This is a genomic window from Ruegeria sp. AD2(2025), assembly GCF_056542385.1.
This window is the reverse complement of the sequence record NZ_JBQFZS010000007.1, coordinates 1-56,456: the sequence shown is the minus strand read 5'-3', so window position 1 is coordinate 56,456 and position 56,456 is coordinate 1. Positions and strand designations below refer to the sequence as shown.

The window sequence follows — 56,456 nt, the reverse complement described above, 5'->3', positions numbered from 1 at the left end:
AGCGCCCGACCCAACCCGCGACGGCGGGCGTCGGGATGGACCAGCAACTTGGCCACATCCGCGCGATGCGGCTGGTTCGGCATGGCGGCGGGGATCAGTTGCACGGTGCCCTGAATGCGACCTTCGCCATAAGCTACGAACATATCCAGCGCCCCGGCCTGCAGATCGGGACCCACGCGATCCTGCCAATAGGCGCGGGCATCGCTTTGCGGAAATGGCAGGATGAACCCGACGCTGGCCCCGGTGTGGACGCAGGCATGCAGGATCTCGGTCAGATCATCCAGCGCGCCCTCGAAAAAGGCCGGGCTCAGGCGCGTGATCATATCAGCACCAGCAAATACCGCGCCCCGCGCGCGGGCCCGGTCTCGAACCGCGTCGGACCAGACAGGTGATAGCGCAGGCAATCGCCGCCGCTTAGCACGTGTTCGGTGCCGTCCACGGTCAGCGTCAGCCCCCCATCCAGCAGGATCAGATGATGCTCCTGCCCCGGCTTGGGCGGCGTGTCATAGCTGATCACGGTGCCCGGGGGCAGGTGGCCTTCCATGACTTCACCGCTCAGCCCGGCCGCAGGGGGCGAGACCGACCGGCGGGTAAAGCCCGTCTCGGGGTCGCGCCATTCGGGTTGGCGTTCGAAGGGCACGCGCGGATCGAAACTGTCCTCGACCATCATCAGCAGGCGTGACATGGGCAGGCCGTAGACGGCACATAACCGGCCCAGCGTTTCTGCCGTCGGGCTGACCTCGCCCTTCTCCATCCGCGACAGGGTCGCCCGGCTGATGCCGCTGTGCTCGGCCAGCTGTTCCAACGACCAGCCGCGGCCCTGCCGCAGCTCATTCAGCCGCGCCGCAAGGCGGTGTGACAGATCATCTAACATGGATCATATATGGGAATCATGCTCATATATGGGATTATGGCGCGCGAAAAAGATATCTGCAAATGAAAAAAGAGCGCAGCCTGCGCCGCGCTCTTTCGACTACCCGAAAGGGGGTGGAGCTTACTTCCAGCCCACCTCGTTAAAGATTTTCTGCGCCTCGGGGATGTTCTTTGCGACCTCGGACAGGTTCACCTCATCGGCTTTGAAGGCCCCCAGCGAGGCGACATTTTCCGCCAGCGCCACCCCCTCGACGGCGGGGAATTCGTCATTGCCGTTCGAGAAATAGACCTGCGCCTGATCGCTGGCCAGATACTCCAGGAACTTGACCGCGTTGTCCTTGTTCGGCGCATTGGCTGCAACGCCGGCCCCCGACAGGTTCATATGCGCGCCCTCGGCATCCTGCGCCGGGAACTGCACACCGATCATGTCGATCTCAGCGCTCAGGCCTTTGACGTCTTTGCGCAGCGCGCGGGCGAAGTAGTACGAGTTCGAGACGGCGATCTCACATTCCCCCGACACGATGCCGCGCAACTGATCGGTGTCACCGCCCTGCGGATCACGTGCCATGTTTGCGACCACGCCCTCGGCCCAGGTCTTGGCGGCTTCGGCGCCGTGATTGGTGATGATCGAGGCCAGCAGCGTCTGGTTATAGGTGTTGCTGGACGAACGGATGCAGACCAGATCTTTGTATTCGGGCTTGGCCAGATCCAGATAGGTCGCGGGCGGGTTCGCCACGTCGGCCTTGTCAAAGAAGATGATCCGCGCGCGCTGCGAGAATCCGTACCATTGGTTGTCTTCGTCCTGCAGGTTGGCGGGGATACGTTCTTCCAGAAGCGCGCTGTCGATCGGCTGCAGGATGCCCGCGTTCTTGGCCCGCGCCAGACGCGAGGTATCGACGGTCAGCAGGATGTCGGCGGGCGAGTTCGCACCCTCGGCTTCCATCCGCGCGATCAGCTCGTCGGCCTTGCCTTCGATGCGGTTGATGGTGATGCCGGTGGCCTCTTCGAAATCTGAATACAGCCGCTCGTCGGTGTCGTAGTGGCGCGAGGAATAGAGGTTCAGCTCACCCTCGGCAGCGGCCGAGGTGGCGATCAGGGCCGTCAGGGCGGCGGCGATGCAGGTAGAGGATTTCAGCATGATGTGTCCCAACATTAGAATACGCTGCGGGTTGTAACCCGACTGATTTGGTCAATTAAACGATTCTCCACGGGATGCAAGCAATTCCGACAAATTTAGTTGGTCAAAACGTCGCTGCCGCAGCCCAGACCGGTTTCTTGAAAAGAAACCGCCCCTGAAACTTTCAAAGTTTCAGGTCCCCGGCGGCCCCGTCGCGCTGATTTTGACGTATCGCAATGACCCTGTGTGCTGGTGCGGATTAAGATTGGGCCCGGGAAAGGGAGGCACGGATATGCCAGCGCAGACGAAATCGGACCTGATCGCCATCACCCGCAAGGAATACGACAAGCTGGCGGATCTCATCGAAAGTCTGGATCAGGCCACCGCCCTGAAAAAGCGCGACGAGGACACCTCGATCAAGGATGTCATCGCGCACCGGGCTCATTGGATCGACCTGTTTCTGGGTTGGTACCACGACGGGCAGCAGGGCAAGACGGTGCATTTCCCTGCCCAAGGCTACAAATGGAATGACCTTAAACGCTATAACGCCGATCTGCGGCAGCGACAGTCCGACATGGGCTGGCCCGAGGCGGTGGGGTTTCTGGACCAGACCTACCGCAAGCTGATGGATTTCATGGAAACCCGGTCCGAGCATGACCTTTACGGCGGCCCCATGAAAGGGGCCAATAACGCCTGGACCCCGGGACGCTGGGCCGAAGCGGCGGGGCCCAGCCATTTCCGCTCTGCCTCGAAATACCTGCGGTCGGCCATTCGCAGCGAAACCGGATAGGGCGGCCTGCCACGCACAAAAAAACCGCACCCGAAGGCGCGGTTTTCTAATCGGTATGGGCTGATCTCAGCCCTGGCGCGCTTTGAACTTGCGCTGCGTCTTGTTGATCACGTAGACGCGGCCTTTGCGACGCACAACCCGGCAATCACGGTGCCGGTTCTTGAGCGAGCGGAGCGAGTTCCTGACCTTCATGGGTCTGTCTCCAATCTGCGGCGCCTTCATCAAAGACGTGGCCAGCGCCTGGGTTTCTCGGGTGTCCCGGAGAACCGGAACAGTGAATTCATGGTGGGCGGTACAAGGATCGAACTTGTGACCCCTTCGATGTCAACGAAGTGCTCTACCGCTGAGCTAACCGCCCATGAAACCGACGCAAGACGAACCCCACAACGAAATGGGGCGCGGAACCCCGCGCCGGTAGCGGGGTCTATAAAAGGAGTCGTTGGGGGGATCAAGGGGTTTGGAAGAACTATTTTCCGGTCTATGTTCAATACCAACGAACGGAGAGCCCATGCCCAAGCCCGCGTCCAACACCGCCTATATACTGGACATGCCCGCAAGGCGCACGTCCTGCGTGGTGTTTGCCTCGCCCCATAGCGGCCGGACCTATCCCGCGTCGCTGCTTCAGCGGTCGGTTCTCAGCCGCAGCGCGATTCGGTCCTCCGAGGATGCCTATGTCGATCAGCTGTTTGATTCTGTGTCGACCTTCGGCGCACCGCTGCTGGCGGCCGCCATGCCACGCGCCTATCTGGACCTCAACCGCAGCGCAGACGAGCTGGACCCGGCGCTGATCGCCGGGGCGCGCCGCTATGGGCACAACCCGCGCGTTGCCTCGGGTCTGGGTGTCATTCCCCGCGTCGTGGCCAACGGGCGCGCGATCTATAACGGCAAGCTGACCATGGACGAGGCGCGGCTGCGCATCGACACCTATTGGCGGCCCTATCATCAGCGGCTCAAATCCCTGCTCGCCGAATCGCATGAGGCGTTCGGGCAGGCGATCCTGATCGATTGCCACTCGATGCCGCACGAGGCGGTCTCGATGGCCCGCAGCGCGCGGCCCGAGATCGTGCTGGGTGACCGGTTCGGGGCCTCAGCCTCGGGGGTGATCGTGGATCAGGTCGAAGCGGCCTTTGCCGCCGCAGGCCTGAACGTGGTGCGCAACACGCCTTTTGCCGGGGCTTATGTGACCCAGACCTATGGCCGCCCCGCCCGCCATCAGCACGCCATCCAGATCGAGATCGACCGTTCGCTTTACATGGACGAGGACACAATCCAGCCCAATGGCAACTTTCAGGCCTTCCGCGATCTGCTGGCGCAGGTGACGGCGGATATCGCCGCCATCGGGTCCGAGCCGCAGCAGTTGGCCGCCGAATAGATCAGAATAGATCAGCGCAGCGCGCGCCCCTTCACGATCGCATCCGTCCCGAACCGCCGCCGGATTTCATCGGTAGCGCGTTCCGCCTGCGACCGCTGCGACGCGCCGGGGTCCAGCAGATCACCCGAGATATCGGCCTGATCCTCGGGGCACAGATCGGACAAGCCACAGCCCAGCAGGCGATAGGGCCCCTGATCCCCCACCTGATCGAACAGGTTGCGCGCGGTGCGGTAAATCCGGTCGGCAATCTGCGTCGCATCGCGCAACGACACCCGTCGCGTGATGATCTTGTGATTGGCTCGCTTCAGTTTCAGCGTCACCACCCGCCCGGCCAGCCCGCGGGCCTTGGCCCGGTCGGCCACCTTCTCGGCCAGGCGCCAGATATGCCCGTCCAGTACATCGGTGCTGGCGGTATCCTCGAAAAACGTGGTCTCGTTGCTGATCGATTTCATCGGCGTATGGGCCGAGACACGCCGTTTGTCCTGCCCCCGCGCCAGATGCCACAGCCGGTAGCCCATCGAGCCGAACCGCGCCGTCAGCGCCTCCTGATCCCAGCGCAGCAGGTCGCTGAAGGTGCGAATCCCCGCCCGCTCCAGCGTTTCCTGCGCCGCGGGGCCGATCCCCCAGATCAGGCGTACCGGCTTGCCCCGCAGAAACTCTGCCGTCTCGGCCTGACCGATCACCGAAAACCCGCGCGGCTTATCCAGATCCGAGGCCACTTTGGCCAGAAACTTGTTATGACTCAGCCCGATCGAGCCGGTCAGCCCCAGCTCATCCTTCATCCGTTTCACCAGCCGCGCCAGCATCACCGCAGGCGGCGCGCCGTGCAGGCGCTGGGTGCCCGACAGGTCCATGAACGCCTCGTCCAGCGACAGCGGCTCCACATCCGGTGTCAGCTCATCCATCATCGCCCGGATCTCGCGTGAGACGCTGGCATAAACCGACATGCGCGGTCGGATCACCACCGCGTCGGGACACAAGGCCAGCGCCTTGAACATCGGCATGGCCGAGCGCACGCCCCGGATGCGCGCCACATAACAAGCCGTCGACACCACGCCGCGCTTGCCGCCGCCGATGATCACCGGCTTGTCCGCCAGATCGGGATTGTCACGCTTTTCGACCGAAGCATAGAACGCATCGCAATCCATATGCGCGATGGTCAGATCAAACAGTTCGGGATGCGATTTCACCCGCGGGCTGCCGCAGGACGGGCAGCGCCGTTCATCATTCAGGATGGTCAGGCAGTCCCGGCAAAGACCCGGCATTCCGTTTCCCGCTTTCGGTTCGGTTCAATGCTCGTCTTATATCAACCTCAGGGCCTGCGCCACAAACGGGGCAGGGCAGGGCGCGGTTTTTTGACAAGAAAACCCCCCGCATCGGCGGGGGGGAAGGTAACGGACCTCAGGAAGAGACGGCCCGTTGGGGAGTGTCTTGCCCCAAGACTCGCGCAAAATCATCGCTCTGGATAGGCGCAAGCGCGGTGCCGCGGAACTCGCATATTTCATGTGTATTTTCGGGCACAGGGGCAATTTGGCGCGGAAATCGTGAAAATTGACCCAAGGTCAACTGCTTGCAACCCACTTCTGCTGTGAAATTGGCCGATTCCCGGTGGCCGATCAGGCCCGTGTCAAAGAATTTAACTCGTTCAGAACTGCCTCGGCGGCGGCCTTCGGGTCGGTGGCCTGATAGATCGGGCGGCCCACGACGATATGGTCCGCGCCGTCGCCGATGGCGCTGGCCGGGGTTGCCACGCGTTTCTGATCGCCCAGGGCCGCGCCCGCCGGGCGCACGCCGGGGGTGACGATCAGACGGCCCTCGGCCTGAGGCAGGGCGCGGATCAGTGCGGCCTCTTGCGGGCTGGCAATGACGCCATCGGCCCCGGCCTCGAACGCCTTTGCCGCGCGTTCGACCACCAGCTCCTGTACGTCGCCCGCTTTCAGCAGGCTGGCATCCAGATCGTCGCGGTTCAGCGAGGTCAGGATGGTCACCGCCAGAATCTTCAGGTCCTTGCCCGCAGCCCCTTCCTTGGCCGCGCGCACCACATGCGGGTCGCCATGCACGGTCAGGAAATCCAGATCGAACTGCGCCAACCCGCGCACGGCGTTTTCCACCGTGTTGCCGATATCGAACAGCTTCATGTCCAGAAAGATGCGCTTGCCGTGATCCTGTTTCAGCTCGTTGGCCAAAGCCAGCCCGCCGCCCGTCAGCATCCCCAGCCCGATCTTGTAGAAGGATACGGCATCCCCCAGCCGCTCGGCCATGGCTAGCCCCTGCAGGGCGTTGGGAACATCAAGGGCTACGATCAGGCGATCATCGGACATGGGGAAAGCTCCTGTTTTTTGGCAAACGTCTGCGTCCTAACGGGTTCCGCGTGCTCTGTCCATCTGGGTGACGCAGGTCACGCATAATTTCCGCCGCTATGTTATGTTGGCGGCATTCAAAACAAGGGACACAGTGATGAAGAAGATATTTGTGATCGGCGCTGCCCTGATGCTGGCCGCCTGCGAGGACGCCCCCCAAAGCGATCCGCCGGAAACAGGCGCCGCCCCGGCCCCGACCAACGACAACCTGCCGCTGTCGGGCGGTTACCGGTCCGAGGACGACTGGTGCCAGCTGACCGGCGAAAGCGCCTTTACCATCGATTTCCTGGATCACACCGCCGATCTGGTTTCGTGCCCCACCGGCAGCAGCGCCGAGCAATCGCTGGTCGAGATGTATAACGCTCGAAAGATGGCCGAGACCGGAGGCTATTCCGTCTATTCCATCCCACGCGGCTAAACTCGCCGGGCAACCCACGCGGCATTCAGCGCAATCAGGGCGATGCCCGACAGCTCCAACAACCAGTTGATGCGAACCGACAGGATTTCGGCCCGCAGCAGCGCGTCGAACTGGTGGAACCCGGCTGCGCGGATGAGCACAAAGCAGATCAGCAGGATGAACCCGATCAGCGCCACGCCGACCTGACCCAGATGGTGGCGCAACGCCCACAGGCTCATCACCGCGACCAGCAGCCCCGAGGCCATCACCGCCAGAATAAAGCCCAACTGCACCACCCGCCGATCCTCGTACCAGCCCTGCATCCGCGACAGGCAGCGCCCTGCGGTGGTCAGCGCCGATTGCAGATCAAGCTGCTTGTTGACCATCAGCGCCACCAGCAACAGCGACAGCAGCAACCAGAACCAGCGCACCGTGCGGCCCCAGGGCGCGCGCGCCGCCCGGAAACACAAAACCGCCGCGACCCCATAGGCCACTACCGTCAACCACCCCATCACGCTGGGGTCGCCAATGACGGGCGACCACTGGTCCGCCACGCAGCGGCGCAGGTCGTCAACTGAGATCATCGCAAAACAGCCTTAGAAAACCGGTTCGATCTCATCGGTTTGTGGCAAATCGCGGCGATATTGCAAGGGCGGAATGGCGGTTGTGCTATTGTGACCGCACAGTCTTGAATACACGCCGATATTACCCAAATTGAATGTGAGGCCCAGACCGACGCGCGCCGCCAAGCGGGCGCATCACAACAGGGCGCTTATAGAAGGAGAACACTATGGACTTGAACAAGTTCACTGAGCGGGCACGGGGTTTCGTGCAGGCGGCGCAGACCATTGCGCTGCGCGAAGGGCACCAGCGGCTGGAGCCCACACATATACTCAAGGCATTGATGGATGACGATCAGGGGCTGGCTAGCAACCTGATCACCCGCGCGGGCGGCGCGCCCAACCGCGTGGTCGAGGCGCTGGATGCCGCCATGGGCAAGATCCCGAAAGTCAGCGGCGATGCCAGCCAGATCTACATGGACGGCCAGACCGCCAAGGTTCTGGACGAGGCCACCAAGATTGCCACCAAGGCGGGCGACAGCTTTGTGCCGGTCGAACGGGTGCTGATGGCGCTGTGCATGGTGAAATCCAAAGCCAAGGACGCTCTGGAGGCCGGGGCAGTATCCGCGCAGAAACTGAACGAAGCGATCAACGATATCCGCAAGGGCCGTACCGCTGACACCGCGTCGGCGGAGGAAGGCTATGACGCGCTCAAGAAATACGCGCGGGACCTGACCGAGGCTGCGGCTGAAGGTAAGATCGACCCGATCATCGGACGGGACGAAGAAATCCGCCGCTCGATGCAGGTTCTGTCGCGTCGCACCAAGAACAACCCGGTTCTGATCGGGGAACCCGGCGTTGGTAAAACCGCGATTGCCGAGGGTATGGCCCTGCGGATCATTAACGGTGACGTGCCGGAATCGCTGAGAGACAAGAAGCTGCTCGCGCTCGACATGGGTGCGCTGATCGCTGGCGCGAAATACCGCGGTGAGTTCGAGGAACGCCTCAAGGCCGTTCTGACCGAAGTGACCGAGGCCGCCGGTGAGATCATACTTTTCATCGATGAGATGCACACGCTGGTCGGTGCCGGTAAATCCGACGGCGCGATGGATGCCGCCAACCTGATCAAACCCGCGCTTGCCCGGGGTGAGTTGCATTGTATCGGCGCGACCACGCTGGATGAGTATCGCAAATACGTGGAAAAAGACGCGGCCCTCGCGCGCCGGTTCCAGCCCGTTGTCGTGGCTGAGCCTACGGTCGAGGACACGATCAGCATCCTGCGCGGCATCAAGGAAAAATACGAGTTGCACCACGGTGTGCGCATCTCGGATTCGGCGCTGGTCTCGGCGGCGACGCTGTCGCACCGCTATATCACCGACCGCTTCCTGCCCGACAAAGCCATCGATTTGGTCGACGAAGCCGCGTCGCGTTTGCGGATGGAAGTGGACTCCAAGCCCGAGGAACTCGATCAATTGGACCGCCAGATCCTGCAGATGCAGATCGAGGAAGAAGCGCTGAAGCTGGAAGATGATGCGGCCTCGAAGGATCGTCTGGAAACCTTGCAAAAGGATCTGGCCGACCTGCAAGAGCAATCCGCCGAGATGACCGCCCAGTGGCAGGCCGAACGCGACAAGCTGGCCGGTGCGCGTGATCTGAAAGAACAGCTCGACAAGGCGCGTGCCGATCTGGAGATCGCCAAGCGTGAAGGCAACCTCGCGAAAGCAGGTGAGCTGTCTTACGGCGTCATCCCCGAGCTTGAGAAAAAGCTGACCGAAGCCGAAAACGCCGAAAGCAACGCCATGATGGCCGAGGAAACGGTGCGTCCGGAGCAGATCGCCTCCGTGGTCGAACGCTGGACCGGTATCCCGACCTCGAAAATGCTGGAAGGTGAGCGCGAGAAACTGCTGCGGATGGAAGACGATCTGCATTCCCGCGTGATCGGTCAGGATGCAGCAGTGACCGCCGTCGCCAACGCCGTGCGCCGTGCCCGCGCAGGTCTCAACGATGAGAACCGCCCGCTGGGATCGTTCCTGTTCCTCGGGCCCACCGGCGTGGGGAAAACTGAGCTGACCAAGGCCGTGGCGAACTTCCTGTTCGACGACGACAACGCTATGGTGCGCATCGATATGTCTGAGTTCATGGAGAAACACGCGGTCGCCCGCCTGATCGGGGCCCCTCCGGGCTATGTCGGCTATGACGAAGGCGGTGTGCTGACCGAAGCCGTGCGGCGCAGACCCTATCAGGTCGTGCTGTTTGACGAGGTTGAAAAGGCGCACCCGGATGTGTTCAACGTGCTGCTGCAGGTTCTCGACGATGGCGTTCTGACCGACGGTCAGGGCCGCACCGTGGACTTCAAACAGACGCTGATCATCCTGACGTCGAACCTCGGCTCTCAGGCGCTCAGCCAACTGCCCGAAGGCGCGGACAGCGCGCAGGCGCGGCGGGACGTGATGGATGCGGTCCGGGCCCATTTCCGGCCCGAATTCCTGAACCGTCTGGACGAAACCATCATCTTCGACCGGCTCAAGCGGGCCGATATGGATGGCATCGTCGATATCCAGATGGCGCGTCTGCAAAAACGTCTGGCCGCCCGCAAGATCGAACTGGCTTTGGATGATGGTGCCAAGGAGTGGCTGGCCAACGAAGGCTATGACCCGGTCTTCGGTGCCCGTCCGCTGAAACGCGTAATCCAGCGCGCGCTGCAGAACCCTCTGGCCGAGGCGCTGCTGGGGGGTGAGATCAAGGATGGCGAGACCGTTCCCGTCACCGCCGGGGCCGAAGGCCTGATCATCGGCGACCGGCTGGGCACGTCCGACCGCCCCCGCCCGGACGATGCGGTGGTGCACTAACACGCAAGCCTGAATAAGACCCGCCAACCCGGCGGGTCTTTGTTTTCCAGCAGGCGGGTCGGGCCGGGCTTCTCATAAACTCTATCTCCAATCTGCGCGAATTTGGAGCTCGGCCAACTGATGGTCAGAATATTCCCGAGAAACAGTCTCTGTAATACGTAGGCGATACCGCGTCCCCGGCGTTCAGTCGGGCGACGTGGCTACGGCCCATAGAGTAGCTACCGCCCATGGAAACGTTCCTTGGGGCAGAGAGGCGATGAACCAGCGTTAAGAGCCATTTGCCATGCCCCAAACGCATAGCGGCCAGACCGAAACCCGTATTGTTAGCGTTACCACGAAGGTCTATCTGAACCCTGTCCCAAGAAGGAACACAATGGAAATGCCGGGGAATGCGCTCTGGCACAGAAAGGATCAAAGATATGGCACATACAGCTACACTGACACATAGTGGTCTCTCTCTCGGCGAACGGTTTGCAAACCTTGTTGCGCGGATCAAAGAGGCCAACGCTCTGCGGGCGCAATACAGCCACACCTATGCCGAACTGCAGAGCCTGAACGACCGCGAACTCAACGATATCGGTGTCCGCCGCTGCGACATCGCCGACATCGCGCGCGTGCATGTCTACGGCTCGTAAGACAAACCCGTTTGACTGGTGAGAAAAGAGGCGCCCCCGGGGCGTCTCTTTTGCGTTGCAGGGCAGGGGTCGGGCGCGCTGGCCAGACAAAACTTGCAACTGCGGCCGGAACGCTGTATCGCGCTCCGGTGGCATCGCGCCACGAGAATCAAAACCAAGAAATGCCGTGTCTGACCCATCACGCTTCGGGGTCATTTCCGGCGAAGGAGAAGCGACATGAAACTGAATGAACTGCGCGACAATCCCGGCGCTGCACCGAAACGGACCCGCGTTGGCCGTGGTCCCGGCTCGGGCAAGGGTAAAATGGGTGGCCGTGGTATCAAAGGCCAGAAATCCCGTTCGGGTGTGGCCATCAACGGTTACGAAGGCGGCCAGATGCCGCTGTACCAACGTCTGCCCAAGCGTGGCTTCAACAAGCCGAACCGCAAGGCGTTTGCCGTTATCAACCTGGGCCTGATCCAGAAATTCGTCGACGCCGGCAAGCTGGACGCCAAAGCTGCGATCACCGAGGATGCACTGGTTGCCTCCGGTCTGGTGCGTCGCAAGCTGGACGGTGTCCGCGTGCTGGCCAAGGGCGAAATCAGCGCCAAAGTGAACCTGGAAGTGACCGGTGCTTCGAAAGCTGCTGTTGAGGCAGTCGAAAAAGCGGGCGGTTCGCTGACGGTCACAAAAGCTGCTGCGGCAGAGTAAGCGCTTGTGAGCGGGCTCCGACCCGCTTACATAGACCTCAGAGTTTTCCAAGACGCCGCCCGAGCCGGAAAACGGTTCCGGGCGGTGTTTGCATAAGAGAGACCGATTTATGGTATCAGCAGCAGAACAAATGGCAGCCAACACAAGCTGGGCTGCCCTTGGTAAAGCCACCGATCTGCGCAACCGCATCCTGTTCACGCTGGCCTTGCTGATCGTCTATCGTCTGGGCACCTTCATTCCGGTGCCGGGCATTGACGGGCAGGCCCTGCGTGAGTTCATGGAACAAGCGGGGCAGGGCATCGGCGGCATGGTGTCGATGTTCACCGGCGGGGCGCTGGGGCGGATGGGTATCTTTGCCCTTGGTATCATGCCCTACATCTCGGCCTCGATCATCGTGCAGCTGCTGACCTCGATGGTTCCCGCGCTCGAACAGCTCAAGAAAGAGGGTGAGCAGGGGCGCAAGAAGATCAACCAATACACCCGTTTCGGCACCGTGGCCTTGGCCACCGTACAGGCCTATGGTCTGGCCGTTTCGCTGGAATCGGGCGATCTGGCCACCGATCCGGGCCTGTTCTTCCGTATGTCGACCATGATCACGTTGGTCGGCGGCACCATGTTCCTGATGTGGCTGGGTGAACAGATCACCGCGCGCGGCATCGGCAACGGTATCTCTCTGATCATCTTCGTAGGCATCATCGCCGAGGTTCCGGCCGCGCTGGCGCAGTTCTTCGCAAGCGGCCGCAGCGGTGCGATCAGCCCCGCCGTGATCGTAGGTGTGATCATCATGGTCATCGCCGTGATCACCTTCGTGGTGTTCATGGAACGGGCCTTGCGCAAGATCCATATCCAGTACCCGCGCCGTCAGGCCGGGATGAAAGTCTACGAAGGCGGCTCCAGCCACCTGCCGGTCAAGGTCAACCCCGCGGGCGTTATCCCGGCGATCTTTGCCAGCTCGCTACTGCTGCTGCCGGTGACGATCTCGACCTTTTCGTCGGGGGCGACCAACGGCCCGATCATGTCGTGGCTGCTGGCCAATTTTGGCCCCGGACAGCCGCTGTACCTGCTGTTCTTCGCCTCGATGATCGTGTTCTTCGCCTATTTCTACACGTTCAACGTGTCGTTCAAACCGGACGATGTGGCGGACAACCTGAAAAAGCAGAACGGTTTTGTACCGGGCATCCGCCCCGGCAAGAAAACCGCCGAGTATCTGGAATACGTGGTCAACCGCGTGCTGGTTCTGGGCTCGGCCTATCTGGCCGCCGTCTGCCTGCTGCCGGAAATTCTGCGGGGCCAGTTTGCCATCCCGTTCTATTTCGGCGGCACGTCGGTGCTGATTATCGTCTCGGTGACCATGGACACGATCCAACAGGTCCAGAGCCATCTGCTGGCGCATCAATATGAGGGGCTGATCGAAAAGTCCCAGCTGCGCGGCAAAAGCAAGAAACGCGGCAGAAAGGCACCGACCCGTCGATGAACATCATTCTTCTCGGCCCCCCGGGGGCAGGCAAAGGTACGCAGGCGCGGCATCTGGTTGACACCCGCGGTATGGTGCAGCTCAGCACCGGAGACATGCTGCGCGCCGCCAAGACCAGCGGCACCGAGATGGGCAACCGCGTGGCCGAGGTGATGGCAAAGGGTCAACTGGTCACGGATGAAATCGTGATCGGCCTGATCGAAGAGAAGCTGACCTCGGAAACCGGCGCGGGCTTCATCTTTGACGGTTTCCCCCGCACGCTGGCACAGGCCGATGCGCTGGCCGCCCTGCTGACCAAGCTGGGCCAGTCCCTGCATACGGTGATCGAGATGCGGGTGGATGACGACGCACTGGTCGACCGGATCACCGCGCGGTCGACCTGCGGCGGCTGTGGTGAGGTCTATAACGACAACACCAAGCCGATCCCGGCCGACGGCAAATGCACCAATTGCGGCAAGGAAAACGACTTCACCCGTCGCGCCGATGACAACGAAGACAGCCTGCGCACGCGGCTGATGGAATACTACAAGAAGACCTCTCCGCTGATTGGCTATTACTACGCCAAAGGTGATCTGCGCCCCGTCAACGGGCTGGCGGATATCAAAGAGGTCACGGCGTCGATTGAGGCTGTGCTGGGTTGAACGAAAGCGCTAAAGTTGCCGTGCCGGAGCGACTTTCTGAATCATGCAAACGGTACGGCGATCTCCTACGGTCCGAGCGGCGAACTTGCATAACTGTTCTGGTGGTGGGCTTTCTTGTGTGCTTCCCAACAGCAGCACTCTTATTTGAGTGGTTTGCAGCTCCGCATTCTTTTAGCGATTTTTCGTTTGCGTCATTGAGCTATTGGGGAGCATACCTCGTTATCTTCTTGTTACTTGTCCGAGTTATCTGGAAACCCATCGAAGAAAAGAAGCGGGAAATCGAAGCCGAGTTTTCACAATATGGGCTACGGATTTTTCAGGTCAAAGGCACCAAGTTCGACATTGCAGAACTCGAAGACGAGTGAAGCGATCAATTGTCCTTGACGCCAGCGCCAAAAGCCCATATCGACCCCCATCCCTAAAGGGAATCAAGACCGCGTGCGGGATTCGTCCCAACCGCCCCGACCACCTCGAATAATGCTGGACCCTCTGGCCACACTGCCACGGTCAAGCGTTGTGAAAAAAGGTTCTGGAGTTACGGAACCGCAACGAAAAGGAAAGTGACACGTGGCACGTATTGCCGGCGTAAACATCCCGACTGCAAAGCGGGTACCAATCGCCCTCACATATATCACCGGTATCGGCAACACCTCGGCCAAAGCGATCTGCGAAGCCGTGGGCATTGAAGCGACCCGTCGCGTCAACGAACTGTCCGACGCCGAAGTTCTGAAGATCCGGGAATTCATCGACGAAAACTTCACCGTCGAAGGTGATCTGCGTCGTGAAGTTCAGATGAACGTCAAGCGCCTGATGGACCTGGGCTGCTATCGCGGTCTGCGCCACCGCCGCAACCTGCCGGTTCGCGGTCAGCGTACCCACACCAATGCTCGTACCCGCAAAGGCCCCGCAAAGGCCATTGCCGGTAAGAAGAAATAAGAGGGGGTCTGACCGATGGCACGCGACAAGACTCGCATCAAGCGCAAAGAGCGTAAGAACATCGCATCGGGCGTTGCCCATGTGAACTCGACCTTCAACAACACCAAGATCCTGATCTCGGACGTACAGGGCAACGCCATCTCGTGGTCGTCTGCCGGTACCATGGGCTTCAAAGGGTCGCGGAAATCGACGCCTTATGCGGCTCAGATGGCTGCAGAAGACGCAGGCAAGAAGGCGCAGGAACATGGCGTCAAGACGCTGGAAGTCGAAGTTCAGGGCCCCGGTTCGGGCCGTGAATCGGCTCTGCGTGCGCTGGCTGCCGTGGGCTTCAACATCACGTCGATCCGCGACGTGACACCGATCGCTCACAACGGCTGCCGCCCGCCGAAGCGCCGCCGCGTCTAAGCGATTTCGAATTTGGCTGGGGCTGTGTTTTTGCACGGCCCCAGCACGTCATTTTGAACCTCGGGCGTCTGCACCTTGTTGGTCATGGGGCGCGGACAGGAATGGAGGGATTACATGATCCACAAGAATTGGGCAGAATTGATCAAGCCGACCCAACTGGACGGCAAGCCGGGCAACGACCCTGCGCGTCAGGCAACTCTGGTCGCTGAACCGCTGGAGCGTGGCTTTGGTCTGACCCTGGGCAACGCGCTGCGCCGTGTGCTGATGAGCTCGCTGCAAGGCGCGGCCATCACCAGCGTTCAAATCGACAACGTCCTGCACGAGTTCTCCTCGGTCGCTGGCGTGCGTGAAGACGTCACCGACATCATCCTGAACCTCAAAGGCGTGTCCCTGCGCATGGAAGTCGAGGGCCCCAAGCGCCTGTCGATCAATGCCAAGGGTCCGGCGGTTGTCACCGCTGGCGACATCAGCGAAAGCGCCGGTATCGAGGTTCTGAACCGCGATCACGTCATCTGCCACCTGGACGATGGCGCCGACCTGTTCATGGAACTGACCGTCAACACCGGCAAGGGTTACGTCTCGGCTGAGAAGAACAAGCCCGAGGATGCGCCCATCGGCCTGATCCCGATCGACGCGATCTATTCGCCGGTCAAAAAGGTTGCCTATGACGTTCAGCCGACCCGTGAAGGTCAGGTTCTGGACTATGACAAGCTGACCCTGAAAATCGACACCGACGGTTCGATCACTCCGGAAGACGCGTTGGCTTTTGCCGCGCGTATCCTGCAGGATCAGCTGTCGATCTTCGTCAACTTCGACGAACCGGAATCGGCTGGCCGCCAGGACGAAGACGATGGTCTGGAGTTCAACCCGCTGCTGCTCAAGAAAGTCGACGAGCTGGAGTTGTCGGTCCGTTCGGCAAACTGCCTGAAGAACGACAACATCGTTTACATCGGCGATCTGATCCAGAAGACCGAAGCCGAGATGCTGCGCACCCCGAACTTCGGCCGCAAGTCGCTGAACGAGATCAAGGAAGTGCTGTCCGGTATGGGTCTGCACCTCGGCATGGATGTCGAGGACTGGCCGCCCGACAACATCGAAGATCTGGCGAAGAAATTCGAAGACGCCTTTTAAGCCGATGCCGGGCTGAAGCCCGGCCTACGGTTTGTACAAAACGAACGCTCCGCCCTGTGCGGGGCGTACAAAACGAAAGATCCGGGCAATCCCGCCCCAAGGAGAGCCGGTGACACGCATCGCTGGCCAGACAAAGCAAAACGCTAAAGAAGGATTAAGAAAATGCGTCACGCACGTGGTTACCGCCGCCTGAACCGTACTCATGAGCACCGCAAGGCGCTCTTTGCGAACATGGCTGGCTCGCTCATCGAACATGAGCAGATCAAGACAACTCTGCCCAAGGCAAAAGAACTGCGCCCGATCATCGAAAAGCTGGTCACTCTGGGCAAGCGCGGCGACCTGCACGCCCGCCGTCAGGCCGCAGCACAGCTGAAAGAAGACAAAGACGTCGCCAAGCTGTTCGAAGTTCTGGGCCCCCGCTACGCCGAGCGTCAGGGCGGCTATGTCCGCATCCTGAAAGCTGGCTTCCGCTATGGCGACATGGCCCCGATGGCGATCATCGAATTCGTTGATCGTGACGTCGACGCCAAAGGCGCAGCCGACAAGGCGCGCGTTGCTGCCGAAGAGGCCGCAGAAGAATAAGATCAGGGACTGTGCTGATCAGGAACCTCCGTTCGGGCAACCGGGCGGAGGTTTTTCTTTTGGTGCATCGCTTGCTTGCAATCATGGCCCGTGGTCAGCATATCTTGGCTGACCCAAAAACCGGAGCTTCCATGATCCGTACCCTAATACCATTGGCGCTTTTGACGCTTGCCACCACCGGTCACGCCGAAACTAAGGTGCCGCAATCTCAGGCCGAAATCAGCCTCGGCTTTGCGCCAGTGGTCAAACAGGCCGCGCCTGCTGTGGTCAATATCTACGCCAAGATTGTGCGCGAGGGGCGGGTCAATCCGCTGTTCTCGGACCCGTTTTTTCAGGACTTCTTTGGCCGCGGGTTCAACGAGCCGCGACAGCGGGTGCAGAACTCGCTGGGATCTGGTGTGATCCTGTCGCGAGATGGCTATGTAGTGTCCAACTACCACGTCGTCGGCACCGCGACCGAGATCCGCGTCGTCACAACAGATCGCCGCGAATATTCGGCGCAGGTGGTGCTGGGGGACAAGGAAAGCGACATTGCGATCCTGCGGCTGGACGATGCCGAGGGCCTGCCCCACCTCACTTTACGCGATTCAGACCATGTTGAAGTAGGCGAACTGGCGCTGGCGATCGGCAACCCGTTCGGCGTAGGCCAGACTGTATCGTCGGGCATCATCTCGGGGCTGGCGCGTACCGGCACAGCGACCGGCAACGCGCGCGGCTATTTCATTCAGACTGACGCGGCGATCAATCCGGGCAACTCGGGCGGGGCGTTGATCGACGTGAATGGTGATCTGATCGGCATCAATACCTCGATCCTGACGCGTTCCGGCGGCTCGAATGGTATCGGTTTTGCCATCCCGGCCAATCTGGTGGCTGAATTCCTGCGGCAGGCGCAGGCGGGCAATGACAGTTTCGTAAGCCCTTGGGCAGGTATCGCGGGTCAGCATATGAGCGCGGATATCGCCGAGTCTCTGGGTCTGACTTTTCCCATGGGCGTCGTGATCTCGGACATCCATCCGCTCAGCCCTTTGGGCGAGGCCGGGTTGCGGGTTGGGGATGTTGTGACCCATGTGGATGGGGATGAGGTGAACTCACCCGCCGAGATGAAATTCCGCATGTCCGTGGCGGGTGTGGGCGGCACCTCGGTCCTCACGCTCCTGCGTGGGGATCAGAGCGATGATATTAGCGTTGCGCTGGTCAGGGCTCCGGAAACACCTGCAGCGGACGAGACCACTCTGGACGACAACACGGTGATGCCCGGCCTGACCGTCTCGCGCATCAACCCGGCGGTGATCACACGGCTGCGGCTGCCCCTGTCGGTGACCGGTGTCGTGGTTGTCGATGCAGCCCGGTATGGCGGGCGTTCGGGCCTGCGGGCGGGCGACGTGATCACCACCATCAACGGGGCCGAGATCGTCGAGCCCTCCGACGTGACCAAGGCGCTGACCGACCCCGGCCGCCGTCTGCAGTTTGAGATTCAGCGCGGCGGGCGGTCTGTGTCGCTGCGGTTCCGGTTGTGATCTGTGTCTGATCTGTTTGATACCGGCGGGGCCGAGCCTGCCGCCGCGCCCCACCGCCCGCTGGCGGACCGGCTGCGCCCGCAATCGCTGGCCGAGGTGATCGGGCAGGAACAGGTTCTGGGCCCGGACGCACCGTTGGGCGTCATGCTGGCCTCGGGCAGCCTGTCCAGCCTGATTTTCTGGGGCCCGCCGGGGGTTGGCAAGACGACGATCGCGCGCCTGCTGGCACAGGAAACGGACCTGCATTTCGTGCAGATCAGCGCTATTTTCACTGGTGTGCCCGATCTGAAGAAAGTGTTCGAGGCGGCGAAGATCCGGCGCCAGAACGGGCAGGGAACGTTGCTGTTCGTCGACGAAATCCACCGGTTCAACAAAGCGCAGCAGGACGGGTTCCTGCCGCATATGGAGGATGGCACGATCCTTCTGGTCGGGGCCACGACCGAGAATCCTTCGTTCGAATTGAATGCCGCTGTGCTCAGCCGGGCGCAGGTGCTGGTGCTGGAGCGGCTCAGCCTTGCTGATCTGGAACGGCTGACCCAACGCGCCGAGAAAGAGCTGGGTCGTGCCCTGCCGCTGACCCCGGCGGCGCGGGATGCGCTGCATGAGATGGCGGATGGCGATGGGCGGGCGCTGCTGAACCTGATCGAACAGGCGGCGGCGTGGAAGACCGAAAAGGCGCTGACGCCCGAGGCGCTGTCGACCCGCCTGATGCGCCGGGCCTCGAAATACGACAAGTCGGGTGACGAGCACTACAACCTGATCTCGGCCCTGCACAAATCGGTGCGTGGCTCGGACCCGGACGCGGCGCTGTATTGGTTCGCGCGCATGTTGACCGGCGGGGAAGACCCGCGCTTTCTGGCCCGCCGCCTGACCCGCATGGCGGTCGAGGATGTGGGGCTGGCTGATCCGCAGGCACAGGCAATCTGCTTGCAGGGGTGGGAAACCTATGAACGGCTGGGCTCACCCGAGGGTGAGTTGGCGCTGGCGCAGGCGGTGGTGTATCTGGCGCTGGCTCCGAAGTCCAACGGAGCCTATGTGGGCTATAAGGCTGCGATGGCGTTGGCCAGGAAATCGGGCAGCGAACCGCCACCCAAGCATATTCTGAACGCGCCGACCTCGCTGATGAAGGATCAGGGATATGGCAGCGGCTATGCCTATGATCACGACGCAGAGGACGGGTTTTCGGGTCAGAACTATTTCCCCGACGACATGGAGAGACCGGCACTCTATCAGCCTGTCGAGCGCGGGTTCGAGCGCGAGCTGAAAAAGCGGCTGGAGTATTTCGCGAAACTTCGGACGCAACGCAACGCGCGCTAGGGTTGGCTTGACTCTGCGCGCGATGCGCGCGACAGACGCGTGTTTTCGGGGCCGGATATCAGGCAAAGGGCAAGGACATGAGCGGCGTACAGATGATCATCGTGGCAGAGGGCGATGGCGACCAGCGGCTGGATCGCTGGCTGCGCCGCCTGTTCCCGCATGTCAGCCAGGGCCGTATCGAGAAGATGTGCCGCAAGGGCGAGCTGCGGGTCGACGGCGGACGGGTCAAGGCCTCGACCCGGTTGGAGGTCGGGCAATCCGTACGCGTGCCGCCGCTGCCTGATGCGGATCACAAACCGGTTGAGGTGAAGCATCGCGTTTCGGATGCGGATGCGAAGATGATCCAGTCCTGCGTGATCTATCGCGACGACCATATTCTGGCGCTGAACAAACCCCATGGCCTGCCGGTGCAGGGCGGCAGCGGCCAGACCCGCCATGTGGACAGCCTGTCCGAGGCGCTGCGCTTTGGCTATGACGAGAACCCGCGCCTTGTGCACCGGCTGGACAAGGATACCTCGGGCGTGCTGCTGATGGCGCGCACGCGCGAGGCGGCCAAGGGCCTGACCGCTGCATTCCGCCACCGCAACACGCGCAAGATCTACTGGGCGCTGGTGGCCGGTGTGCCGACGCCCTATCTGGGCGAGATCAAGACCGGGCTGGTCAAAGCCCACGGTCATGGCAAGCAGGGGGAAGGCGAGAAGATGATCGCCATCCATTCCAGCGAAGTGAATGACACGCCCGGCGCAAAGCGGGCGCATACGCTTTATGCAACGCTTTATCGTGTGGCAGGTCGGGCCGCCTGGATCGCGATGGAGCCAGTCACGGGCCGGACCCATCAGTTGCGCGCGCATATGGCGGCCATCGGGCATCCGATCATCGGCGATGGCAAATATGGCGGGTCGGGTCAGGAAAACCTCGGCGATGGCTGGGGCGCGCAGCTGGGCGGCGTGATCAGCAAAAAGCTGCACCTGCACGCGCGGCGTCTGTCCTTTGAACATCCGATGACGCGGAAGCCCGTGGCGATCGAGGCCCCGCTGCCGGAGCATATGAAGCACAGCTGGGATACGCTGGGCTGGACTGAAGACCTTGCCGCTGATGATCCGTTCGAGGAGCTGCGATGAGCACGCCCCTGCGGCTGGTTCTGTTTGACGTGGATGGCACTCTGGTCGACAGTGAGGGGGCGATCGTTTCGGCCATGACCGCCTGTTTTGAGGCGCTGTCGCTGCCAGTGCCGGACCGTGCGGCGATCCTGTCGATTGTAGGTTTGTCGCTGCCACATGCGATGGCGCGCCTTGCGCCGGACCAGCCCGACAAGGTGCAGGGCCATCTGGTCGAGGGATACAAACAGGCCTATCACGCGCAGCGTCTGGAACAGGGCGCGGCCAGCTCGCCGCTTTATCCCGGCGCGCGCGCGGTGATCGAGGCGTTGCATGGGCAGGACGAGGTTCTGCTGGGCGTGGCCACGGGCAAATCCCAGCGCGGGTTGGATGCGCTGCTCGAGGCGCATGGGCTTGAGCGCTATTTTGTCACCCGGCAGGTGGCGGATCACCATCCGTCGAAACCGCACCCGTCGATGATCGAAACGGCATTGGCGGAAACCGGAGTATCGCCCCGGCACGCGGCGATGATCGGCGACACCAGTTTCGATATGGAGATGGCCGCCGCCGCGCAGGTCGCCGGGATCGGCGTCAGCTGGGGCTATCACGACCGGCCCGCCTTGCGCGCCGCGCGCATGGTGATCGACGAGTTTGAACATTTGCCAGACGCACTGGCCAAGATCTGGGACAACTAAGATGAGCGACTGGAAACCCAAACGCTTCTGGACCGACAGCACGGTCGTGGAGACCGAAGGCGGCCATACGGTCGAACTGGATGGCCGCCGGGTGAAAACGCCGGCCAAGACCGCTCTGATCCTGCCCACCCGCGCCATGGCCGAGGCCGTGGCCGCCGAATGGGATGCTCAAGAGACCGAGGTTGACCCGACCACGATGCCCTTCACCCGTTCAGCCAATGCAGCGCTGGATAAGGTGCAGCTTCAGCATGGCGAAGTGGCCGACATGCTGGCGGATTATGGCGATTCGGATTTACTGTGCTATCGCGCCACCCATCCCGAGACTTTGCAGGCGCGGCAGGCCGAGGCCTGGGACCCGGCGCTTGACTGGGCCGCCGAGGCGCTGGGCGCGCGGCTGATCCCCCGGGCCGGGGTGGTGCACCAGCCGCAGGATGCCAAGGCACTTGATGCTTTGCGGGCGCAGGTTCATGCTCTCACCCCGTTCCAGATGGCGGCGTTTCATGATCTGGTCAGCCTGTCCGGCTCATTGATCCTGGGGTTTGCGGCGGCACAGGATTGGCGCGAAGCCAGCGAAATCTGGCGCATATCCCGGCTGGACGAGCTTTGGCAGATCGAACAATGGGGCGCCGACGACGAAGCCGAGGCCGCCGCCCGCACCAAAGAAGAGGCCTTTTTGCACGCTAAGCGCTTCTTTGATCTCTCTAACTGAGACCAGATAGGCCGGGTTCGCAATCCCTGCAGCACTTTCCTGCGCCCTGACCTATCGTTTTCCCTGATCCGGCCCTTGACGTTTGTTGATGAATACGCCCAAACTCGGGCCACTAAAGGGGAGACACCTTTTGGGTAACCTTTCTGGCGCGCAGGTGCCGGATCGAACCGTCCCTGCAAGGGATGGAAAATCAGGAAGAGGTAAAAATGAAAAAATCCGTAATCTTGGGCGTGGCAACGATTGCCGGCCTGGCTGCTGGCGCAGCTGCGGCGGGAACTGTTGACGATGTCAAAGCACGCGGCAAGCTGAACTGCGGTGTGACCACCGGTCTGGTCGGCTTCGCTGCACCCGACGCAAATGGCGAATGGCAGGGCTTTGATGTCTCGCTGTGCCGTGCTGTTGCTGCCGCCGTTCTGGGCGACGCAAGCGCCGTCGAATTTGTTCCGACCACCGGTAAAACCCGCTTTACCGCGCTGGCCTCCGGCGAAATCGACATGCTGGCCCGCAACACCACCTGGACCTTCAGCCGCGACGTTGACCTGAAGTTCGAATTCACCGGTGTGAACTACTATGACGGTCAGGGCTTCATGGTTCCCAAGGCGCTGGGCGTCAGCTCGGCCAAGGAACTGGACGGTGCAACCGTCTGCATCCAGACCGGCACCACCACCGAGCTGAACCTGGCGGATTTCTTCCGCATCAACAACATCAGCTACGAGCCGGTCCCGGTTGAAACCAACGCCGAATCGCAGCAGCAGTATCTGGCTGGCGCATGCGACGTCTACACGACCGACGCATCCGGTCTGGCGGCGACCCGGGCGGCGTTTGAGAACCCGAATGATCACGTCCTGCTGCCCGAAATCATCTCGAAAGAGCCGCTGGGCCCGCTGGTCCGTCACGGCGATCACGAGTGGGGCGACGTTGTTCGCTGGACGCTGAACGCGCTGATCTCGTCCGAAGAACTGGGTGTGACCTCGGCCAACATCGAAGAGATGGCCGGTGGCACCGACAATCCCGAAGTGAACCGTCTGCTGGGCAGCGAAGGCAATCTGGGTGAGATGCTGGGTCTGGACGCAGACTGGGCCAAGCGCGCCATTGCAGCCGGTGGTAACTATGGCGAGATCTTTGCCAAGAACATCGGCGAGGAAACCCCGATCGGTCTGGCACGCGGTCTGAACGCACAGTGGACCGAAGGCGGCCTGCTGTACGCACCGCCGTTCCGCTAAGAACTTCGGAAAAGGGCGCGGGTCAACCCGCGCCCTTTTTCCATCCATAAGAAACAGTCCTGTCCAGACTGAACAGAGATCAACTCTGTCTGCGAGATACGGGACGACACGGGGATATACATAGGTCATGACGACTCTCACTGACCCGCCGAAGGAGCATTTCCGGCTGTCCATGCTCCTGTACGATACGCGGTACCGATCCGCGACCATTCAGGTCATCGCTCTGATCGGTTTCATGCTTCTGGCAGCCTGGATCATTTCCAACACCATCCAGAACCTGGAAGCGCTGGGCAAACCGGTCGAGTTCGGCTTTTTCGGCGAACCGGCCAGCTATGACATCAACCAGCGCCTGCTGGAATACACGTCGCGCGACAGCCATCTGCGCGCCTCGTTCATCGGTCTGCTGAATACGCTTGTCGTCGCTGTGCTGGGCTGCATCACCGCCACCATCGTCGGCGTTCTGGTCGGCGTTCTGCGCCTGTCGAACAACTGGCTGGTGGCCCGCATCATGACCGTCTATGTCGAGATGTTCCGCAACGTGCCGGTGCTGCTGTGGATCGTGCTGGCCATGGCCATCCTGATCGAAAGCCTGCCCGCGCCAAGGGCCTTCCGTGGGGAAGACCCCGAGGCAACGATGAAGCTGTTTGACACGGTCGCGATCACGAACCGCGGGGTGTATATCCCCGAGTTCCTGTTCTCGCGCAGCCTGGGCGATCTTCATCTGTTCGGTGCCTCCAGCATCCGGTTCAACATCTCGCTGGACCTGATTGCCATCTTGGTGGTGCTTGGCGGCAGCATATTTACGATGCGCAAGGTATCCGCATGGGCCGCAGCACGGCAGGAAGCGACCGGCGACCGCCCGACAATCTGGCACATGCAGCTTGGCATCCTGTTCGTTCCGATGCTCATCCTTCTCGGCATTCTGGGCTTCCATCTTGGATACCCTGAACTGAAGGGCTTCAACTTTCAGGGCGGCACCCATATGCGCAACTCGTTGATTGCGCTGTGGCTGGCGCTGTCGCTCTATACGGCGGCGTTCATCGCCGAGATCGTGCGGGCCGGTATTCTGGCCATCTCCAAAGGCCAGACCGAAGCCGCGTCCGCGCTGGGCCTGCGCCCGGGTCGCACGATGCGTCTGGTGATCCTGCCGCAGGCGCTGCGGGTGATCATTCCGCCGATGATCTCGAACTATCTGAACCTGACCAAGAACTCGTCACTGGCGATCGCGGTTGGATATATGGACATCACGGGGACCCTTGGCGGCATCACCATGAACCAGACCGGCCGCGAGCTGGAATGCGTTCTGCTGCTGATGCTGGTCTACCTGACCATCTCGCTGAGCATTTCGGCGGTGATGAACTGGTACAACAACCGTGTCAAACTGGTGGAGCGGTAATATGAGTGATGTTTCATTTGTCCGCACGGAAATGCTGCCGGAACAGGCCCCACCCGCGTCTGAGGTCGGCGCGCTGGGCTGGATCAAGCACAACCTGTTCTCGAACTGGTTCAACTCAATCCTGACGGTCATATCGCTTTGGGCGATCTGGTACGTCCTGTCGGGGGTTTTGCCTTGGGTCTTCCAATCCGTCTGGAACGCCAACTCTCTGAATGAATGCCGCGAGATCATGACAGCCACCTGGGGCACGACCCATGGCCATGCCTGCTGGGGCGTGATCAACGACCGCTGGCTGCAGCTGCTGTTCGGCTTCTACCCCAGTCATTTGTACTGGCGTCCGATACTGGCGCTGGTTCTGCTGCTGGTCGCGCTGGCGCCGGTTCTCTATTCGGACCGGGTGCCGACCAAGATGCTGATCTTCTCGGCCATCTACCCGTTCCTGATGCCGTTCCTGATGTGGGGTGGCACGATCTGGGGGCCTGTCTCGGCTGCACTTGGTTTTGTGATCGGCTGGGGTGTCTACACCGTCCTGAGCAAGAACCTGAGCGAATTGTTCGGGATGATCGGAGCGGCCGTTGGCGCGCTTGTCTGGTGGCTGCTGCTGTCCAGCTATTTCACCGGGGCAATGGATGCGATCCTGCCCATCGGTATCGAAGCGGTCGAAAGCCGTCAGTTCGGAGGCTTCATGCTGGCGATCCTGCTGGGTGTCGTGGCCATCGGTGTCTCGCTGCCCATCGGCATCGTTCTGGCGCTGGGTCGTCAGTCGGACCTGCTGATCGTCAAATACCTGTGCGTGGGCTTTATCGAGTTCATCCGTGGTGTGCCGCTGATCACGTTGCTGTTCGTGGCCTCGCTGCTTTTGAACCTGTTCCTGCCGCCGGGCACCAATTTTGACATCATCCTGCGGGTGATGATCATGATGACCCTGTTCTCGGCTGCCTATATGGCCGAGGTGATCCGGGGTGGTCTGGCTGCCCTGCCACGGGGTCAGTACGAAGGCGCGGACAGTCTGGGCCTGAACTACTGGCAGGCGCAGCGGCTGATCATCATGCCGCAGGCGCTGAAAATCTCGATCCCGGGCATCGTGAGCACTTTCATCGGTATCTTCAAGGATACGACGCTGGTGTCGATCATCGGGCTGTTCGACGTGATCGGACTGGCATCTGCCATCCGCGCCGACACCGCCTGGAACGGCATCTACTGGGAACTCTTCGCGTTTATCGCGGCGCTGTTCTTCGTCGTCTGCTTCTCCATGTCCCGTTATTCCATGTATCTGGAGCGCAAGCTTCAGACTGGCCACCGTTAAGGAGTTCAACATATGTCTGAACTTGCACTAGACCGCGAAATCGACCGCTCAAAAATGCATGTGAGCGACGAGGTCGCCATCGAAATCACCAATATGAACAAGTGGTACGGGTCCTTCCACGTGCTGCGCGACATCAATCTGACCGTCAATCAGGGCGAGCGGATTGTCATCGCGGGGCCATCTGGTTCCGGCAAGTCCACTCTGATCCGCTGCCTGAACGCGCTGGAGGAACACCAGCAGGGCACAATCGTTGTGGATGGGACAGAGTTGTCTAATGACCTCAAGAACATCGACAAGATCCGGTCCGAGGTTGGCATGGTGTTCCAGCACTTCAACCTGTTCCCGCATCTGACCATTCTGGAAAACTGCACGCTGGCCCCGATCTGGGTGCGCAAGACGCCCAAGAAAGAGGCCGAAGAGCGCGCGATGCATTTTCTGGAAAAGGTGAAAATCCCGGATCAGGCGCTGAAATATCCCGGCCAGCTTTCGGGTGGCCAGCAGCAGCGTGTGGCGATTGCGCGAAGCCTGTGCATGATGCCCCGGATCATGCTGTTCGATGAACCGACCTCAGCGCTGGACCCCGAGATGATCAAAGAGGTGCTCGACACCATGATCGAACTGGCCGAGGAAGGCATGACCATGCTGTGTGTGACGCACGAGATGGGCTTTGCCCGTCAGGTCGCCAACCGCGTGATCTTTATGGATGCCGGTCAGATCGTGGAACAGAACGAACCCGAAGAGTTCTTCAACAATCCGCAAAGCGAGCGGACCAAGCTGTTCCTCAGCCAGATTCTGGGTCACTAAAAGTAGGATGGGGTTCCACCCCATCTGCGCAAGATCAAGGTGAGGGGCACCCCTCGCCTTTTTCTATTCCAGCAACGCGCGCGGGATGATAAAGCCCTGAACCTCGCCGCTACGCCATTCCAAACCTGCCCAGTCCGCGATATCAAACCGGATCACCGTCGTCGCGCAGGTCGGGTAGTCAAAGAACCGCTCATGATCCGGCGCTTGCCGCACCAGACGTTCGGCAAAATCCGCAATGCCGGGGTTGTGCCCCAGCATCAGAATGGTCTGCCCGGTGGCCTGCCTCAGCTGCGTCAGCATGGCCCGCGCGCCCGAATGGTAGAGGTCGCGGTGAAACGTGATCTTGTCGGCCTGTAGCCCCATTCGCTCCCACGTCTCGCGGGTGCGCGCAGATGTCGAGCTTTGCACCTCATCCGGCAGCCAGCCATGTTCACGCAGCCACGCCCCGATTGCGGTGGCCGATTTGCGCCCACGCTTGGTTAGCGGGCGGTCGTGATCGGCCAGCATTGGATCATCCCAACTGGATTTCGCGTGGCGGGTCAGGATCAGGGTTCGGGTCATGACGGGTGAAACGCGTTCATATGGTGGGCGGATTGTTCCGGGTCGCGTTGGGCCCCGGTGCTGAGAGGGCAGGCCAGACGCGCCAGACAGCCGCCGGTCATGCAGGTCTGGCCCTCGGCGGTGTCCAGATGGCCCCGGCAGGCGGTGACGTCATAGAAACTGTCGGGGTTCAGCGCCCCGACCGGGCAGGCGGTGGTGCAGGGGGCCGAGCAGGTGGTGCAGGGCGACGGGGCGGATGCCGTGGGGATGGCGCGCTCGTCCTCAAAATGCAGCGCGCCGCGATATGAGATCATCATGCCCACCGTATCATGCACCAGCGCCCCGACCGGGCTGCTGAATGTGCGTCCCGATTTCAGCGCCCAGTCGATGAAGGGCGCATAGGGCGGGCCGCCGAATGGGAAATGCGCCTGCGCGCCGAACTCCTGCGCCATTTGTCCGATCACACGCACGGACCAGCGATCCACCGGATCGGCTTGGGGCCATTCGGGTGAGGCCTTGAGGGCAGGCCAGAACGCGGGGCCTGCCCCAAGCAGGATTAGCGTGCCACCCTGAACCCCTTTGGCATTGGCCCGGCGCGGATGCAGCGCGCCCATGACGATCAGCCCGGCCTGCTGCGCGGCGTGTTCGACCTGTGCGTAGGTGTCGGGATCGGAGGGGGCGTGTCCGGCCATGTCTCCTCTCTTGCGGGGTCAGTCGGGGCGGATCAGCGATCCGGCACCATGTTCGGTGAACAGCTCCAACAGAACGGCATTGGGCGCGCGCCCGTCCAGAATGACCACCGCCCGCACGCCGCTGTGCAGCGCATCCAGCGCGGTTTCGGTCTTGGGGATCATGCCGCCCGCGATGGTGCCTTCCAGCGTCATTTCGCGGATCTGACCGGCCTTGAGCTCGGTCACGACCTCTCCGGCGGCGTTCTTGACGCCCGAGACATCGGTCAGCAGCAACAGGCGATCCGCCTTCAGCGCCGATGCAATCGCACCCGCCGCGGTGTCGCCGTTCACGTTGAATGTCTCACCCGCGCGCCCGGCACCCAGTGGCGCGATGACGGGGATGACGTCATGGGCAAAGAGGTCATGCAGAACTTTGGGGTCCATCGCGGCCGGTGACCCCACAAAGCCCAGCGAGCTGTCGGTCTGGTCGCAGATCATCAGGTTCGCATCCTTGCCCGACAGGCCCACGGCCCGGCCACCCTGACCGTTGATCGCCTGCACGATGCGCTTGTTCACAAGGCCCGACAGCACCATCTCGACCACCTCGACGGTGGCTTTGTCGGTGACCCGCTTGCCGCCCACGAACTCGGACTGGATGTCCAGCTTGTCCAGCATCGCGTTGATCATCGGCCCACCGCCATGCACGATCACCGGGTTCACGCCGACCTGACGCATCAGCACCACGTCGCGGGCAAAGCTTTCCATCGCTTCATCGCTGCCCATGGCGTGCCCGCCCAGCTTGATAACCACAATCGCGCCGTCATAACGCTGCAGGTACGGCAAGGCGCTGTTCAAGGTGGCGGCGGTGGCGATCCAGTCCCTGTTCATTTCACGTGTCTTCATGGCTAAGGTCCCTCTGGCATTCCGTGTTAGGGCCTTTGGGGGTCGCTGCCAAGACCCAAGCTATTCCAGATGCGCGATGATCGAGCGCAGGGTTGGAATGCCGTCGCCCTTCTCGGACGAGGTCAGCACGATTTCGGGGAAGGCGGCGGGATGTTTCGACAGCGCGCCGCGCACCTGATTCAGCACCTTTTCGCGCTCTTTGGCCTTGACCTTGTCAGCCTTTGTCAGCACCACCTGAAAGGTCACAGCGCTGGTGTCCAGCAGCTTCATGATCTCGGCGTCAACCGGTTTAACCCCATGTCGCGAGTCGATCAGAACAAAGGCGCGGCGCAGGGTTTGACGACCGCTGAGGTACTTCTTCAGCAGCCGCTGCCATTTCTCGACCACCTTCACCGGCGCGTTGGCATAGCCATAGCCGGGCAGGTCAACCAGATACAGCTCGGGGCCTTGCGTGAAAAAGTTGATCTCTTGCGTGCGGCCCGGCGTGTTCGAGGCGCGCGCCAGCCCCTTGGTGCCGGTAAGCGCATTGATCAGGCTGGATTTGCCCACGTTTGAACGTCCTGCAAAGCAAACCTCCAGCCGGTCGGGGGCGGGCAAGCCGTCCATGGCCACGACACCTTTGACGAAGGTGGATTCGCCGGCAAACAGCTTGCGCCCGGTCTCTTGCGCCAGCGTGTCCGGGTCTTCGGCCAAGGGAAAGGGAAGTGCGCTCATAGCACCTGCACCGTGTCACCGGTTCGGATGGCTCCGCCCTCGAGCACTTCGGCATAAACGCCGAAATCCTGATGATCCCATGTCTTGAGCGCGCCCAGTGTGTCAGCATCACGCTCGCCCGTCTCGGGATTGGCGGTGGTGGCCAGACAGCGCGTGATGCGTTCGCGGACGCGGAACACCGCCTCGCCGATGCGGATATCGCGGCCAATCCAGTCGAACTCCTCCCACAGGGGCAGGCCGTCGAACCAGATATTGCCGCGCCAGCGGGCGATGGACAGATCACGCCCCAGCTTTTGCTCGACCGCCCGGTGCGAGGCCATGTTGCACAGGCTGATCGACGGAAAATCGCTGTCGGTCATGCCGCGCCCCGGCACCCGCACGATACGGGCCGAGGCCGCGCGATCCGCGGGCATCAGGGGTTTGACCCAGTCCAGAAAGACGTCCTGTTGCGTGTCGGGCTCAAAGCTCAGATCGGGGCGCTTGGGGTGCCGCAGCGTGACCCGGTCGCCCTGTAGTTCGGCCGAGATTGCCATCAGTTGCGGGGCCTTTGCGCCGCGGCTGAAATTGGGGCAGGGCACCCATTTCGATCCGTCGGCCTTGGACGCTTCATGCGCGACGGCCCAGACGCGATCCCCGGGCATGGTCTGCCCGGGGGTCATGGTGACGCGATCAAGGCTTTCACGCCCGTGGCTTTTGATGGGATGCCGCCACAGGCTGGTGACCGCGCCGCTCATTTGTCATCCGTCTTTGGCGTTTTCTTGAAGCCGGACTTGATGTTGCCGAACACGTCCGGCGTATAGCCCTGGCTGCGCATGATCAGATATTGCTGCGTGAAGGTGATCGTGTTGTTCGCGATCCAGTAGACCACCAGCCCGCTGGCAAAGCTGCCCAGCATGAACATGAAGACCCATGGCATCCAGGCAAAGATCATCGCCTGCGTCGCGTCGGTTGGTGCCGGGTTCAGCTTCTGCTGCAGCCACATCGAAATCCCCAGCAGCAGCGGTAGGATGCCGATGAAGATGGTGGCCATCAATGTGCCGGGCTCGGGGCCTGCCCATGGCAGCCAGCCGAAGAAGTTCATGATCGAGGTCGGGTCCGGCGCGCTGAGGTCGCGGAACGGGCCAAACCACGGGGCCTGACGCAGTTCGATGGTGACAAAGATCACCTTATACAGCGAGAAGAAGATCGGGATCTGCATCAGGATCGGCAGACAGCCCGCGGCCGGGTTTACCTTTTCCTTCTTATACAGCTCCATCATGCCCTGCTGCATCTTCTGGCGGTCATCGCCTGCGGCCTCTTTCAGGGCCTCCATCTGCGGTTGGAGCTCCTTCATCTTCGCCATCGAAACGTAGGATTTGAACGCCAGCGGGAACAGGATCGCCTTGATGATCAGCGTCAGGCCGATGATCGACCAGCCCATATTGCCGATCAGGGCGTTGATATTATGCAGCAGCCAGAAGATCGGCTTGGTCAGGAAGAAGAACCAGCCCCAGTCGATGCTGTCGATGAATTTCTGCACACCATCGGCCTGATACTCGCGGATGGTTTCCCATTCCTTTGCACCGGCAAACAGACGGGTGGTGACTTCGGCGGTTTCGCCCGGGGCGACGGTCAGAGTCGGCAGGACGGTTTCGGTCTGATAGATCTTGCGGCGCGAGTCATATTTGGCCGCAGCCTTGAAGGCCGAGCCGGGCTCGGGGATCAGCGTGGTCATCCAATAATGGTCGGTGAACCCGATCCAGCCGTCCTGCTTCACCTGATAGACCTCGGCCTGCGCGCGTTCGTTGGGGTCGATGTCGAAATCGCGGACGTCGCCGTAATCGACCTCGGACAGGGTGCCGTCGGCCATGCCGATCACACCCTCATGCAGGATGAAGAAGTTCTTCAGCCCCGGCAGATCGCCATCTTCGCCGATGCCATGACGGGCCAGGATGCCGTAGGGGGCCATGCCCACCTCGGACTGGGTGGCGTTTTCAACCGATTGGGTGACGGTGAACATATAGTCCTGATCGACCGAGATCGTGCGGCGGAAGGTCAGCCCGTTCCCGTTGTCCCAGGCCAGCGTGACGGGCGTGTCGACGCCCAACGCCTCACCCCGCTCCAGCGTCCAGAGCGTATTCGGCCCGGGCACATCCGCTCCCGCCAGCCCGGCACCCGGGGCCCAGCCATAGAGCGCATAATAGGCCGAATCCGATCCGACCGGGGACAGCAGCTCGACGATGGGTGCGCCCTCGTCGATGGACACTTTGTAGTCTTTCAGGAACAGCTCATCAATGCGACCGCCGGACAGGGACAGGCTGCCTTTCAGGCGTGGCGTGTCGATCTCCACGCGCGGAGCCTGAGCGTCGGGCTCGGCCTCTTCTGCGGTGGCGGTTGCCTCGGCCACGGTGCCCGAGGCGGCGGCGCTGGGTGTCTGCACCTCGTCGCCTTCAAGGGCTGCGATCCCGGCTTCGTCCTGCGGCAGGGTCTGTTCCGGCGGAGGGAACAGCACAAACCACACGATGATCACCAGAAAGCTGAGCACAGTTGCGAGGATGAGATTCTTGTTCTGATCGTCCATCGGGGACAGCCACCTTCAGCAGTAAAACACACCCGCTGGGTTCAACAGAGTGCAGCCCCAAAGGTCAAGCGGAATCGCCCCTCAAATCGGTGCAACAGGGGATTCGTCGTGCCGAGCCTGTCATTTTCCACCCATCTTGCGCCCGATCTTGGGTGCACCGCTGATCCGGGCCTGATGGGCCGCAATCCAGTCGCCGGTCTGTTCGAACGGCATCGGCCGGGCAATTCCGAACCCCTGCACGTGGTTGCAGCCCAGCTGGGCCATCAACGCGTGCTCGCCCGGGGTTTCCACCCCCTCGGCCAGCGTTTCCAGATTCAGGCGTTCCGCCATGGTCAGGATGGCGCTGACCAGCTGCTGCTGACCGGGGTCCCGGTCGGCCTTGGCCACAAAGGTCCGGTCGATCTTGATGCGCGAGACATCGAACCGTTTGATTGACGCGATCGAGGCATGGCCGGTGCCGAAGTCATCCAGATCAATGGCGCATCCCAGCGCCGCCAAACCGGTCACATTGCGGGTGATCACATCGTCGGGGCGGCGCGAAAACACGGTCTCCAGCACCTCGACCGCCAGCCGGTCGGGGGTGAGGTCGAACTGATCCAGCTCCCATTTCAGGCGGTCGATCAGCGCGGGGTTGCGCAGTTCATTCGACGAGAAATTGATGCCGATCCGGGGCACAGTCAGGCCCGCCTGCTGCCACGACTGCATGGCGTCAAAGGCGTGGTGGCGCATGACCTGACCCAACCGCTCCATCAGCTCGGCCTGTTCCGCGAAGGGCAGAAAGACCTGCGGGCTAAGGACGCCCTTGGTGGGGTGGTCCCAGCGGGCCAGCGCCTCGAACCCGGTGATCTGGCCGGTATCGGTGGACACCTGCGGCTGAAACCAGGGCCGGATCTGGCCGTGATCCAGTGCCGCCTCGAAGTCCCGGCGCAAATTGGTGCGCACCTGCGACCGACGCCGGGTTTCCGCCGAGTAGGCGCGAATGGTCGAGGGGCCGCTGCGCTGCGCCTCGGTCAGGGCGTCGCAGGCGGCATCGATCCAGACTTGTGCATCGGCCTGCCTGACATCCGAACGCTGGCAGAACCCGATGGAACAGGACAGATAAACATTGGCCCCATTCAGCAGCACCGGTTCTTCAATCGCGCCCTGAATGCGGCCCGACATCTGAATGCAGGCTTCCAGATCCAGATGGGGCGAGGGGGTCAGGCCGATCAGAAACCGGCTGTGGTCCAGATGGGTAAAGATATCGTGGCTGCGGATGATGGTCAGGATGCGGTCGATAAACTGCACTGCGATATGATTGGCCGCCGCCTGCCCGTGCAGATCGCAGAGATCGGCATAATCGTCCAGCGCCACCGCGATGCAGGCGGCGTTGTGGCCGCTGGCGGCGGTCCGGTCGTGCAGAACCTGCATTTCCGTCTGGAAGGTCTGGTTGTCAAGCTGCCCGCTGGGCCGCGCGCCCTGGTTCGTGGCCCGATAGGACCGCCCACCCCATAGCCCGGTGGCCGCGAATATCAGCGGCAGGCCCAACGCCGTTGTCAGCAACGCCATCTCGCCGCCCAGCCAGAAGGCGGCCAGACAGGCGGCAGGGACAAAAGCCAGCGCCGGCGGACCGGTGAACATGGTCCGCAGCGTTTCGAGAATTCGGTCGACAGAGAGAACATTCCGCATCGGTTTTGACGGCCTTCGGCTTGGGCAGGGGTCGCGCAGGCCAACCGTAGGAAACCAATCTGAGTCAGACGTTAACGCAGACGCGGAATTTCCTCAGAATTTTCGTCACTTTGAATCGGATTGAGCGCAAGACCGGCAAAATCGAACAGTTTCGGGTCCAGCAGATGCGAGGGCCGCGCGTTGGTGAGCGCCCGGAACATCACCTGCCGCCGACCGGGGCTGTTCTTCTCCCACTGGTCGAGAATCTGCTTGACCTGCTGGCGTTGCAAGCCGTCCTGACTGCCGCACAGATCGCAGGGGATGATGGGGTAATTCATCGCGCGGGCGAACTTCTCGCAATCGGCCTCGGCCACATGGGCCAGCGGACGATAGACGAACAGATCGCCCTCTTCGTTGACTAGTTTCGGCGGCATGGTGGCCAGCCGCCCGCCATGGAACAGGTTCATAAAGAAGGTCTCAAGAATATCGTCGCGATGATGGCCCAGAACGACCGCTGAACAGCCTTCCTCGCGCGCGATGCGATAGAGGTTGCCGCGCCGCAGGCGCGAACACAACGCGCAATAGGTGCGGCCTTGCGGAACCTTGTCCATTACGACCGAATAGGTGTCTTGATATTCGATGCGGTGAGGCACTTCCATCCGCGAAAGGAACTCGGGCAGGACCGTGGCGGGAAAGCCCGGCTGGCCCTGATCCAGATTGCAGGCCAGCAGATCGACGGGCAACAATCCGCGCCATTTCAGCTCGTACAGCACCGCCAGCAGGGTATAGCTGTCCTTGCCGCCCGACAGGCAGACCAGCCAGCGGGGCGTTTTCCCCGCGCCGCGTTCGACCATGCCATACTGCTCGATCGCTTCGCGGGTCTGGCGGACGATGCGCTTGCGCAGCTTCTTGAACTCGGTGGTCGAGGGCGCACCGGCAAAGAGCGGATGGATATCGTCGGCTTCATCAAACATGGGCGGGGCCTATCGCAGATGGGGGAACCGGGCAAGGGTCGGGGTCATTCGTCGGGCACCGGGTCATAGCCGTCGCCGCCCCAGGGATGGCAGCGCCCGATACGCCGCGCGGCCAGCCACGTGCCTTTGATGGGGCCATGTTTTTCCAACGCCTCCAGCGCATAGGCCGAGCATGTGGGCTGATAGCGGCAGTTGAACCCCACCCACGGGCTGAAGATCAGCCGATAGGCGCGGACGGGCAGGGCGAGGATATGGGCAAACAACGTCATGTGCCGCCATGCAGCTTGCGCAGGGCATAGCGCAGATCGTCTTGCAACGCATCAAAGGGTCGGGCGGCGGTGACGTCGGCGCGGCCGATTAGAACGTAATCCCAGCCGTCACGGCCTTGCTGAGGCAAAACCGCGCGGGCGGCCTCGCGCAGGCGGCGTTTGGCGCGGTTGCGGGCCACGGCGTTGCCGACCTTCTTGGAGCAGGTGAACCCGACGCGGATGCCCGATGCCTCGTCCGGGCCGCGCTTGCGGGCCTGTACCATCATCGAGGCTGTACCCTGCCGACGCGCCCGCGCGGCTTTCAGGAAATCCGCCCTGCTCTGCAGTACGACCAGAGGTCCAGACGCGCAAACGGACGCCGCCGGGGGCTTAACCCTCGGCTGGTTGGTACCATCCTCAGGGGCCTCCGGCGGCGTCATGTTCATAACCTGAAAGGTCGAGAGGCTTACGCGCTCAGCGACTTGCGGCCACGGGCGCGGCGCGCGTTCAGGATTTTGCGGCCGGCTTTGGTGGCCATGCGCGCGCGGAAACCGTGGCGGCGTTTGCGAACCAGGTTCGAAGGCTGATAGGTGCGTTTCATCGCTCCGTCTCCAATCAATAGCGGTGGGTGCGGCGCGGATTCGCCTGGCCCTAGTGTTCGAAGCCCGTCCTCTACTGGCAAGACGGGGTTAAGTCAAACCCCTAGGTGGGGGTTTTGGCAGCTTTTGCAACAATTCTGTAACCTGACGGGGCAAAAGGTTTCAAAAACCGGGTTTCGCGCCGAAAACGCTCACATTCCCGGTCATCAAGTTCAACGCCGCGTGAGGCCCCTGTTGCGTGGCCGCCGTAACACGCATGTTGGGGCAGAATGAACGAACAGAAGCCGGAAACTCAGATGAGTGAAACATCCCAGGTGCCGCGCAGCAGCGTGGCGCGGCATATCCCCTTGCTTGTGATTCTGACGGCTGCGGCGGTCGGGTTCTTCACGCTGGGCGACTACCTTACTTTCGAGACCCTGCGCGATAACCGCGAGTCGCTCTTGGCGTGGCGGGATACGCATTACTGGGCCATGGCCGGGGCCTTCGTGGTGATCTACATCGTCATCGTGGCCTTTTCGCTGCCCGGTGCCGCCATTGCCTCGATGACCGGAGGGTTTTTGTTCGGTCTGTTTGCCGGAACCGTCTTCAACGTCTTCGCTGCCACCATCGGCGCATCCGCGATCTTTCTGGCGGCGCGTTGGGGTTTAGGAGAATCGCTGACCGCGCGGCTGGAATCCTCGGAAGGGACCATCGGCAAGCTGAAGGACGGGCTGCGCGAGAACGAAATCTCGGTCCTGTTCCTGCTGCGTCTGGTGCCGGTGGTGCCGTTCTTCGTGGCCAATCTGGTGCCTGCACTTGTGGGCGTGAAGTTCCGTAACTTCCTGATCACCACGGCGCTGGGCATCATCCCGGGTGGCATCGTTTATACGTGGATCGGCGTGGGTCTGGGTGGTGTGTTCGACCGGGGCGAGACCCCTGACGTCTCGCTGCTGTGGGAGCCGTTCGTGATCGGCCCGATTATCGGCTTGTGCGTGCTGGCCGCATTGCCGATTGTCATCAAATCCCTGCGTGGCCGGAAGGACGGCTGATTTCATGCAAGAGCTCAAGACCGATATCCTGGTGATCGGCGCCGGGTCGGGCGGCCTGTCGGTCGCCGCCGGAGCCAGCCAAATGGGCGCCGATGTGATCCTGTTGGAAGGGCACAAGATGGGCGGCGACTGCCTGAATTTCGGCTGCGTTCCCTCGAAAGCACTGATCGCCAGCGGCAAGGCCGCTTATGGGCAGGCGCATTCGGCGGCGCTGGGCGTGGCGGACGTGGTGCCTAAGGTGGACTATGCCGCGGCCAAGGATCACGTTCACGATGTCATCGCCCAGATCGAACCGATGGACAGTCAGGAGCGGTTCGAAGGGTTCGGCGTCAAGGTGATCCGCGAATACGGCAGCTTTGTCTCGCCCACGCAGGTACAGGCCGGCGATCACCGGATCACCGCCCGTCGCATCGTGGTGGCCACCGGGTCTTCGCCTCTGGTGCCGCCGCTGCCGGGGCTCGATCAGGTGCCTTACTATACTAACGAGACCATATTCGACCTGCGCGACAAGCCCGAGCACCTGCTGATCATCGGCGGCGGCCCCATCGGGATGGAGATGGCGCAGGCGCATATCCGTCTGGGTTGCAAGGTCACGGTGATCGAAGGCATGACCGCGCTGGGCAAGGATGACCCCGAGGCCGCAGCCGTCGTGTTGGACAGCTTGCGGGACGAAGGCGTGGCGATCCACGAGAACGCCATGGTTGCCCAAATCCGGGACAATGCGGGTGCTGTCGAGGTTGTCACCGAAAACGGCGAGATCTATGCGGGCTCGCATCTGTTGCTGGCCGTCGGGCGCAAGGCCAATATCGACCGCCTGAACCTTGAGGCCGCCGGGATTGATCGGACACGGACGGGCATCAAGGTGGACGCCGCACTTCGCACGTCCAACCGCAAGGTCTATGCGATCGGAGACGTCGCGGGCGGGATGCAATTCACCCATGTGGCGGGCTATCAGGCGGGGGTCATCATCCGCTCGGCCCTGTTCGGTCTGCCGTCAAAGGCGAAGACCGCGCATATCCCCTGGGCCACCTATACGGACCCCGAACTGGCGCAGGTCGGACTGACCGAAGCGCAGGCGCGCGAGGCCCATGGCGATGCGATGGAAATCGCCCGGTTCGACTATCACCACAATGACCGCGCCATTTCCGAGCGCAAAACGAAGGGTTTCATTAAGGTCATGGTCGTAAAAGGCCGACCTGTGGGCGCTACAATCGTAGGGCATCAGGCGGGCGAATTGATCAACTTGTGGTCGCTGGCATTGGCCAATAACCTCAAGATGGGTCAGATCGCCGCGATGGTTTCGCCCTATCCGACGATCGGAGAGCTTAACAAACGGGTGGCGGGTGCCTATTTCTCGCCAAGGCTGTTTGAGAATCAAACGGTTAAGAAAGTGGTCAGGTTCGTCCAGCGCTGGATTCCCTGACCGAAGGAGGAGCGCAAAGTGAATTCGCTGTCAGGCCGATTTCTGATCCTGACCACGGTCTTCGTGATGTTGGCCGAAATTCTGATCTTTGTGCCCTCGATCGCGCGCTTCCGCGAAGATTTCCTGCTGAACCGGCTGGAGCGGGCCCAGATCGCCTCGCTTGCCTTGCTGGCCGACGATATGCTGGCCGACGATCTCGAGGCTGAGTTGCTGGCCAATGCCGGCGTCTATAACGTGGTGCTGCGCCGCGACGAGGTGCGGCAGTTGATGCTGTCCTCGCCCATTCCCGACCGGATCACCAAGACCTATGATCTGCGTGATGCCGGGGCGTGGGTGCTGATCCGCGATGCCACGATGCGCCTGTTCACCCCTGAAAATGAGGTGATCCGCGTGATCGGCGCCCCGGTCAAGGATGCGGGCCTGCTGATCGAGGTCACGATGGACAGCGATCCGCTGCGCGGTGCGATGACCGATTACGGGCTGCGTATTCTGGGGCTGTCCTTCGTGATCTCGATCATCACCGCGTCCTTCCTGTTTCTGGCCGTGCGCGTGGTGCTGGTGCGCCCGATCAAAAGTGTGGTGGGCTATATGCAGCGCTATGCCAGCGCGCCCGAGGATGCGCGCGGCATCATCTCACCCAATTCCAAAGTGACCGAGCTGCGCGAGGCCGAAGAGGCGCTGCAGACCCTGCAGGTCGATCTGACGCAGGCGTTGAAACAGCGTGAACGACTGGCGCAACTGGGCGGTGCGGTGGCCAAGGTCAGCCACGATCTGCGCAACATTCTGACCTCGGCTCAACTGTTTACCGACCGGATCGAGGCCAGCGACGACCCGCTGGTGGCGCGCATGGCCCCCAAGCTGGTGAATTCGATCACCCGGGCGGTTTCCTTATGCGAAAGCACGCTGGCCTTTGGCCGCGCCGAGGAGCCCGCGCCGACCCTGACCATGGTGCCGCTGCATGACGTTGCCGCCGATGTGGTGGCCAGCGAACAGCTTGCCATCGCCGATGCCTGCGTCGAGATCGTCAACGACATCCCGCGGGACCTGATCGCCCGCGCCGACCCCGAGCAAATGTTCCGGGTCATCCTGAACCTTGTGCGCAACGCGAGGCAGGCGCTGGTGGCATCGGGCAAGCCGGGGCGGGTTTCGGTTTCCGCCTCCGAAACCGAGACGGACTGGTGTATCGAGATTAGCGACACCGGCCCGGGCCTGCCGCCCAAAGCACGAGAGAATCTGTTCACCCCGTTTCAGGGCGGGGTCCGCAAAGGCGGCTCGGGCCTGGGCCTGGCGATTTCGCAGGAACTGGTCCGCGGACATGGCGGAGACCTCATCCTGAAGGACACCGGCCCTGACGGAACCACCTTTGAAATAAGGCTTCCACGCGGCGAGGTGACTTTTTGACGGATTTTTGCAGAATCCCCTTGCACGCACTCAGCCCCGGGTCTACATAGCGCCTCACCAACGCGGACCGATAGCTCAGCTGGATAGAGTACTTGACTACGAATCAAGGGGTCGGGGGTTCGAATCCTCCTCGGTCCGCCACTTGGTGCTGAAAACATTGAATAAATTACCATCAGTGTTTTCCTGCCCCTGATCTGTCACTAAAATCAAATCGCTTTCCGGTTCACCCGCCCGATACCCGATTGAGTCGGAATGTCGCACCCCACCCCCCGGCCTAACCCGCATGCCGCGCAGTTTTGTTTATACCCCACGCATACCAAGCGCGGGGTATCTGGACTTTTTGACTGTTGGGTCAGACGAGACGAGGGCGCACGTGTTGCAGGCTATCTTCAATACGCGCGTCTATTGCCTCGGCGACTTGCCCTTTGGCGTCGGCCTCGTCTAACCAAACCCGTTGCGCAAGTGCGACCGCTGCGTCCTGCGCTATCCGGGCGAACTGCGCCGCACTTTCGGCTGTAACGCCGTCGGTCGGATGTTTGCTCAAAGCCCGCCATTCACCGGCATAATCTAGTAGCACCATCAGCGCGGCGTCTTTGACCCGCCTGCGCCGATATACGTGCGCTCTGGTTTTGAAGGGCACGTGGGCAGCGTATGGCGGGTTCATCAGGGCGTGGCTCAATCGATCGTCTCTGTAGCCTAAATCGAAAGCCGCGTCGGCGATTGCCGAAGTGACATTCCAAAAAGTGCGTGTCGTTCTAAAAAACATAGCCAATATCCGTATTCTTACTGCGCTCATTTCAACAATAGATTGAATTCGTTATCAACTCTCCCGTCCAAAAGTCGATTTTGGTCAATGCCGTCGTTGTTCAGTGGGCGAACCGGAAATAAAATTGTGCTGATCCCGGCGATGTCCGCCGAAGGCACAAGGAGCAACCTGTTGGCAGATTTCCCGGCTCTATTCCAAGGCACCGCAGGCAACGGCACATCGGCCACTCCGCCGCTGCCAGAAGGATTTACCTTGGACGCGACGCCCAATCTCGGCACGAACCAGACGCAGCCTGCGCCAAGACCCGTTGCCAATTTCGATCTGTCTACGTTACCCGACCTTCCCGACGGCTTTACGTTGGACAGCGACCCGTCCATTTCAAATCCGCAGGGCACAGCGCTTGGACGGGCGCTGAAACGTGGTGTGCTGCGGACGCGTTCGACGCTGCCAGCCATTCAGGCACAGAAGGGTGCGACCGTGCTGGCGGACGCGGCGCTGTCTGAGGGTGATCTTATCCGACAGGCGTTCCTTGAGACGACCCGGCTGCCGGACGTGCCCGAAGGACTGGACCTTTCCACGCCTGAACTGGCCTCGGCGGCAATCGCCGGGCTTGGTTACCCGGCGCAGTTTGCGAACACCTTCCGGCAGACCTACGATATTCGAGCGCGTGACGCATCGGCTGCCGTGGGCCACGAGGCCGACGTGCTACAGGGCGCGGTCAAGAACGTGCAGGCTGCGCAGGACTTGAACGACCAAGCTGCCGCGCTGCCCGGATCGGCGTCCGCAGAGGAATTCAAGCAAGTCCTGTCCGCCGCCCCCGACACGGTGCTGGACGTGCTGAAAGCCTACGCGACCAACCCCGGCACGGCCCTTGCGTTCCTTGGCGAGACCGCCGCCGAAAGCCTGCCGCAGATCGGCGCATCTGCCGCGACCACGTTGGCGACACGCAGCCCGGCAGCTGGTGCAGCTGTGCTTGGCGGCGGCACCGTCGTGCAGGAATTTGGTTCGAGCGTGAACGAATTCTTTGCCGAACAAGGCGTGTCGCCCCGGACACCCGAGGACGCCGTTGCGTTGATCCGCGACCCGGCGTTCATGGCCGAAGCCTCACGGCGCGGCCTCGGGCGTGGCGTCGTTTTCGCGTTGGCCGAAATGGCCGGACAGGGCGTCGCGGCAAAGCAGCTGTTCAAGGGTGCCGTGAAAGAGGCGGGCAAAGATGTGGCCGCGCAAGCTGCCACCGGCGCGGGCGGCGAAGCTGCGGCGCGCGTTGCCACAGGCCAAGACCTGTCCGCCAAGGAAATCGTGACCGAAGCATTGGCCGAGGGCGTTGCCGCGCCGGTCGAGGTAGGCGCGACCGTCTATCAGTCCCGCAAAAACGCCGGAGCAACATATCCCAATACAGGTGTTCGTAGTTTCCCCCCAGTTGCTGCCGGGCATAAAGACCGCGCATTTGCACGCGAACTGAATGCACGGATGCGTCCGGGTTCGTCCCGCCTCCCTCTGGCGCGACTCAATGAGAATGCGCATCGTGAGTGGTGGAACCAAACTGCTGATGTATTGCCGTTGCAAGACGCGGCGAACACTGCCGCCGTAGGTGAACAAATCCCTGCGTTACCGTTGGGCTACGTTTTAGACAGCGAAAGTGACGGACAGGCTGGGATTTCGAACATTGAACCTGCAAGTGTAACAACGGCAATCCCTGACGCAACTCTGCTGGTGCAAGTTGCCGAGCGCGACGCAGCCGTTCAAGGGAATCTAAGCGCCGGGCAACTGCGGACGTCTGACGTGCAGCCTCTTGAAGCGCCAACGAAAGTTCCTGACACCACCCGGCTTGTAGAACCTAACCGCGCGGCGATCCTCGCTCAAGGTGTGTCAGAAGCGCAAAGCTACCAGCCCCGCTATATACTAGACGGAGATTTTGTTGTTCCTGAATTCAACCATTTCTCCGCAGATTTGGAATACGAGACTAGCCGGGAAGCCCAAATTACCGAAGCGGTAGACGCGGCGTTGACGCCGGAGGTTAAAGCAAAGGCACTTGCGTTGCACGGCGGCAGCGAGCCTTGGTTCCAAACGGGGCGCAATACGCTTATCGCCCGACTAATCGCGCGCGGTGGGTCTCTTTCAAAAGAGATTGAACGATTTACAACACGGCGTCCGGGGCCAGCCCCCGAGCGCAGTTTAGAAGATAAGATTGCCGCTCTAGAAAATGCTAGCCGGGTTTTTGCTGAGCGGCTTGCGAACCCTAATCTCAGCCGCAATCAGCGGTATGAACTTGAACGCGAGTTTGAACTTGCCAAAAAGATGGAAGCCCATTTCCAAAAGAAAATGGCGGAAGCACAACAGTAACGATCATAGCGCGCGAATGTAGTCTTCAACCAAGGGGTGCCGTTCTAGTCGGGCTTGGCTTCTCGGCGACTTTGGAAGGTCTTTTAGCAACAACAAAAGGCAAAGACATTCCACTGCACAAATGGCTCTGTACAAACTTTGAGAATCTTCCTCTGTCTTTGAATGCAGATTTCGGTGCGCGGCATGGCCCCGAAAACGCATCGCGTTTTTCAGGTCATTGATCATCGTTTGAAGCTTGGGTCCAAGGGTCGCTTGGTTTGCAACTTGTAGAATCAACCGACGGAAGCGCTCTGCATGGGGCTCTTGAGCCACTCGCCTAAGGGCATCTTTTATTCGGCCTTCAATTTGTTTGAACCCAAGTTGAGCCGCCTTCTCCTGCGCCGATGAGATTACTTCTGCAATTTCACTATCTGACATTGTGTTCTTGCCATCGGCCCCCGGTATTTGTTCAAGACATTTACACGCAGCCAACAACCTCTCTGGTCCGATGGTCGCTCGATTTCGCAGCATGTCGAACATCAGTACATAGGCCGTCCGCCATTGCTCGAAGCGAGATATCCAGTGCTCTAATCCTTGTTCGAACATCGCGCGTTCGTCGTCATCGAAGCACACAAACGGCGATCTACCCAGAAAGTGGCTGGGCGGCGTGCCTGCTTCGTTTTGAAGATGCAACAAACGGAACTGATCAAAGTTTTTTTGTTCTTCAATGCATCTTTCGATTTCGGCGTCATCCAACGCAGAAACTACAACGCTCTTCCAATTCAGCGCGACGCCGACCATGCACGACAGAAAGGAAGATACAGGGAATATAGCTTCAAAAACCTCGTCTATGGGCGCTGCCCGTTTTAGGTCAACGCTGATCTTTGGGCTCCAATTCGTCGGGAAATCAGCACGTGAACCGTAAGAAGCCGCATAAAAGACTGACACGGTCATCTTGTCTGTCTCACAGACAATTATGCGCCGATCACTGCCGCTGTACCTGTGTTCACCTGACAGCTTTGAAATAAGTTCATTGTTATCAAAAACAGGGTCTGAGCCGGGTACATCAAAGGTGATCTTCTTTACGGTCAAGTCGCTGGTCCAAGGAGAAGAACCAACCACTGCCGCGTTTGAATCAATGACTAGCGTTTTACTTTCTGCTGCGGGTGCAGAGTATTTCGTCCGCGTGCCCGGCATTAAGAAGCTGCCAAGTAAAACCACGAATTGTAAGTCTTCTGTCATCAAAGTTATGCGGTCGCCATCGGAGATCGAAATTGGGTCTCCAAATGAGGTCAAGTGTGTTTCGATCCGTTCCTCTGAGAATTCGAAGAAGCCTGTAAACCCGCTGCCGGTTTCCAGTTCTCTGCAAAAAATCTTTTGTTTCGGCTGAAATAGATCGTCTCGGGCCAATGTGCTCTATCCTACTTTAGGTCTTTTTTGTTCCCAGTGCGCGCGGGGGGATGACTTGCTTCACGCGCTTCATAGCGCCCAACTGCCCAACGTAGAAACGCCCTAAGTTTCGGAAGCTGGATCGAATGCCTGCGCTGAACCACACGAGTTCTAGGCACGGCAGGTTATTGGAAACTATGCGCATCACCTAGCCTTCGTCTTCTTCGAGAGGCACGTAGTGCTCCAAATTGTGTTCGTTCATTAGCTCAATAACTCGTGTTCTTTTTTCTGGCTCACTATCGAACAATGCTTCTAAGAATTCTTCAAACCCGTTACTGCCTTGCAGGTCTGCATCACGATTGCCTGCCGCCAAGAAAACTATCTTGAGGTCGTCCTCCGAGAAGTTTGGTGCGAGTTTTACGGCGAATTGTTCGGCATATTGGTTGGCTTGTGCCCAGTTCTTTGCTGAGGCGAATGTTGTAGCCGCGTGGGTCAAAACTTGCGGTGGAATTTCAGCGACAGAAATCTTTCCGAGTTCTTTTGGATCAAGTTTCGATAGAACACCTTGCAAGGTCTCGCTGAGCCAGCTTACCGAAAAACCGCGACAAATCATGTTCCCGATATTGGTGTCGGGTGAAGACTTCACCCAGGCTTTGACAACTGTTCTTTCCGATTCATCCAGTTTTTCGGCGACCTCAGTAGTTCGGAAGGCAAACACACACGCCACGTAAATCGCATCAGGTTCACTGGTTTTTAGCAGCTTCCCTACATTCTTTATCAGTCTCGGCAAAGCAATTGCTCTGTGCATGTCCACGGCGGCTTCGATCGCAATCTGGGTAGGACGCTTCTTAAAAAGTGGATCACCTTTTGTTGCCGCGCCAAAACAAAATCGGTCCAAATATGCATGTATCAAGGCTGGACGAGCGCTCTTGAACTCGGAACCATTCAACCGCTTTATGGCTTCGCTAGTCTCCGAAGGAAAGTGCTTTGAAGTTATTAGTGTTTCGAGGTTTTTAAGCGCTGCTTTACCCTGTCTTGGATGTTGGGTCAGTACGTGCACAAGTGCGTTTCGTAGGTGCAAACGCGCCAACTCAGCCGAAGGAGCAAATGGCAGGGCTGATTTAGAGAAGGTTGGGTGCGCGCACCGGTTTCGATCTTCTTTCAATCGGTTCAATTCATCAAACTCGTTTATTCCGAAGAATTCGAACTCGGTACGAAAAAGCTCCAAAAGGTTCCGTTCAAACTTTAGTAGACCTGAGATCGCATCGGGATTCCCCTCATCGTTTCGTTTTTGTAGCTGATTTAACTCATCTTCCGCGATCTTGGCTGCACCGTCCCCCGCTGCGGCCAAGATTTTCAGCTTATCGATAAGGTCGAAGCAAACAGCTACATACGCGTTAACAATGGCTGACCGATATGCACCACTTTGATAGCATTTGATCGCTTCGTTTATGTTGGCGCGCGCGCTCTCATCTGTGCATCCAAGGGCGAGTTCGTCTAAATCTGCAATCATCTTCATGCCTCAAATTTCTTTGATGCATCAGCTATAAGTTGATTGCGACGAGGGCAACGCAATTTAGCGAGTTCTTGAGGCTGCAATACCCGTTAAAGTGTTATAAAATAACATCCCATGCGTGCAGTCAGAGCGATCGTCCATGTCCAACCAGAAACACACCGGGTTCGTTTCGTCCGAACATAGGTCTGAATTTCTTGAAAAGGCCCAAACCTTTCAGCGTGGGTCGCCTGCGGCCCAGATTTGCGGTGCCAAAAGCCGCTCAGGTGCGACCTGCCAGCACGCACCGATCAAGGAAAGCAAACAAGGCCGATGCCTTAGCCACTGCGGACCTCATGCAGCGCGTGCCTATCGTGCGCGCCAGAAACGCCGGTTTGAAACGGGCAGTGTGTCTGCCGAGGAATGGAACCGTGCCGAGGCCCGTCGCGCTGCCAATCGGCTTGGGGATCAGTGGAAGAAAAACCCGTGGCTGCCGGGCAGCACGATTGACCTGGGCGAACACGAATACGCATTTCGCGACGCGCTGGGCGGAGTGGACGCAGACGCTTTGCCCCCTGCGGTCGCAGATTGGCTTCGGTGGCGGTACCGGCGGACGCAGATCGACCGGCAAAACGGGGCGGCTTGGCACAAAGTGCTGACACAGGACTTGCCCCGGCGGGTCACAGGCGCGGGGCCACGTCCGGCTAATGTTCGCGGACGCGACTCAAAGCCCGACACGATGCCCCGGACGTGGAAACTGGGTGTTGGGGTAGATCAGCGCCATTCTAAGCGAACCCTACCAGACAAACCTAAGGCCCCGAAAGCCCCGCGCGCGCAAGGCTATGGACGCGTTGGCCGCCCCCGGGCGCAACCCGCCAGTGAGGATGAGTTTTCGGTGCTGGCGCAGGTCTACCGGGAAAACGCTACTTTGTTGGAACCAATAATGGCGGGGGTCACAGATGAAGCGAAGCAACTGGCGGTGCTGCGGACCCTGCGGGACTATCTGGCCCGCCCTACGGACGCAGAGGCGTGCAAACGCTGGTTGGCATTGGTTGCGGCGACACGGATGTAATCGAGTGTCAGCGGCGCTGTGTGCGCCGCTGATCGTCGTTAAGGCGTCGTCCGATAAGCGGGGCGGAACACGCGGCGGTTGGGCTGTGTAAGCTTCGAGACGTCCGGCAGCAGGATAGAGCGCAAAGCGTGAGCCGCTTCCGGGCGGCGGGCGGCTTCCTTGCGCAGCAGCTTGAGAAGGTATGTGTTTTCGCGCCGCACGTCACCTTCTGCTTTGCCCCAAAAATGATCTACGTCGCCAAACATATTGGCGGTGGGAGAGACCTCGTAAAACTCGGGGTGCCAATCCCCGGGGTAGCGAATGTTTGCAGCGCGATAGCCGATGAGGTGACGCCGGGACGTCTTGCCGTTTGGCAGCTTGTCCTCAAGGGGGATCAGTTGGGCAACGCACTCGGGATGTGCCGAGAGAAACTCGCAAAGGCGATCATATCGCACGCGGGCTTTGCCGTCGCTGTCATTGCCGTAAGTGACTGTCGGGGACGGCGGCGTACGCCCGGCGAAACGATAAAGTTTGGTTTCGGTAGTTTGTGCGCTGGGCGCTGGGCGGGTATGAGACATTTGATTTCCTTTTTCATATCTCGTTTCCCCATCCACAGACCGGAACGTCGTCTGAGGGTGCGCTAGGTGCGCACTTTTGCGAATTGTCGTTCCTGCGGGACAGCGGCCCCCGCGTGCTTATCGCTGCAAATTGCCCTGACTGTCTGTATGTCTCAACAGTCAGGGTACTAGTCAGATCAGACGCTTCCTTTCGTCAAATTCTGGTCGTTGGTGACAGCGTTTGACGGCTTGTGACAGCTTCCATTGCTTCGGCTGTCACCCCTAACAATCTGTTTTGAATCACTTATTTCTCTGGGTGACAGCGGTGACAGCCGTTTTCCTTTCTTTTCTAAATAAGAAGAAAAGAGAGAGAGGTAGCGCAAAGCGCCCCGGCCAGATGATGCAAGAGAGTTTGATGTTATAATTTCGTGCATTTGGCTGTCACCGCCGTCACCGTTTCATTTTATCATTATTAAACAAATGGTTACAGGTGATGGCACGCTTGCGAGATGGCCGTCACCCTGCCGTCACGCCGCCAAGGCAGTTGTCACACCGTGAGCGATATTTGGTTTCATTGTCAGGCGGATTTGACGGTTGCTCTTGGTCCGGGACAATTCCCGTTCGATGCCCCACGCGTCCGCCAGTCCGGGCCACAAGCGGTCCCATTGCCCTTTGAACGGCATACGGCTTACGTCCCACTGCGGCGCACCGAATGGTGGCACGCTAGCGATTGCGGTTTCCAACTCTGAGTAAGTGCCCCGCCACTCGCCCCCTGGCTGCGATTGGAGAAAAGCCCGAATGCGCCACGCGACGGGGTTGCCCTCAAGGATGCGCCCAGCTTCGCCTTGCTCACCTTCGCACAGTGCCGCCATGCACAGGCCCGACGGCCAACCTAGGCCGCGCGCAATGGCTTCTGCGGTGATTGCAGCATCCGACAAGCGCGGCGGTTCCAAGCGGCCTTGGTCACAATCCGTTTGGACAGCAACCCAATGCTTCAATCCCCCGGCCATCGCTGCATACATTGCCCCTAGAATTTTCGGGTAGTCAGCCGCCCACGCCGCGCCGAGTGCACTTTCGCTTCGCCGATTGGCTCGGCTGATGCTTGGCGGTTCGATGCGCAGCGTCCGCTGCCCAAGGTCCGGAAGGCGCACAATGTCGGAAAGAACGCTCGTAAACATAACTGACGCGTGGGCTTGCAGAATTGAACGGTCGCCGTCGCTGTACAGCTTACGCGCCGCGTGAGCCGTTCCAGACGCGATTGCACACAGGACGTCGGACGTGGCCTTGGTGATACCGCTGGCGTTGTCCACGACCATGTTCAAGCGGTTGCTGACGATTGGGAACATTTTCTCAGGTTCCCGAGGCAACGAGGACGTCACCGCCGCCGCGTCCGGGTCTGTGAGGTCCGTCAGCCGCCGTGCCATCGTTGTTTTGCCTGAGCCTTGCTGCCCGGCGATCATCAAATGCGGAACGGTTCCGGGTCGATAGAGGGCAGACGCAAGGATGCAAAGAAGCACGGACCGTTGCTGCACGCCGGGGTCACTCGCGCCTGCACCCGCGTTGAAAGAGGCCAGCGGCAAGTGCCGCGCCAACAAGGGAAAGAGTTGTGTTGCGGGTGCGCCGGTTTCAGGTTCGGGCAGCGGCAATGCACCTTTGCGAGTTGTCATTTGCAGCGGCACGGCGGACAGCGGCACCAGCTTCCAACCAGAAGCGTCAATCTTAACCGCGCGCCCAGCTTCCATGCGGTTCACATACAACACCACATTGCCCGCATCGTCGGATGTCTGAGCCTGACGAAAGAAAACGTCCTCTCGCGGCGCGTCCACGTCCACACGGTTCAAAAGATGTTCGAAAAGGCTGTTGGCAGCTGTGCCCGTCAGGTTATGCCCTTTCTTGGCTGCCAGCCGAAGAATACCGCGATCCTTGCCCGAGACGTCATACAGGTTTCCATCGCGAGACAGCCAAGCGGCACCTTTGCGGTCCTGAAAGAGATAAGCACCGTCGGCCAGAACGGACGCCGCTGCGCGTTCGTGAGCGGCCCCGTTTGCCTCTTGCTGCTTGACTGCCATTGCGTTCACGTCCGCCGCGTTGGTGGGCGCGGACTCGAATGCGCTTCCGGCCAAGAATGCAGACGCAGAGGGCGGCAGGTTCTCGTCGTTCTTACCGGCGGCATTCAGCGCCGACACGTGGTTCTCGTACTGCGTCCGCACCATCGCCAGAAAGTCGGGCGTGCGCAGGCTGTCGCAAGATGCGTGGTTGCAGAAGCAAGCCCCATCAGATCCGATGAAACTAAAACCCGTCTCTGCCCGGTCGCCGTGCGCCTGCCAGTTCGGGCACATGGCGTCCACAACCCCTTGCGTCCGTTCGCGCGGCTCAAGGCCCACGATTTCAGCCATACGCACCACGGGGTCCGTCACACTGGCGTCGCGCGGGCGCGCACCGGCCCCCAGCGCGGCCAAGTCCTTCGACGTCTTGGCAGATAGTGGGACATCCGCCTGCCGCCAATCCGCCCCGCCAATCAGGATACACCCAATCTCGTCCAAACTGACTGTCCGGTCAGGGTGCCAATCCGTGAACCCCACGGCAGGCGCGCGGTTCTTGCTGTCGCGGTATTTGGGTTTGGAGTTGTGGCCCCAAGGCAGGCGCAGGTAGCGCGTGGCATCGTGCAGGGCGTCGGTCAGTCCGCGTTCGATCATGTAGGCCCGGACCAAGGCCAGTTCTTGCCAGCGCTCGGGCGACGTCGCATCGCCTTCCAGCTTCCAGCCCCACGTCTCGTTATTCGGGGACGTTTCAATGCGGAACGTCGGTTCAGGGAAGCCCATCGCGAACAGCGCATCCCACAAAGCCGGATCGACTTTCGTCCCGATGTCGTCCGCGTAAAGCAGCGGCTGCGCCACCACCTCGCCCAACGTCCGGTTGTTCGCGCCGTCGCGTAACAGGCCGGTGCAGAAATACAGGTCGGCCCCATCCGGGTCAGGCAACCGGCGACGCAAGGCGTCCACACCTTGCATACCGAACCAAGAGGCCCCGGTTTCAATGTCGGGGAAGCCTGCAACCCAGACCTGATTTTCTTTGCCCTGCCCGTAGATAGAGGTAAGGAATTCCGTAATCACCGACCACCCGTCGGCGGCTTGTCGTTGGGCTGCAAGGTTATGTTGCCCGCCGCTGGCAGGTTTGGTAGATGTTTTCTGCAAGATAGAGTTCCTTAATTAGCCCTGTTGTCGCGCTCTGTCGCGGCGCGGGGTTCTTCTTGTTAACGTGTGTGTTACGCTGCTCGTGTCAGCTTGTGAGCCTCAATCCAATCTTGGACCTCTGACGCAGGCCAGCGCGACGCGTGACCGAATTTGATGGGTTTCGGGAAAGACCCCTCACGCATCATTCGATACAGTTTCGCCCGTTTGAAACCGGCGATGTTGGTCACATCGGAGAGGTTCAGCAAACGCTCTTGTCCAAGTTGGCCGGGGCGTGGTTCGATTGGGGCGGGATTGTTCATTGGCGAGTTCTCCAAAGTTGAAAGATGCTTTGGAGCCTAACTACACCCAAGTAAGGATGCCTATAGAAAAATTCACCTAATCGGCTGAAAAGTATTGGTTTTTTGACTTCTCTGTCAAATCAATAGGTCGCGTTTGTCTGCTGCGTCAAAGGTTGATGGAACTTGCCGACGACACAGGCCGGTCGAATTGGTCATGCTTGCGACGACTTCGAATCAGGTGGTTGTCTTATGCTCTATCCCGAAAAGGTATGACGTGCGTGTTGTCTTGGGCCTTGCCGTCCACGAAGTCTTGCCATGCAAGCATTAAGGCGCGGCGACGTTCAACAGCTTGTTCGCGCCGGTAGGCTCTTTCGACGTCGTTCAACTGGTGCGCCAAAGCTTCTTCGGCCAATTCGCGGGGGAACTCGGTATCGTTGGCAGCCCAGTCCTTGAAGGCACTTCGGAACCCATGCGGGACAAACTGACCCAAGTTCATGCGGCGCATCACGGCGCGAATTGTCATGTCGGACATTGGTCTGCCCGGCTTAGCGCCTTCAAACACATAGTCGTCTGGCTGTACGTCCGTGATGCGCATCGCCTTAACTTCCGAAAGAACTGCCAATGCTCTTGGGCAAAGCGGCACCACATGGTTTCTTCGTGCCTTCATGCGCTCCGCCGGAATGGCCCAGAGTGCATTTTCTTCGTCAACTTCACTCCAAAGCGCCAAACGTACCTCACCTGAACGCGAAGCGGTGAGGATAAGAAATTCCAAAGCAAGCGCACCCACGGACTTATTTCTCCGAAGCTGTTGAACGAACGACGGGACGTCTTTTCGTGGCATTGCCGGGCGGTGCCCAGCGGTCAGTTTCCGGGGTGCTGACAGGGTGGCGTTAAACAGTTCCCAGCGGGCAGGGTTGTCCTGATGGTAAGCGCCGTTTTGTATCGCGTGGTAGAACAACGCTTCAAGCCGTGCCCGCAGCCGTGTGGCGGAAACATGCAGCGCGTCCCACATCGGTTCGGTTCTTTCCGTGCCATCGGCCTGCTTAACGGGCATAGGCTGTGTCAGAACTTGCCAAATGTCTTGTCGTGTAATCTCCACCAAAGGTTTGTTCGCCAGTGGTGCTGCATATTTCCGCAGTGACATACCCCATTGGGCTATGTGCTTAGGGTTGGAGAAACCCTTCGTTTTCCACGGCAAAAAGACTTCTACGTAGTCGGAGAAAGTAACGGTCGCAGCTTCGGCTTTCTCAGCGGCGATGCGTTTGGCGGTGGCTTCTTTGTCAGCCTCAGCAATCGGGTCAAACCCGCTAGCAAGCAAGTCACGCGCTGCTGTGGCCTTCTGGCGCGCCTGCGCGAGGGTGGTGCTGGGAAAGCCGCCAAGGCCCATTTCCCGCTGTTTCTGCCCTTTGAGGGTGAAACGAAAAACCCATCGCTTTGTGCCGTTGGCTGTGCAACGTAAAGACAAACCGCCCCCATCATTGAGGGCGGTGCCGGGCGCGACGTTTTCAACTTGTTTGACTGTTAGTCGGTGCATACCCCGCGCCATGTCTGTTCTCCTTAAGCTTGGATTGCCGCGCGGCAGCGCGTTGCAACGCAGCACGGCACGTCCGCAACATTGGCTGCCTCTAAATCGCTCATCTTCTCATCTTCCAACAGTGTGAACATGAGAGAAGCCAAGTCGCGGATAGGTTCAGGGTGCTTGAAGTATTCTTCGTCTGGAAGATTGTACAACCTCGCCACGTCCTTTGAAAGTTGGACGCCGTCGGTCCCGATCATGGCTGGGTTATTGTGAAGCTTTGCTCGATTTGTGCGTTTCATTAGATTTCTTCCTACTGATCCGGGGCAAGGTGTGCGGCCCTCATTCGCGCCCCTTGTGTGCCCCTAAAATTTAGGGGCAGTCAAGAGACGACGATAGAGAGGTATAGACGAAAGCGCCTAGATTTACGGCTATTTACTCGTAAATAAAGGTAAATATAGACGCCTGCATCCACGGGTAGACAGAGATGTGGCGGCTCCTCGGTCCGCCATTGGTGTCTTGTTGAACGTCACACGAACCTGACCCAACCGTCACAGTTGGACCAGAAGCGGGGTGAACGTTCGACAACGGATGGCACCACCCCCAAAACAACAACTCCTTGAGCACGAAGTAGACCCAGAGCTGCAAATCAGTTGCTGATATAGTAGTTTGGTGCTGCGATTTGAATTGGCAGTCAGTCGTGACTGTCGGCCCATACCGGCCATTGACCACAGCCTGTTCACGCTTCGGTGCAGCCCGTCAGACCGGACTTTCGCTGCGGCAGCATGATCAAAAGGGGGGTAAAAACTCTCAGTTCGCGGACTTTGTCGCCGTTGGCATTTTCATTTCGTAGGGCCGCTTTGCGCGCTGAACGGCTGGAGAGAAAACTGCAACGTTGAGTAGAGTTAGTTTCGGGGCGCAAGTTCGAATGCTGTCCTTTTTGATTAACGAGCAGACATCCACTCCCGATCAGTCAGTGCGCCAGAGTAATATTTTGATACCCGACAGGTGTTTTCTGAAGTGATGCGAGGAGAATTCGCGGTGTCCCTGGACGTGGTCTGGAGCAAGAAAGGCAACCACAATTGCCGCTGCCTTTCCTGTTTCGCTCCCGCAATTCGGCTTTCCGAAGGTCAGTACGGGTTAGTCAGAAACCAGTTGAAATATCTGGCTGTTCTTCAACGATCAGGAAGTGATGAAGGTCCAGATCGTCGATATCCACATCCTTCAACAGCAGGCTGGAATCCTCAGCATATTGCAACAGAGCACCGTCGCTAGTTTGGACGAGGTCCAGTCGAGGATCATATGTTTCGCCGGCTCCAACTTCGATCACTACAGAATCGAAGTTGAAATCAAAGTCATCAACAACGTCGTGACCATACCCTGTTGTCGCGCCGGTCGATGTGTTGCGCACTACGCCGATCATGTCGTTTCCATCACCGGTGAGCAACAGATCGTTCCCAAGATTGCCGACGATCAAATCGTCTCCTGCACCAGCGTCGATAGTGTCGTCCCCGTCGCTGCCGATGATCAGGTCATTTCCTGCCCCTGTTTGGAGATCGTTAACGGTGCTTCCGGACAAATCCACATGATCGTCGTAATCCGTCGTTACGATACGCTCAAAATTTGTGTAAACCGACGCCGTCTGACCACTGGTCTGGGAGAATTCGATCAACTCGTACGAGTTGGACTCTACGGAATATAGCTCCACGCCTTCTGAGCTTGAGGAGAAATTCAGCGTGTCAACGCCTGCACCACCATCGACCATGTCAAAGCCAGGCCCAGCGAATGCAATGTCGTCACCGCCAAGCAGGTCCACGATGTCTCCGCCGGTGCCACTGGCCCAAACGTCATCCGCCTCGGTACCAATCGCGACTCCACCGACCAATGTTACTTCGGCAATCGAGCTGTTGTTGGTAGGATCAACATCCGATGGGGCATCTGATACCAGTATGACCTGATAGTCACCAGCCGTCACGCTGCCGTCGATGTTTGCCGAGGCTACTAGGGTTGTCGTTCCCCCGGCTTGCAGGCTTGCGGTGCCGTTCCAAATCTCGATGTCATCGGCAGAGACCGTCCCATCCGAGGAAAGATAGGCCGTGAACCCAGCATTGATTGCCGGGCCAGTGCCAAGGTTTGATACGTCAAATTCCAGATCAAGCCGCGCACCGGTTGAACCGGTTGGAGTCGAGATAAGGCCGCCCGGACCCAGATCGAAATCTGATGTAGCTTGGATATTGACGGTGCCCACCGAGATGTCCACGGTTGGTTCTGGCGGCGGAGTCAGAGTGATCGTTTGGACGATCGTGTTGTTGTCCAGTTGCGTGTCTGTGGTACCGTCACCCCATTCAACAACACTGATCAGATAGTAATCGCCCGGTGCATAATCCTCTGGCAACCAATGCGAAGTTGAGGGGCTTGTCGTCAACCCGGAATAGGTGCCACCGGTGATACCCGCAATCCGGTGATCGTCCGCAGAAATCGTGGCATCCTCAGAAATATATGTCGCAACCTTGAAATACGAGACATCCATGTTGGAGGCATCGTGGATGACGTAGTTCATCTGAATTCTTGCACCGCCTTCCAGATCAAGATCAGAACTGCTGTCGACGGTTGCGGACACAAGTTGCAGGTCTGTGCTGGGGGCTTCGACCGTGATCTGCACCCAGTCAGTCTGGTTGTCCGCTTCACTTTCTTCATCCAGAGAATTGGTGCTGTCTACGCGCACGGCAACCCAGTACGTTCCCGGCTCCAGCGATCCCGGGTCAAATGAGAACGAGACCGCGCCCGAAGTTCCAACGGGTGTTGCTCCAAGCTGGGCCGTATCGACGGCGCTTATCACAGCCCCGTTGTCCGGAGCGGACGCGACCAAAAGCTCAACCGTGGACTCCGCTGCATCGATCACACCGTTGGACGCGATATCTACGTGTATGTCGGTTGTCTCGCCGGGGGACAGGCTTGCATCTTCAACCTCAAGGGTCCCGGCGGTCAGATTGGCAAGGCGGGGTACAATGACCTCGGCCGCTGATTGTGTCATGTCCGCGAACTCGAACACTTCGACGCCCGAAATTGTGTCGGTGCCTTCAGGACCGGATACCTGGATGCTCCCGTCGCTTAGTAAAGTGACGTCATAGTCGTCTCTATCATAGGTGAATACAACTGTATCGGTGCCGCTTCCGCCATAGACTGTATCATTGCCGCCGCCACTGATCAGCCGGTCGTTCCCACCCTTGCCATCCATTATCTCGTCGGAGCCTGAACCAATGAGCACGTTGTCTCGCTTGTTTCCGGAAATGACGTTGTTGTCACCGCCACCTTTATTTGGCTTGGGCATAATAAACTCCTTTAATATATAGACTTACAGGCTGAGTGACAGAGAATTGCGTCAACAATTTGGCAATGAGTTCCCGACAATCAAACAATCATAGGTAGATATTTCCAGGCGCTGAAATCCAGCCGCCGGAGGATGTGGTGAACGTCTGCTTCGGCGAAGCTACGCTGCTGCGCACTTGCAAAATGCAAGGGGCAGATTTGGACCGTAGGCACAGCTGCTAATGCTGGCTCACAATGGATCCGTTGCTGTTAGTACAAACTACAGCATCCGTCACATGGGCTCTTTACGGCCACTAGATCGGTCGCAGCATGTCTGCGGGATCAGCGTCACCACGCTAGCAAGGACGGCCCTTACCCAACGATCGAGATATAGATTTGAACGGTGTCTACTACGACTGCCTTGTCCCTTGGTAGGCTGAAAAGCGGCGGCGTAGTGGGCGGCGTCTTCGCCCGTAACGGATCGGGTGCGGTCTCACTCGCATGGGTCGCTGCGGGTCGACTTCTGGGCTATGTCGAAGAACACATGAACGCGTGGGATTGTCTTGCCGGGCAGTTGCTCGTGGCCGAGGCGGGCGGGTGTGTCGAAACGCAACCGGTCATTGAAATGATGCAGATCGGCGGTCGTGTTTTGGTCAGCGCTCCCGGGATATTCGATGACCTCGCCAAAATAGCCGGTTCCGGATTCGCTTCTTCCTCTCGCCAGACTCAGGCTCCATCATCAGCAAATGGCGAGAGCCGCGCGAGCGACAGCTGACAAGACGAATTTCGGGCAGAAGGGGCCAACCCTGGCCATCTGATCCTCAGTCAGCCAACATAGATCTCCTATGTCACCGCTTCATCTTCGAATGGCGGACGCGCCGCACAGCGGTGACCAATGCAACCTGAGCCTAGCTTTGTTCCCTTGTTGGCTCGATCTGATCGAATATGGCCGTACATATCTGGTCCATTTCCAGCGCAAAGAAGTTTTTGGCGGCGGC

Annotated in this window: 55 protein-coding genes and 2 tRNA genes (1 of these 57 running past the window's edge); 29 read left to right on the top strand and 28 right to left on the bottom strand. The window is 60.0% G+C overall.

The genetic code is table 11. The features are described from left to right. The 3 genes from ACR1XV_RS14800 to ACR1XV_RS14790 all read right to left on the bottom strand — a co-directional run. Window positions 1–323: the 5' portion of an N-acetyltransferase family protein gene (locus tag ACR1XV_RS14800; RefSeq protein ID WP_480532644.1), read on the bottom strand. 196 nt of this gene lie to the left of the window's left edge; only the first 323 of its 519 coding nucleotides appear in the window; it begins with the start codon at window positions 321–323; its stop codon lies beyond the left edge, outside the window. After that, window positions 320–874 (bottom strand): helix-turn-helix domain-containing protein, encoded by a 555-nt coding sequence (locus ACR1XV_RS14795; RefSeq protein ID WP_480532642.1) that lies wholly within the window; start codon window positions 872–874, stop codon window positions 320–322. Before ACR1XV_RS14795 ends, ACR1XV_RS14800 begins: the two co-directional genes overlap by 4 nt. A 120-nt stretch (window positions 875–994) precedes the next feature. After that, window positions 995–2,011 (bottom strand): extracellular solute-binding protein, encoded by a 1,017-nt coding sequence (locus tag ACR1XV_RS14790; RefSeq protein WP_480532640.1) that lies wholly within the window; start codon window positions 2,009–2,011, stop codon window positions 995–997. Between the two features lie 271 nt (window positions 2,012–2,282). Here ACR1XV_RS14790 and ACR1XV_RS14785 point away from each other — a divergent pair, with 271 nt between their 5' ends. Then, complete coding sequence (locus ACR1XV_RS14785) at window positions 2,283–2,780, top strand: ClbS/DfsB family four-helix bundle protein (RefSeq protein WP_480532638.1); 498 nt, start codon at window positions 2,283–2,285, stop codon at window positions 2,778–2,780. 66 nt (window positions 2,781–2,846) lie between these two features. Here the strand turns inward: ACR1XV_RS14785 and ykgO are convergent, their stop codons facing one another. Further along, window positions 2,847–2,972, bottom strand: a complete 126-nt coding sequence (gene ykgO, locus ACR1XV_RS14780) for a type B 50S ribosomal protein L36 (protein ID WP_068338904.1) — start codon at window positions 2,970–2,972, stop codon at window positions 2,847–2,849. Between the two features lie 91 nt (window positions 2,973–3,063). Then, window positions 3,064–3,138, bottom strand: a tRNA-Val gene (locus ACR1XV_RS14775). Between the two features lie 150 nt (window positions 3,139–3,288). Between ACR1XV_RS14775 and ACR1XV_RS14770 the strand changes: the two genes are divergently transcribed. After that, on the top strand, window positions 3,289–4,152 hold the full coding sequence (locus ACR1XV_RS14770) for an N-formylglutamate amidohydrolase (RefSeq protein ID WP_480532636.1): 864 nt from the start codon (window positions 3,289–3,291) through the stop codon (window positions 4,150–4,152). Window positions 4,153–4,163: 11 nt separating this feature from the next. Here ACR1XV_RS14770 and ACR1XV_RS14765 read toward each other — a convergent pair whose 3' ends face one another. Further along, window positions 4,164–5,417, bottom strand: coding sequence for a DNA polymerase IV (locus tag ACR1XV_RS14765; protein WP_480532634.1), 1,254 nt, complete (start codon window positions 5,415–5,417; stop codon window positions 4,164–4,166). 351 nt (window positions 5,418–5,768) lie between these two features. Next, window positions 5,769–6,473, bottom strand: coding sequence for an orotidine-5'-phosphate decarboxylase (gene pyrF / locus ACR1XV_RS14760; protein WP_480532632.1), 705 nt, complete (start codon window positions 6,471–6,473; stop codon window positions 5,769–5,771). A 136-nt stretch (window positions 6,474–6,609) separates the two neighbouring features. Here pyrF and ACR1XV_RS14755 point away from each other — a divergent pair, with 136 nt between their 5' ends. Beyond that, window positions 6,610–6,930 carry a hypothetical protein gene (locus ACR1XV_RS14755; RefSeq protein ID WP_480532630.1) on the top strand — a complete coding sequence of 107 codons (321 nt, stop codon included), beginning with the start codon at window positions 6,610–6,612 and terminating at the stop codon, window positions 6,928–6,930. Here ACR1XV_RS14755 and ACR1XV_RS14750 read toward each other — a convergent pair. Next, on the bottom strand, window positions 6,927–7,493 hold the full coding sequence (locus ACR1XV_RS14750; protein ID WP_480532628.1) for an isopropylmalate isomerase: 567 nt from the start codon (window positions 7,491–7,493) through the stop codon (window positions 6,927–6,929). The two genes, ACR1XV_RS14755 and ACR1XV_RS14750, sit on opposite strands and share 4 nt — an antisense overlap. 206 nt (window positions 7,494–7,699) lie before the next feature. Here ACR1XV_RS14750 and clpB point away from each other — a divergent pair, with 206 nt between their 5' ends. The 19 genes from clpB to ACR1XV_RS14655 all read left to right on the top strand — a co-directional run bounded on the left by clpB (window position 7,700) and on the right by ACR1XV_RS14655 (window position 26,876). Beyond that, window positions 7,700–10,318: an ATP-dependent chaperone ClpB gene (gene clpB, locus ACR1XV_RS14745; protein WP_480532626.1), complete on the top strand. Its 2,619-nt coding sequence runs from the start codon at window positions 7,700–7,702 to the stop codon at window positions 10,316–10,318. Window positions 10,319–10,737: 419 nt separating this feature from the next. Further along, complete coding sequence (locus ACR1XV_RS14740) at window positions 10,738–10,953, top strand: DUF1127 domain-containing protein (RefSeq protein ID WP_480532624.1); 216 nt, start codon at window positions 10,738–10,740, stop codon at window positions 10,951–10,953. A 216-nt stretch (window positions 10,954–11,169) separates the two neighbouring features. Further along, a complete protein-coding gene (gene rplO / locus ACR1XV_RS14735; RefSeq protein ID WP_480532622.1) occupies window positions 11,170–11,643 on the top strand; it encodes a 50S ribosomal protein L15 in 474 nt (157 codons plus the stop codon). A 109-nt stretch (window positions 11,644–11,752) separates the two neighbouring features. Next, window positions 11,753–13,117 carry a preprotein translocase subunit SecY gene (gene secY, locus ACR1XV_RS14730; RefSeq protein ID WP_480532620.1) on the top strand — a complete coding sequence of 455 codons (1,365 nt, stop codon included), beginning with the start codon at window positions 11,753–11,755 and terminating at the stop codon, window positions 13,115–13,117. After that, window positions 13,114–13,758, top strand: coding sequence for an adenylate kinase (locus ACR1XV_RS14725; protein WP_480532618.1), 645 nt, complete (start codon window positions 13,114–13,116; stop codon window positions 13,756–13,758). Before secY ends, ACR1XV_RS14725 begins: the two co-directional genes overlap by 4 nt. Further along, a complete protein-coding gene (locus tag ACR1XV_RS14720) occupies window positions 13,755–14,123 on the top strand; it encodes a hypothetical protein (protein ID WP_480532616.1) in 369 nt (122 codons plus the stop codon). The genes ACR1XV_RS14725 and ACR1XV_RS14720 overlap by 4 nt, the downstream gene beginning before the upstream one ends. Window positions 14,124–14,325: 202 nt before the next feature. After that, window positions 14,326–14,694, top strand: a complete 369-nt coding sequence (gene rpsM / locus ACR1XV_RS14715) for a 30S ribosomal protein S13 (protein ID WP_170377641.1) — start codon at window positions 14,326–14,328, stop codon at window positions 14,692–14,694. Between the two features lie 15 nt (window positions 14,695–14,709). Further along, entirely contained in the window at window positions 14,710–15,099 is a 390-nt protein-coding gene (gene rpsK, locus ACR1XV_RS14710; RefSeq protein WP_170462414.1) for a 30S ribosomal protein S11, read from the top strand. Between the two features lie 114 nt (window positions 15,100–15,213). Then, window positions 15,214–16,230 (top strand): DNA-directed RNA polymerase subunit alpha, encoded by a 1,017-nt coding sequence (locus ACR1XV_RS14705; RefSeq protein WP_010437127.1) that lies wholly within the window; start codon window positions 15,214–15,216, stop codon window positions 16,228–16,230. Window positions 16,231–16,392: 162 nt separating this feature from the next. Then, window positions 16,393–16,812: a 50S ribosomal protein L17 gene (rplQ, locus tag ACR1XV_RS14700; RefSeq protein WP_170334079.1), complete on the top strand. Its 420-nt coding sequence runs from the start codon at window positions 16,393–16,395 to the stop codon at window positions 16,810–16,812. Window positions 16,813–16,943: 131 nt separating this feature from the next. Then, the gene (locus ACR1XV_RS14695) at window positions 16,944–18,329 is read left to right on the top strand and encodes a trypsin-like peptidase domain-containing protein (protein WP_480532614.1); all 1,386 of its coding nucleotides are present in this window, start codon (window positions 16,944–16,946) and stop codon (window positions 18,327–18,329) included. Window positions 18,330–18,332: 3 nt separating this feature from the next. Further along, complete coding sequence (locus ACR1XV_RS14690; RefSeq protein ID WP_480532612.1) at window positions 18,333–19,646, top strand: replication-associated recombination protein A; 1,314 nt, start codon at window positions 18,333–18,335, stop codon at window positions 19,644–19,646. Between the two features lie 77 nt (window positions 19,647–19,723). Next, window positions 19,724–20,767, top strand: coding sequence for an RluA family pseudouridine synthase (locus ACR1XV_RS14685; RefSeq protein ID WP_480532610.1), 1,044 nt, complete (start codon window positions 19,724–19,726; stop codon window positions 20,765–20,767). Further along, complete coding sequence (locus tag ACR1XV_RS14680) at window positions 20,764–21,438, top strand: HAD-IA family hydrolase (RefSeq protein WP_480532608.1); 675 nt, start codon at window positions 20,764–20,766, stop codon at window positions 21,436–21,438. The genes ACR1XV_RS14685 and ACR1XV_RS14680 overlap by 4 nt, the downstream gene beginning before the upstream one ends. Window position 21,439: 1 nt before the next feature. Next, the gene (locus tag ACR1XV_RS14675) at window positions 21,440–22,147 is read left to right on the top strand and encodes an ATP12 family chaperone protein (RefSeq protein WP_480532606.1); all 708 of its coding nucleotides are present in this window, start codon (window positions 21,440–21,442) and stop codon (window positions 22,145–22,147) included. A 206-nt stretch (window positions 22,148–22,353) separates the two neighbouring features. Continuing rightward, complete coding sequence (locus ACR1XV_RS14670; protein ID WP_480532604.1) at window positions 22,354–23,370, top strand: amino acid ABC transporter substrate-binding protein; 1,017 nt, start codon at window positions 22,354–22,356, stop codon at window positions 23,368–23,370. Between the two features lie 127 nt (window positions 23,371–23,497). After that, the gene (locus ACR1XV_RS14665; RefSeq protein WP_480532602.1) at window positions 23,498–24,766 is read left to right on the top strand and encodes an amino acid ABC transporter permease; all 1,269 of its coding nucleotides are present in this window, start codon (window positions 23,498–23,500) and stop codon (window positions 24,764–24,766) included. 1 nt (window position 24,767) lies between these two features. Beyond that, window positions 24,768–26,072 (top strand): amino acid ABC transporter permease, encoded by a 1,305-nt coding sequence (locus ACR1XV_RS14660; protein ID WP_480532600.1) that lies wholly within the window; start codon window positions 24,768–24,770, stop codon window positions 26,070–26,072. Window positions 26,073–26,084: 12 nt separating this feature from the next. Continuing rightward, window positions 26,085–26,876 carry an amino acid ABC transporter ATP-binding protein gene (locus tag ACR1XV_RS14655; protein WP_480532598.1) on the top strand — a complete coding sequence of 264 codons (792 nt, stop codon included), beginning with the start codon at window positions 26,085–26,087 and terminating at the stop codon, window positions 26,874–26,876. Between the two features lie 63 nt (window positions 26,877–26,939). Here ACR1XV_RS14655 and ACR1XV_RS14650 read toward each other — a convergent pair whose 3' ends face one another. The 11 genes from ACR1XV_RS14650 to rpmH all read right to left on the bottom strand — a co-directional run bounded on the left by ACR1XV_RS14650 (window position 26,940) and on the right by rpmH (window position 35,734). Next, on the bottom strand, window positions 26,940–27,437 hold the full coding sequence (locus ACR1XV_RS14650; protein ID WP_480532596.1) for a SixA phosphatase family protein: 498 nt from the start codon (window positions 27,435–27,437) through the stop codon (window positions 26,940–26,942). After that, on the bottom strand, window positions 27,434–28,108 hold the full coding sequence (locus tag ACR1XV_RS14645) for a ferredoxin (RefSeq protein ID WP_480532594.1): 675 nt from the start codon (window positions 28,106–28,108) through the stop codon (window positions 27,434–27,436). The genes ACR1XV_RS14650 and ACR1XV_RS14645 overlap by 4 nt, the downstream gene beginning before the upstream one ends. Before the next feature lie 18 nt (window positions 28,109–28,126). Next, window positions 28,127–28,990 carry an acetylglutamate kinase gene (gene argB / locus ACR1XV_RS14640; RefSeq protein ID WP_480532592.1) on the bottom strand — a complete coding sequence of 288 codons (864 nt, stop codon included), beginning with the start codon at window positions 28,988–28,990 and terminating at the stop codon, window positions 28,127–28,129. Between the two features lie 60 nt (window positions 28,991–29,050). Further along, window positions 29,051–29,704 carry a ribosome biogenesis GTP-binding protein YihA/YsxC gene (gene yihA, locus ACR1XV_RS14635; RefSeq protein ID WP_480532590.1) on the bottom strand — a complete coding sequence of 218 codons (654 nt, stop codon included), beginning with the start codon at window positions 29,702–29,704 and terminating at the stop codon, window positions 29,051–29,053. After that, a complete protein-coding gene (locus ACR1XV_RS14630) occupies window positions 29,701–30,438 on the bottom strand; it encodes an MOSC domain-containing protein (RefSeq protein ID WP_480532588.1) in 738 nt (245 codons plus the stop codon). Before ACR1XV_RS14630 ends, yihA begins: the two co-directional genes overlap by 4 nt. Then, window positions 30,435–32,264 carry a membrane protein insertase YidC gene (gene yidC / locus ACR1XV_RS14625; RefSeq protein ID WP_480532586.1) on the bottom strand — a complete coding sequence of 610 codons (1,830 nt, stop codon included), beginning with the start codon at window positions 32,262–32,264 and terminating at the stop codon, window positions 30,435–30,437. Before yidC ends, ACR1XV_RS14630 begins: the two co-directional genes overlap by 4 nt. 120 nt (window positions 32,265–32,384) lie before the next feature. Further along, the gene (locus tag ACR1XV_RS14620) at window positions 32,385–33,932 is read right to left on the bottom strand and encodes a putative bifunctional diguanylate cyclase/phosphodiesterase (protein WP_480532584.1); all 1,548 of its coding nucleotides are present in this window, start codon (window positions 33,930–33,932) and stop codon (window positions 32,385–32,387) included. A 71-nt stretch (window positions 33,933–34,003) separates the two neighbouring features. Next, window positions 34,004–34,885, bottom strand: a complete 882-nt coding sequence (gene ttcA / locus ACR1XV_RS14615) for a tRNA 2-thiocytidine(32) synthetase TtcA (RefSeq protein WP_480532582.1) — start codon at window positions 34,883–34,885, stop codon at window positions 34,004–34,006. A gap of 44 nt (window positions 34,886–34,929) precedes the next feature. Next, window positions 34,930–35,154 carry a membrane protein insertion efficiency factor YidD gene (gene yidD, locus ACR1XV_RS14610; RefSeq protein ID WP_480532580.1) on the bottom strand — a complete coding sequence of 75 codons (225 nt, stop codon included), beginning with the start codon at window positions 35,152–35,154 and terminating at the stop codon, window positions 34,930–34,932. Beyond that, on the bottom strand, window positions 35,151–35,573 hold the full coding sequence (rnpA, locus tag ACR1XV_RS14605; RefSeq protein WP_480532578.1) for a ribonuclease P protein component: 423 nt from the start codon (window positions 35,571–35,573) through the stop codon (window positions 35,151–35,153). The genes yidD and rnpA overlap by 4 nt, the downstream gene beginning before the upstream one ends. Window positions 35,574–35,599: 26 nt before the next feature. Further along, window positions 35,600–35,734, bottom strand: coding sequence for a 50S ribosomal protein L34 (rpmH, locus tag ACR1XV_RS14600; protein WP_005980833.1), 135 nt, complete (start codon window positions 35,732–35,734; stop codon window positions 35,600–35,602). 294 nt (window positions 35,735–36,028) lie between these two features. Between rpmH and ACR1XV_RS14595 the strand changes: the two genes are divergently transcribed. The 4 genes from ACR1XV_RS14595 (at window position 36,029) to ACR1XV_RS14580 (ending at window position 39,725) form a co-directional block, all read left to right on the top strand. Continuing rightward, window positions 36,029–36,760, top strand: coding sequence for a TVP38/TMEM64 family protein (locus ACR1XV_RS14595; protein WP_480532576.1), 732 nt, complete (start codon window positions 36,029–36,031; stop codon window positions 36,758–36,760). 4 nt (window positions 36,761–36,764) lie between these two features. After that, complete coding sequence (locus tag ACR1XV_RS14590; protein WP_480532574.1) at window positions 36,765–38,183, top strand: dihydrolipoyl dehydrogenase family protein; 1,419 nt, start codon at window positions 36,765–36,767, stop codon at window positions 38,181–38,183. An 18-nt stretch (window positions 38,184–38,201) separates the two neighbouring features. Next, a complete protein-coding gene (locus ACR1XV_RS14585) occupies window positions 38,202–39,584 on the top strand; it encodes an ATP-binding protein (RefSeq protein ID WP_480532572.1) in 1,383 nt (460 codons plus the stop codon). A 64-nt stretch (window positions 39,585–39,648) separates the two neighbouring features. Beyond that, a tRNA-Arg gene (locus tag ACR1XV_RS14580) sits at window positions 39,649–39,725 on the top strand. 211 nt (window positions 39,726–39,936) lie between these two features. On the opposite strand, the gene ACR1XV_RS14575 is transcribed toward ACR1XV_RS14580, so the two are convergent. Further along, window positions 39,937–40,350 carry a hypothetical protein gene (locus ACR1XV_RS14575; protein ID WP_480532570.1) on the bottom strand — a complete coding sequence of 138 codons (414 nt, stop codon included), beginning with the start codon at window positions 40,348–40,350 and terminating at the stop codon, window positions 39,937–39,939. A 126-nt stretch (window positions 40,351–40,476) separates the two neighbouring features. Between ACR1XV_RS14575 and ACR1XV_RS14570 the strand changes: the two genes are divergently transcribed. After that, window positions 40,477–42,693, top strand: coding sequence for a hypothetical protein (locus ACR1XV_RS14570; protein WP_480532568.1), 2,217 nt, complete (start codon window positions 40,477–40,479; stop codon window positions 42,691–42,693). A 3-nt stretch (window positions 42,694–42,696) separates the two neighbouring features. Here ACR1XV_RS14570 and ACR1XV_RS14565 read toward each other — a convergent pair whose 3' ends face one another. Continuing rightward, complete coding sequence (locus ACR1XV_RS14565) at window positions 42,697–44,082, bottom strand: ApeA N-terminal domain 1-containing protein (protein WP_480532566.1); 1,386 nt, start codon at window positions 44,080–44,082, stop codon at window positions 42,697–42,699. Between the two features lie 187 nt (window positions 44,083–44,269). Further along, complete coding sequence (locus tag ACR1XV_RS14560; RefSeq protein ID WP_480532564.1) at window positions 44,270–45,580, bottom strand: hypothetical protein; 1,311 nt, start codon at window positions 45,578–45,580, stop codon at window positions 44,270–44,272. A 136-nt stretch (window positions 45,581–45,716) separates the two neighbouring features. Here ACR1XV_RS14560 and ACR1XV_RS14555 point away from each other — a divergent pair, with 136 nt between their 5' ends. Beyond that, entirely contained in the window at window positions 45,717–46,625 is a 909-nt protein-coding gene (locus ACR1XV_RS14555; RefSeq protein WP_480532562.1) for a hypothetical protein, read from the top strand. A 38-nt stretch (window positions 46,626–46,663) separates the two neighbouring features. Here the strand turns inward: ACR1XV_RS14555 and ACR1XV_RS14550 are convergent, their stop codons facing one another. The 6 genes from ACR1XV_RS14550 to ACR1XV_RS14525 form a co-directional block, all read right to left on the bottom strand. Next, window positions 46,664–47,182, bottom strand: coding sequence for a hypothetical protein (locus tag ACR1XV_RS14550; RefSeq protein WP_480532560.1), 519 nt, complete (start codon window positions 47,180–47,182; stop codon window positions 46,664–46,666). 506 nt (window positions 47,183–47,688) lie between these two features. Continuing rightward, window positions 47,689–50,355 carry a hypothetical protein gene (locus ACR1XV_RS14545; RefSeq protein ID WP_480532558.1) on the bottom strand — a complete coding sequence of 889 codons (2,667 nt, stop codon included), beginning with the start codon at window positions 50,353–50,355 and terminating at the stop codon, window positions 47,689–47,691. A 71-nt stretch (window positions 50,356–50,426) separates the two neighbouring features. After that, window positions 50,427–50,654, bottom strand: a complete 228-nt coding sequence (locus ACR1XV_RS14540; protein ID WP_480532556.1) for a helix-turn-helix transcriptional regulator — start codon at window positions 50,652–50,654, stop codon at window positions 50,427–50,429. Between the two features lie 226 nt (window positions 50,655–50,880). Next, a complete protein-coding gene (locus tag ACR1XV_RS14535) occupies window positions 50,881–52,179 on the bottom strand; it encodes a tyrosine-type recombinase/integrase (protein ID WP_480532554.1) in 1,299 nt (432 codons plus the stop codon). Window positions 52,180–52,190: 11 nt separating this feature from the next. Beyond that, window positions 52,191–52,451: a hypothetical protein gene (locus ACR1XV_RS14530; protein ID WP_480532552.1), complete on the bottom strand. Its 261-nt coding sequence runs from the start codon at window positions 52,449–52,451 to the stop codon at window positions 52,191–52,193. 842 nt (window positions 52,452–53,293) lie between these two features. Next, window positions 53,294–55,480, bottom strand: a complete 2,187-nt coding sequence (locus ACR1XV_RS14525; protein ID WP_480532550.1) for a CARDB domain-containing protein — start codon at window positions 55,478–55,480, stop codon at window positions 53,294–53,296. A gap of 381 nt (window positions 55,481–55,861) precedes the next feature. Here ACR1XV_RS14525 and ACR1XV_RS14520 point away from each other — a divergent pair, with 381 nt between their 5' ends. Continuing rightward, window positions 55,862–56,233, top strand: coding sequence for an inositol monophosphatase family protein (locus ACR1XV_RS14520; RefSeq protein WP_480532548.1), 372 nt, complete (start codon window positions 55,862–55,864; stop codon window positions 56,231–56,233). Window positions 56,234–56,456 lie beyond the last annotated feature (223 nt).

Bases quoted from the DNA above. Each gene is read 5' to 3' on its own strand.
- ACR1XV_RS14795 (WP_480532642.1), bottom strand. From the start codon at position 874: ATGTTAGATGATCTGTCACACCGCCTTGCGGCGCGGCTGAATGAGCTG.
- ACR1XV_RS14790 (WP_480532640.1), bottom strand. From the start codon at position 2,011: ATGCTGAAATCCTCTACCTGCATCGCCGCCGCCCTGACGGCCCTGATC.
- ACR1XV_RS14785 (WP_480532638.1), top strand. From the start codon at position 2,283: ATGCCAGCGCAGACGAAATCGGACCTGATCGCCATCACCCGCAAGGAA.
- ykgO (WP_068338904.1), bottom strand. From the start codon at position 2,972: ATGAAGGTCAGGAACTCGCTCCGCTCGCTCAAGAACCGGCACCGTGAT.
- ACR1XV_RS14770 (WP_480532636.1), top strand. From the start codon at position 3,289: ATGCCCAAGCCCGCGTCCAACACCGCCTATATACTGGACATGCCCGCA.
- ACR1XV_RS14765 (WP_480532634.1), bottom strand. From the start codon at position 5,417: ATGCCGGGTCTTTGCCGGGACTGCCTGACCATCCTGAATGATGAACGG.
- pyrF (WP_480532632.1), bottom strand. From the start codon at position 6,473: ATGTCCGATGATCGCCTGATCGTAGCCCTTGATGTTCCCAACGCCCTG.
- ACR1XV_RS14755 (WP_480532630.1), top strand. From the start codon at position 6,610: ATGAAGAAGATATTTGTGATCGGCGCTGCCCTGATGCTGGCCGCCTGC.
- ACR1XV_RS14750 (WP_480532628.1), bottom strand. From the start codon at position 7,493: ATGATCTCAGTTGACGACCTGCGCCGCTGCGTGGCGGACCAGTGGTCG.
- clpB (WP_480532626.1), top strand. From the start codon at position 7,700: ATGGACTTGAACAAGTTCACTGAGCGGGCACGGGGTTTCGTGCAGGCG.
- ACR1XV_RS14740 (WP_480532624.1), top strand. From the start codon at position 10,738: ATGGCACATACAGCTACACTGACACATAGTGGTCTCTCTCTCGGCGAA.
- rplO (WP_480532622.1), top strand. From the start codon at position 11,170: ATGAAACTGAATGAACTGCGCGACAATCCCGGCGCTGCACCGAAACGG.
- secY (WP_480532620.1), top strand. From the start codon at position 11,753: ATGGTATCAGCAGCAGAACAAATGGCAGCCAACACAAGCTGGGCTGCC.
- ACR1XV_RS14725 (WP_480532618.1), top strand. From the start codon at position 13,114: ATGAACATCATTCTTCTCGGCCCCCCGGGGGCAGGCAAAGGTACGCAG.
- rpsK (WP_170462414.1), top strand. From the start codon at position 14,710: ATGGCACGCGACAAGACTCGCATCAAGCGCAAAGAGCGTAAGAACATC.
- ACR1XV_RS14705 (WP_010437127.1), top strand. From the start codon at position 15,214: ATGATCCACAAGAATTGGGCAGAATTGATCAAGCCGACCCAACTGGAC.
- rplQ (WP_170334079.1), top strand. From the start codon at position 16,393: ATGCGTCACGCACGTGGTTACCGCCGCCTGAACCGTACTCATGAGCAC.
- ACR1XV_RS14695 (WP_480532614.1), top strand. From the start codon at position 16,944: ATGATCCGTACCCTAATACCATTGGCGCTTTTGACGCTTGCCACCACC.
- ACR1XV_RS14685 (WP_480532610.1), top strand. From the start codon at position 19,724: ATGAGCGGCGTACAGATGATCATCGTGGCAGAGGGCGATGGCGACCAG.
- ACR1XV_RS14680 (WP_480532608.1), top strand. From the start codon at position 20,764: ATGAGCACGCCCCTGCGGCTGGTTCTGTTTGACGTGGATGGCACTCTG.
- ACR1XV_RS14675 (WP_480532606.1), top strand. From the start codon at position 21,440: ATGAGCGACTGGAAACCCAAACGCTTCTGGACCGACAGCACGGTCGTG.
- ACR1XV_RS14670 (WP_480532604.1), top strand. From the start codon at position 22,354: ATGAAAAAATCCGTAATCTTGGGCGTGGCAACGATTGCCGGCCTGGCT.
- ACR1XV_RS14665 (WP_480532602.1), top strand. From the start codon at position 23,498: ATGACGACTCTCACTGACCCGCCGAAGGAGCATTTCCGGCTGTCCATG.
- ACR1XV_RS14660 (WP_480532600.1), top strand. From the start codon at position 24,768: ATGAGTGATGTTTCATTTGTCCGCACGGAAATGCTGCCGGAACAGGCC.
- ACR1XV_RS14655 (WP_480532598.1), top strand. From the start codon at position 26,085: ATGTCTGAACTTGCACTAGACCGCGAAATCGACCGCTCAAAAATGCAT.
- ACR1XV_RS14650 (WP_480532596.1), bottom strand. From the start codon at position 27,437: ATGACCCGAACCCTGATCCTGACCCGCCACGCGAAATCCAGTTGGGAT.
- ACR1XV_RS14645 (WP_480532594.1), bottom strand. From the start codon at position 28,108: ATGGCCGGACACGCCCCCTCCGATCCCGACACCTACGCACAGGTCGAA.
- argB (WP_480532592.1), bottom strand. From the start codon at position 28,990: ATGAAGACACGTGAAATGAACAGGGACTGGATCGCCACCGCCGCCACC.
- yihA (WP_480532590.1), bottom strand. From the start codon at position 29,704: ATGAGCGCACTTCCCTTTCCCTTGGCCGAAGACCCGGACACGCTGGCG.
- ACR1XV_RS14630 (WP_480532588.1), bottom strand. From the start codon at position 30,438: ATGAGCGGCGCGGTCACCAGCCTGTGGCGGCATCCCATCAAAAGCCAC.
- yidC (WP_480532586.1), bottom strand. From the start codon at position 32,264: ATGGACGATCAGAACAAGAATCTCATCCTCGCAACTGTGCTCAGCTTT.
- ACR1XV_RS14620 (WP_480532584.1), bottom strand. From the start codon at position 33,932: ATGCGGAATGTTCTCTCTGTCGACCGAATTCTCGAAACGCTGCGGACC.
- ttcA (WP_480532582.1), bottom strand. From the start codon at position 34,885: ATGTTTGATGAAGCCGACGATATCCATCCGCTCTTTGCCGGTGCGCCC.
- yidD (WP_480532580.1), bottom strand. From the start codon at position 35,154: ATGACGTTGTTTGCCCATATCCTCGCCCTGCCCGTCCGCGCCTATCGG.
- rnpA (WP_480532578.1), bottom strand. From the start codon at position 35,573: ATGACGCCGCCGGAGGCCCCTGAGGATGGTACCAACCAGCCGAGGGTT.
- rpmH (WP_005980833.1), bottom strand. From the start codon at position 35,734: ATGAAACGCACCTATCAGCCTTCGAACCTGGTTCGCAAACGCCGCCAC.
- ACR1XV_RS14595 (WP_480532576.1), top strand. From the start codon at position 36,029: ATGAGTGAAACATCCCAGGTGCCGCGCAGCAGCGTGGCGCGGCATATC.
- ACR1XV_RS14590 (WP_480532574.1), top strand. From the start codon at position 36,765: ATGCAAGAGCTCAAGACCGATATCCTGGTGATCGGCGCCGGGTCGGGC.
- ACR1XV_RS14575 (WP_480532570.1), bottom strand. From the start codon at position 40,350: ATGTTTTTTAGAACGACACGCACTTTTTGGAATGTCACTTCGGCAATC.
- ACR1XV_RS14560 (WP_480532564.1), bottom strand. From the start codon at position 45,580: ATGAAGATGATTGCAGATTTAGACGAACTCGCCCTTGGATGCACAGAT.
- ACR1XV_RS14555 (WP_480532562.1), top strand. From the start codon at position 45,717: ATGTCCAACCAGAAACACACCGGGTTCGTTTCGTCCGAACATAGGTCT.
- ACR1XV_RS14550 (WP_480532560.1), bottom strand. From the start codon at position 47,182: ATGTCTCATACCCGCCCAGCGCCCAGCGCACAAACTACCGAAACCAAA.
- ACR1XV_RS14540 (WP_480532556.1), bottom strand. From the start codon at position 50,654: ATGAACAATCCCGCCCCAATCGAACCACGCCCCGGCCAACTTGGACAA.
- ACR1XV_RS14535 (WP_480532554.1), bottom strand. From the start codon at position 52,179: ATGGCGCGGGGTATGCACCGACTAACAGTCAAACAAGTTGAAAACGTC.
- ACR1XV_RS14530 (WP_480532552.1), bottom strand. From the start codon at position 52,451: ATGAAACGCACAAATCGAGCAAAGCTTCACAATAACCCAGCCATGATC.
- ACR1XV_RS14525 (WP_480532550.1), bottom strand. From the start codon at position 55,480: ATGCCCAAGCCAAATAAAGGTGGCGGTGACAACAACGTCATTTCCGGA.